We start from the raw sequence: 57671 nt of genomic DNA on the forward strand, positions 1-57671 counted from the left end.
GAGCTACTTCATCGCCATTAATATCAGGTAACTGCATATCAAGTAACACGAGATCTAAATCATCTTCGGTATAAACGAACGACAATGCATCTTCACCGGTTTCCGCCCAAATAACCTCATGCCCTCGTTGCTCAAGTAAGTTCGTAGCAATTTCAGCATTAAGAGGAACATCCTCAACCAACAAGATATTTAAACTACGCACGGCATAGCTTTTCTCTGTCGGTGCAATACAAAGCTTAAGCGGTATTTCCACCACAAATACGCTTCCCTCGCCCTCTGTACTACTCACGTGGATTTCGCCTTTCATTGCAGTTACAAGTGCTTTTGTTACCGCTAGACCAATGCCCGAGCCGATTGCATTGGTACCATTCACATCTGGCGCTTTATAATACATATCAAAAATACGATGTAGTTGCTCTCGTGGGATCCCTTGCCCAGTATCAGTGACTCGCATAACAAGCCAAGGACCATCAGGGCGGTTTTCGCGGCGGCACTCAAGCTCAACATGACCTTGCTGGGTAAACTTCACCGCATTATTAATTAAATTCCAAACAACTTGGCGTAAGCGAGTTGGGTCGAGCGACGCATAAACATCCAGCGTGCCTTTACGTTTAATATTAAACTCAAGCCCTTTTTGCTCAGCAATAAGACCTGCAAAATTCACTACATCGTTGATAAAGTCAGCGACATTCACAGAATCCGTGACAATATCTAATTGCTCACGATCAATTTTGTCTAAGTCAATAATGTCATTAAAGATATTACCAAGCGTTTCGGCACTAGAAAAAACAGTATTACACCAGCTACGCTGCTGCTTATCGAGCTCAGTATCGAGTAACATACGGGTTAAACCAACGATACCGTTCAAGGGAGTTCTTAGCTCATGACTTAAGGTGGCAATAAATTTCCCTTTATCTTTATATGCCGCTTCAAGTGCTTGAGCAGCCTCTTTACGGCTAGTAATATCACGGCCGAAAGCGAGCAAACCTATGTACTCACCTTTTTCATTGATAAACGGTAACTTACGCATCTCAAACCACCGTTTTTCACCATCAACAGGGTATTCAACATCCAAGGTAAGTGCTTGATGGGTTTGTGCTACCTTTTTATCTGTACACAGCACTTCAGGAAGGTAATCACTAGGGTAGATTTCTTCAACGCTCTTCCCTATTAACTCTTCACTACTTTTACCCATCACTTGTTCAAACATTTTATTACAGCCTGCAAAAACACCATTGTTGTCGCGGTAATAAAATAAATCGGGTGAGGAGTCGACGATTGAGCGCAGTAACATCCCTTGCTGTGCCAGCTCTTGCTGTGTTTTTTTACGCTCTGCGATTTCACGCCTTAGCTCTTCAATTGCTCTGTGCTTTGCATGAAAAGCCATTTTACGTTCATCAATCTCTTCATTTAAACGACTGATATTGTCTTTTAGCGTTTGGTTTAACAGCTTTTCTTGCTTAGTTGCACTATCTAAATAACTGTAAGAGGCTTCTAACTGACGAATTGAGTTTAATAATACAGAAATTAAAAGTGGCGATACGACAGCGGTAAAAAACATCACCGCAAGAACATCAACCAAGGTAACAGTGCCCACTGCCACGTAATAAAACATACATGACAGAATTAATGACATGACTAACAATAAGGCATAACAAACTGCGGCAGTTTTAAACTCACCATATTTAGAGATCAAGCTTGAGAGTGTGCGAGCCCACGGACTCAAAGACGAATCAATCATAGATAAAGCTTAGGCACATAATTGAAAAAAAACAGCATAGTTAATTTTACCACTATTCCTTTAGAAATATTCATATTGTGCGATAAACACAGAATTTTTTCATCAACGCCGATTTTTTATATTTTTTCATGTAAACTACCGCGCTTTAATAACTGCAAAGAAATGAGTATAACCATGCAAACCACAATGCCTGACATTGCTGATACAGCACCTGCTTTACAAACTGGTAAATTAGACTGGGTTGGCATGGGTGAAATTGAGCTCCCTTTTATTTTTGAATCTCACAATATTGCCCCTGTAAATGTGATTGCCAAGGCACGTGCTTTTGTAAACTTATACAAAGAAGATGCCAAAGGCATCCATATGTCGCGATTATTTTTGGCGCTTGATACCTTATCGACTGAGCAACACGTTAACCCGCAGACATTAGCACAAGCACTCGATGCTTTTATTACTAGCCATGATGATTTGAGCGACCGAGCACAAATTGAGTTTAAGTTTGAACTGCCGCTGCGTCGTAAATCACTGTTAAGTGGCAAAGTTGGCTGGAAAAACTACCCTATTCATCTTATAGCAAAAATAAACCAAGGCACCTTAAGCTTTGAATTAATGGTTGATGTTACTTACTCATCAACTTGCCCATGCTCAGCGGCCCTTGCTCGTCAGTTAATTCAAAATGCCTTTGCTGAAAAATTTACTGACAGTCAACTTGATAAACAAGCTGTCCATGAGTGGCTTGGCAGCACAGAGGGAATAGTAGCAACACCACACTCACAACGTTCGATTGCCAATGTAAAAGTGAAGCTTGATAGCAAGATTGAGAGCTTTGATGTTGTTGGTTTAATAGATGCCATTGAAAGCGAACTGAAAACACCAGTACAAGCGGCGGTAAAACGTGAAGATGAGCAAGAATTTGCTCGCTTAAATGGTCAAAACCTGATGTTTTGTGAAGACGCTGCCCGTAAAATTAAAGCCCTGCTTGAGGCACAAAGCTACGCTGATTATTGGTTGCAAATCAATCACTATGAATCTTTGCATGCGCATGACGCCGTTGCCATTGCGGTAAAAGGTGTTGCCAACGGATATACCGCTTAATTCAGTAACTCCTCACAACTTAGGCACATAAATTGCTAATACAATTCAGTGTCAATTTGTTGTTGTGGAGTTACCAGATGGAATTCGCTTTATTATCAATTTTAGTTTTAGTCGTAGGGGCTTCTGTTGTTGCGTCAAAGTATACAGATGATGGCGGAAACCCATACCCTTTCACTCGTAAACAAAGTGTATTTACACAAGTAGAGAGTGCGTTTTTACACCTTCTTGAACGTGCAGTTGGCGATCAATATAAGATTGTAAGTCGTGTTAAACTCATCGACTTAATTGACTGCAAACAAGGGCTTTCGCCGAAAGCTAAACGTGCTGCTATTACTAAAGCCAAAAACAAGCAATTAGACTATGTCTTAATTGATAAAGATAAGCTCACCATTGTTGCCGCAGTTGATCTTGTTAATAACACCAACAAGGATGGGCACAAAGCGCAGCGTGATTGGTTTGTAAGTGGTGCGCTTGAAGCAGCAGGTATTCCACATATCCGCATGAAAGTAAAAGCGGGTTACCAACCTAAAGAAGTACGTGATGCGATTATGTTTAAACTTGGTAAACCTAGCGCAGCGCCACTAAGGCCCACTCGCAACCGCGTAACAAAACCAGCCGTGTTGTCGCCTTCTCAGGCAAAAGCTCACTCTACAGCATTGGCAGAAATATAGCGTGTCATAATTTTGGCAAAAGCAGACTTTAAGTCTGCTTTTTTGTTTTTACACTTGCTGAATTCTCGTAACTACTCAAGGTTGGGTATATAATCACCCTATTCAATCTAAGGAAACAAATATTATGCATGTTGGTATTATTGGCGCGATGGAGCCTGAAGTAAAAATTTTACGCGAAACCATGGTTAACCCAAGTGTCATGACAAAAGCTGGATTCACATTTTATACAGGTGAGTTAGCAGGCCATACTGTTACACTTGTACAATCAGGCATTGGTAAGGTTGCTTCTGCAGTTGCTACTACGCTTTTAATTGACAACTTCACTCCAGATTGTGTGATTAACACAGGTTCAGCTGGCGGCTTTGAGGCTTCTCTTAACGTGGGTGATGTCGTTATTTCATCTGAAGTTCGTCACCACGATGTTGATGTAACAGCCTTTGGTTACGAAATTGGCCAAGTACCACAAATGCCAGCAGGTTTTGCTGCACATCCTAAATTAATTGAAGCTGCTGAGCAAAGCGTAAGCCAAATCAGCGATGTAAAAACCATGATTGGTCTAATCTGTACAGGCGATTCATTTATGTGTGATCCGGTGCGAATCGATAAAGCACGTGCAGACTTCCCAACCATGCTTGCAGTTGAAATGGAAGGCGCAGCAATTGCTCAAGCCTGTTACTCACTAGACACTCCTTTTGTGGTTATCCGCTCTATGTCTGATATTGCTGGTAAAGAGTCTCCACAATCATTTGAAGAGTACATCGAAACTGCCTCTATTAACTCATCTAAAATGGTTGTTGCTCTACTAGAGAAACTAACGTCGGTGAGTTTATAAGGTGATTGCAAGTTTTGTTCAAACCCATTTGGACATTATTGTATTTTTTATAGCGCTCCTTGCTGAGCGCTTTTTCCCTTTAGTAAGCTGGTATCACCCCAATACATTGCTGAGTGTTATTTTTTCTTCACTTGGCGATCGCCTTTACGATCAACATAACCCAAGAAGCTATCAGTATTTATCGTCAATACTTGCATTTACGCTTACAACTTTGCTGATTGTCGTACTGGTCATGTTGTTTTTAGAGTTTGCCTTTTATCCTGAGCTGCTCAGCGGGCTAATTCTTTACTTATTACTCAATAGCCGCGGACAAGAAAAGAAGTCACTTCGAATTGCGCGCTTAGTTAAAAAAAATCAGAAAGCGGCTGCCAGAGAATTACTCTCAGGTTTAGTTGCACGAGATGTATCTCGTCTATCAGCTCCTGGGATTTGTAAGGCATGCATGGAGTCTTTACTGCTACAAAGCGCACGGCAGTATTTTGCCGTGATCTTTTTTTACTTAGTCGGCGGCGCAATAATATGCCTGACTTACCGTTTATTAACCCTTATTCACCAAGCATGGCGTGAAAAACAATTACCTGACAGCCCTTTTTTACTACCCATTGCTAAACTGTTATTTGTACTTGAGTGGATACCTATTCGACTCCTAGCCATTACACTTGCAGCAACAAATGCGAGTAAACAAAGCCTGCATTACATTAAACATTATGGACGCCATTTTTACCAAACCAATACTGGCTGGCTACTCAGCGTAAGTGCGGCATCACTGGGTGTGCAACTAGGGGGGCCCGCTTTATACAAAGGTGTGCGCTTTAACAAAATGCGTGTAGGTACGGAGCGATTACCCAGTGCAGATGACATTCCAATTCTTATAAGCCGACTAAATCAGGCTAAAGCATTTTGGCTACTATTTATCATCTGTATTGAGATAATCACATTTCTAGCTTTTGCTTAACAAATACAAAAAAACCAGCCGAGGCTGGTTTTTATAATACGCCCTATTAACGCTTAAGCGACGGTGATTTTAGCAAACTTACGTTTACCTACTTGGTAAATTTCAGTACTGCCTTTAGCAACTTCAAGCTTAGTATCTGTTACTTTTTCTTCACCATTAATTTTTACAGCACCTTGTTTGATCATACGCATAGCCTCAGACGTACTTGCAACAAGATTAGCTTCTTTTAATAAATTAGTGATAAATACAGTGTCTTCAGCAATTGTTACTGTTACTTCTGGGATCTCATCTGGTAATGCATTTTTTTGAAAACGCTTAATAAAATCTTGATGAGCACCTTCTGCCGCTTCTTCACTGTGGAAACGAGCAATCATTTCTTTTGCTAATTCAATCTTAATGTCGCGCGGGTTTGCACCGTCAGCAACACGCTGTTTAAGAGCTGCAATTTCTTCGATTGATAATGCGCTTAATAAGTCATAGTAGCGCCACATTAGCTCATCGCTAATAGACATCACTTTACCAAACATATCGTTTGGCTCATCAGTAATACCAATGTAGTTACCTAATGACTTAGACATTTTCTGAACGCCGTCAGTACCTTCAAGCAGTGGCATCATTAGCACTGTTTGTGGTTTTTGACCTTCATCTTTTTGTAGCTCTCGGCCCATGAGTAGGTTGAAACGTTGATCTGTACCGCCAAGCTCAACATCTGCTTCTAATGCAACTGAATCCCACCCTTGTACCAGTGGGTATAAAAATTCGTGGATAGCAATTGATTGACCACCGGCATAACGCTTTTTGAAGTCATCACGTTCTAGCATACGTGCTACTGTTTGACGCGCAGCCAGTTTGATCATACCTGCTGCACCTAAGTTTTCCATCCAAGTAGAATTAAATGCAACCGTTGTTTTTGCAGGATCTAGAATCTTAAATACTTGCTCTTTATATGTTTCTGCATTAGCAAGTACATCTTCACGAGTTAACGGCTTACGCGTCACATTTTTACCCGTTGGGTCGCCGATCATGCCAGTAAAGTCACCAATAAGGAAAATAACCTCATGACCTAAGTCTTGAAAGGTTTTCATTTTATTAATTAAAACTGTATGACCTAAATGCAGATCAGGCGCCGTTGGATCGAAACCCGCTTTAATTTTAAGCTTTTTACCAGACTTTAGTTTTTCAACTAATTCGTCTTCAATTAATATCTCTTCTGCACCGCGTTTTATCTCAGCTAGAGCGGTTTGTAAATCCACTGTGTATTACTCCAAAAATTCAGCTTACCGGGCGTGGTGGCCTATCAGGGTTAAAAATAGAGCTAAACATGATTAAATTTAGCAAGTTAGCTCCAGAAAAGCTGCACCAAGAGCAAGCCAACTTAAGTATTTTAAGCATCAGCCTAGTGGAGCAGCGCGCGTGATTGTTCTTTATACCGCGTTATTGCATTTTTATGAAGGTACTTTAGTTAACTAATGCATATTTAGCTTAACATCAGACATATGCTGCAAATTTAACCAAAAAAGATTAACACGCTGAGCAATTCTAGCGTAAAATAGCGCTAGTTTAAATCTACAAAACACTGGTATTTGCTCTATTTTAGGTATATCCTGCAATATTAGTAATTAATTTTCTTGACAGCAGAAAAAGGCACGTTATGGTTCACGTAGTGCATAAACTCCCCAAAAAACACAAACTGCTTATTCTCGGTTTGGTTTCTGCTATTATCGGCTTAGCATTATTACCGTCAGAAAAAGCCACCGCTTCAAAGGATAACAGTGCCGACGCACTTGAAATTGGCAAACGCTACGAATTACAAGTTAAAGTTGATGATAACGAAAAACTAACTGAACTAAATTCAGAGCAAGCAGCTGCTAAATTACCAGAATACGACCTTGTCGATCATCAAGTACGTAACGGCGATAATCTAGCACTTATTTTCAAACGCGCGGGCTTTTCAGCGCAAACATTACATAAACTAATCAACACAAATGCCGAAACGCGTAAATTAACCAAAATTCACCCTGGTGAAATTTTGAGTTTTGCTACAGCTGAAGACGGTTCTCTTGCACAGCTTCGTTATGTAATTTCAAAAACCGATACTCTGTACGTTACTTTAAATGATGAAGGTAACTACGACACGGCAATCGATAGTAAAGAAATCGAAACCTTAAGTAAGTCGGCCGGTGGCGAAATCAGCAATAGCTTTTGGACCTCAGGTATCGCCGCTGGGTTAAGTGAACGCCAAATAATGAATTTTGCTGACATCTTTGGTTGGGATGTTGACTTTGCTAACGACATTCGTAAAGGCGACCAGTTTGGTCTTATTTACGAAGCGCATTATGTTGATGGCGAGTACATAGGCGACGGCAAAATAATTGCCGCTGAATTTATCAACCAAGGCGAACGCTATTCTGCAATTCGTCATACTGATGGAAACTTCTACACACCGGAAGGCCGCAGTATGAAAAAAGCATTCTTACGTGCCCCTGTTAACTTTAAATATATCAGCTCAAGCTTTAATCCGCGTCGCTTACATCCAGTAACGAAGACTGTTAAGCCGCATAATGGTATTGACTACGCTGCTCGTACGGGGACACCGGTGGTTTCTGCTGGTAATGGTAAAGTGGTTAAAGCTGGCTACAGTAAGTATAACGGTAACTATGTATTTATTAGCCACGGCACTCAATACGTGACTAAATACTTACACTTGAACAAAAAGCTTGTTAAAACAGGTCAAAAAGTAAAACAAGGTCAAAAGATTGGTACCGTTGGTGCTACAGGTCGTGTTACAGGCCCTCATTTACATTATGAATTTTTAGTAAATGGCGTTCACCGCAATCCTAAAACAGTTAAACTGCCTAAGTCAGAGCCACTACCACGCGATGAGTTAGCTAAGTTTAAACCAATTGCCGACAACTTCTTAGCGCAGCTTGAACGCAATCGTGAGCTACAACTGGCACTTAACAAGTAATCACTAAAGTTGAATAATTAAAAACCCCAGTAACTAATTTACTGGGGTTTTGCTTTATAACCACACTGTTCCTCTGAATTAACACATAGTGCGAGTTAGATTACATCTTGCTTTTTACTTTGTTAGTTGCCTGACTTAAAGCAGGGTTATCTGGCCAGAAATGTTTGGGGTAACGACCTTTCATCTCTTTCTGTACTTCTTTATAACTAGTTTGCCAGAAATTCTCTAAATCTTGAGTGAGTTGTAGTGGCCGCCTTGCTGGCGACAATAGCTCCATTAGAAGGGGTAACTTGCCCTGTGCAAGCAAGGGTGTGCTAGTCATGCCATAAACTTCTTGCATGCGTACACTCAGCTTTGCAGGTCCATCAAGCTGGTATGTAATTCTCACATTTGAGCCACTGGGGACGGTTAAACGCAGCGGCAACAACTCATTTAATAAACTCTGCTGGTGCCAATCAAAACAATTTTTTAAAGCTTCACTGTAATTAAGCTTTTTTAATTGCTCTACGTTTTTTATCTCATCAAGGAAAGGTGCAAGCCACTGATTATTAGTCGTCAATTCGTCACGACTAATAACTGGAAATGACTGCGGCAATAATTTGCTCGCTAAGCTCATTCTAATTAGTAATTGCTCACTTTCACTTTGCTCATTAAATAGTGAAAAACCTTTTTTATTGAACAAATTTAGCCATGCTTTAGTGCGCTCGGCTTTATCAAGAGGCTGTTTACTTGGCTGGCTTGCTACTGTAATCGCCCCTAGCTTTAGTTCCTCTTGATGAATAAAACGTCCAGATTTTTCATCGTATTCACAGCGAGTTTGCTCTGAAAATAAATGCCCTAACTGATCTTCAAGTTCATCTGGTAAAAATGCGACTGCCGCAAATATTCGACTTCCTCTGTGGCCGCCCATACTGGCAATAGCAAGATAGTCATCGTTATGCCAAAACTCATCACTTAAGTCGGCCCCCGCGCCATTGGCGAGCAAATAGCCGTTGCCACGCTTTTTCGCTAAGCGATCTGGAAATGCAAAAGCCACCAGCAAAGCAAGGTGCTGCATATTTAACTCACGCACTGCCTTCAAGTTTAAACGTGATAGCCAATAGTTTAATTGTTGCTTAAACAGTGGATGAGGCTTTGTATGCATGCTGTGAAGTGCAAGCTTAAGATCAGCCGGTATACTCACACGACTCTCAAGTAGCGCCACTAAGTATGCAGCGAGTTCATAAATTCTCGGCATACTTGCTTGAAGTTGCTTAGCCTTAATAAGCATATGTGATAAACGAATATCCGCCCCAAAACTAAGCATTTGGCTACCAAGTTTTGTTAGCTTTTCATTTTCATCAAGCGCTTCAAGCATTTTTAAAAGTGCTGTGGCGTGTTTAATTTGCTGTGGGCTTGGTGCATCAAGAAGGTTTAGTTCAGTAATAGCTGCGCCCCACTGCTTAGTTTCAAGCAGTAGTTGGCTAATATCACTTGTTAGAATTTCTGGGGCGTCATGGCTGTTACGACGTTCAAACGTTTGTTTACTACCTAGGCGATATACCACACCAGCTTCTAAACGCCCTGCACGGCCTGCACGTTGTACCGCAGAGGAACGAGAGATGCTTTGGGTTACAAGTTCAGTTACGCCAGTTTTTAAGTTGAAGCTGGCTGCGCGGCGCTTACCGCTATCGACAACAATACGGATCCCTTCAATCGTTAAGCTGGTTTCGGCTACATTTGTTGTCAGCACGACTTTTCGCTTACCTTGTTGTGCAGGAGCTATGGCTGCTTGTTGCTCTCCTTTGCTTTGTTCACCAAATAAAGTAAACACTTCGCAATCATCTGCAAGATCGTTCAATGCCTGTTTTACACGTAGAATTTCTCGCTGACCGGGTAAAAACACCAAAGCACTACCAGTTTGCTCATTGAGTGCTTGCTTAATAACCGCAGGAATATCCTCTAACCATCGGCTTTCATCTTTAAGTGGAACATAAATTTCATCAATTGGGTAACTTCGCCCTTCAGATGATATTATTGGGCAATCAAAAAACTCACTGTACCGCTCACCGTCTAAGGTGGCCGACATGAGTAAGATTTTTAAATCGTCTCTAAGGGCCGCTTGCGTTTCAAGCGCAAAAGCGAGGGCTGTGTCTGCGGCAATCGAGCGCTCATGAAATTCATCAAAAATAAGTAAATCGACACCGCTTAACTCAGGGTCATTTTGTAGCATCCGTGTGAGCATCCCTTCTGTCACAATTTCCAGCTTGGTTGCATTACTAATTTTTGATTCACCCCTAATGCGCAAACCAACACTTTCGCCAACGGCCTCATTTTGTAAAGACGCTAAGTATTGAGCAATATTACGTGCAGCCAAACGCCTAGGTTCAAGCATAACAATCCGCTTGAAGTGGCCTGCTTGCATCAGCGTTAATGGCAGCCATGTTGATTTACCTGCCCCTGGTGGCGCTTGCAGCAAAGCCATAGGGTTATTTTGTATCGTCGTTAACAATGATTGGTAAATATCTTGTACGGGCAGCACGTTTCTTTCTCTTACTTTATTTTTAGCTATTGTAACAAAAAACAGCCGACGACAATGACTCTCCCTTGCAAGAAAAAATTACAGGGTTTTATAAATAACTAAGAACAAATTGCAGTAAAAAATAAACGCCTTATAGATAAAAACAATTATTTACAACAATTTCAACAGGTTAAAAGATCTAACGGTATGGCATATCAATTGCTTTTATAAAAATGAATGTTTAACAAAGTAAGGAGATAATGATGAACAGCGATCGTTTAGAAGGCAATTGGAAAGAGTTAAAAGGTAAAGTGCAACGTAAATGGGGCGACCTTACCAATGATGATTTAGATAGAATCGAAGGTAGCCGTACAGAGCTTGTTGGTAAAATCCAGCAAAAATACGGCAAATCGAAAGAAGAAGCAGAGCGTGAAGTTAATGACTTTGAGAAAAGCCATTAATTTTGCAGCCTAACAAAAGCCGCCATCGGCGGCTTTTGTACTTATTTTGTTAGTGCTATTGCTTGGCCTGCAAGAGAAAACACATTTTTAAGCATTAACTTTAAAATATGCCTGATAGATGCATACGTAAACGAGATTGCTTTGAATGGATAGCCACAAAAAGCCAGCATGTAACCTAAAATTCCCTTCACATCACTTGTATAATTTTTAGAGAGATCGATGCTGTCGGTTAATGCTTTAGCAATTTGATCATAGACGGTAAGCGTATTCGTGTAGTGGTTTTGTATCGCATATAACTTACCTGTATCACGTAAATATGTGATTAATGCAGCGCCTATTTTTCTTGCCCATCTTGAAGTACGGCTGCACTCTAATCGCTTATCATAATCAAGCCTGACTTCTTCTTGAATCCGTTTTTCCATGCCCTTATTGATTGCAGCATAACTTTTAAAATTACTCGCAGTATGTAAGTAGCCTGGCGTCTGGTCTGTCATACTATGGGCTTTTGGAGTAATTGTTGCAGCACCATTTAAAATATATTCTTGCTCCGTATGCATAAATGGCCAGACTGGCACTAAAGGTACGGGGTCGGCGGCATGCACACAGCGATAAACATGGTTATTTGTTGCTGCTTCTGTCTGTATAGCAAAGCTATGATAACCAACTCGTGGAGCACCAAAAGTATAAAGCTTCACATTTGCACCAAAGTGATTTTTTAACCAATTCGCAGCCAAATTAGCCAAAGCACCGCCTAAGCTATGACCCACAACATGTATATTTAGCTTTTTGCTCGCTTTTTTACTAAAAAATTGTTCTAACTGCTTTCTAAATGAGTTAAAGGTGTGATTAAACCCCGCATGCACAGGCTGACTATTACTACAGGTACTCAAACCACAATTAAGGTCAGTAATCACATCTCGCATTTTCGCCGTACCGCGTAATGCTAAAACATAATCACCTTCAAATAGTCCCTTTTGCCTTTTGCAATACAACCAAATTCAGTTTTATGATTAAACATTCGTTCTAAAACTGAGCCACTCACCCCCTGAACTGGCTCAGACTCCAGCGTAAAAAGAGAATTAACTCGTTCAACGTAAGGGTTGGTAGCTATTAAAGGTTGTTTATCTAATAGTTCATATGCAATTGCAGAGAAGTTAGCCGCAATTGCAGGACTTAAAGTCTTCATTTTCATTTCCTTATAATTTTGATTTTGAAACCTTAATCTTCTTCAATCTCAGAAAGATCGAAATAATCACTTTGCTCTAAAATCTCAAAATCTTTATCCCAACGCCCAATACTGACGGCTTCAAATGTATAGCCTTCAACTTTTGTGTTCTCAAATTTAAAAAGTACTTTATCACTAGAAATATCTGCAACTAAACATCCTAGCTTCTTGGCATATTCTTCACGATAACTAAAACCTGACAATCTTGCCCCCCATAAGCAGTACTCTTTACTCTTATGTGTTAAAAGAAGTGACTGGGAAGTAAAAATTTCTGCAAATGGCACAGCAGGTTGGTTAGAACGAATATTGACTTCTGGAAAAGAAAAGCCGCCTTTATCATCGGTATAGGCAAAATCTTCTACATATTTTCCATCAGAGAAACGAAGCCTTCTTTCTATTTTTGCGTTTATTAAAGGTTGGTCATTTTCACTCACCTGGCCTTTAACTTCGGGGCATAGGTGTACCTTGTATGCACCAAAATAGTTACCCAACTTCTTAAATGATTCTAAGAGTGACATTAAAAATGAGCCTCAAAACAGGCGGTGAACTTAAGAAGATGTCGATGATATTCCTTATCTTGACTCACTATTCACATGCCCTTGTAAATAATGAGCACATAATACACAACTTAGTGATAAAAAGTAGCATCAGTAAAAATAATTGAGTCGGCGAGGCTTATTAGGCTGGCTCGTGTTTGGCCAAATCAGGCTCAGCAACTGTTTGGTTTTTACCTTGAGATTTTGCTTTGTATAGTCGCTTATCAGCAATATTTAAGCATTGATCAATACTGTCCACTAGAGTTCGCTGATACAAACCAATACTTAAACTCACATTGAAGGAATGCTTACCACTTTTAAATGTATTATTTGCGAGTTGTGTGTGTATTTCATCAGCAACGTTTCGTGCGCGAAGTTCATGCCCTTTTGGGGTTACAATTAAAAACTCTTCACCACCCCAACGCGAATTAATGTCTTCATCGGTACACACCTTCTTAAAGATATTGGCAATGAAGATAAGCACTTCGTCACCCACTTGGTGGCCATAGGTGTCATTCACTTGTTTAAAGTTATCAACATCAATTAAAAGAAACACGGCGCCCTCTGCAAAGCAACGACTTTGCATACACTCTGTCGCATAACGTCGGTTTGATAAACCGGTCATGGCGTCGGTGCGGGCCAGCTTTTTGTTTATTTTAAGCTGTGCTATGAGCTCACGACTGTACTTATTTCGGTAATACTCATAGAACGCGCCAAGTATACATAAAATTGAAAAGCACAGCATAACTCGTGTAGGAAAGTAATGACTTGGATAACTGTAATAACCCAATTTGTCCGTGTAATAAAAGAGAGTTGAAATCACACAAGCAAGCACGATTAAGTCTATCGCTCCGCGCTTTAAGCCACGAATAAAAAAGGTCACAGGCGAGGCAATAAATAACCATAAAGGACCTGTACCATGATTACCGCCAGACACTATCAAAAAGCACATAATCGCATATAAGGTGTAAAGCATCAGAATAGCAATTGTATGGTCACGATTTTTGATTATAAACGGACTGGCAAATACACCCACAGCAACCACTAGCATAGCACTAAGAAGGGTGTAGCCATCTAAGTAACTAGTAATAGACATAAAAAAAGAGGTAACAGCCCCAATGAATGCAAATACACGTAAAAACCGTGCTTTATCTTGCTGACTTGCATTGACTGTATCGATCACACTTTTGCCTTGCGTTTATTATTGCTTATTCCTAAATAACTTTAACACAAATATCTAATAATGAAGGCGTAATACAGCTTTTCACATGCTAAATGCTTAACAAAAAGAATAAAGTATTAAAAATACCGGCCTTTTTGTTCATTAAGGCTAGGTTATTTTTACCTTAAATAGGAGCAAAGTTTCTATAAATTAACTACTTATAGCACTATCAAAACTGAGAGCTAGGCGAGTAAGAGGTTAGCCATGTTTATATGGCAGATTATTTTAACTACGACGGACGGCTGCATGCGCGACTAGCTCATCAAGTTGATTCTGATGCTGACGAGCCTGTTTTTGCTTTGTCTGATGTGCCTTTTTAGCAATTACGCCCTCTAACCCCTTCGTGAATGAAAGTTGTTGGATACAAGCATGTTGTTGACGTGATTGATCGCCTTGTAGCTGCGTTACTCGTTCGGCCTGCTGCTGCGATAGCCCATGCAGAATGTGTTTCATGCCTGCTAAATTTTGCAAACCAATTGCATTACCCATCTGGTTGTTTGTTTGCATTTCGTCGATAAATTGCTTTAGTTGGGCTAGTCGCTGTTGCTCTACTTCGGTTTGTTGTTTTAGAACTGCCTGCTCAGAGAGCATGTTATCAAGCTTCTCTTGTTGCATGTCTTTAAACTTATCTAGCATCATGTTTTCCTATTAACTGCGAAAGCTGTTGATTTGTAGTCGCAAAGTCTGCTTTTTCATTTAATGATTGGCATAAGAATGCTTCTATTTGTGGATACAAGTGTACAGCTAAATCCAATTCAGCATCTTTCCCTGCTTGGTAGGCACCAAGCGGTATTAATTCATGTACTTGTAGGTATCGACTGTAGAGCTTTTTAAGCTTATAACAAAAGGCAAGCTGCTCAGAGGAGACAATGTTAGGCATAACACGGCTTATAGATGCGCCAATATTAATAGCTGGATAATGACCTTTTTCTGCAAGCGTTCGGTCCAATACAATGTGGCCATCTAAAATAGCCCGCGCATTGTCCGCAATTGGGTCTTGCTGGTCGTCCCCTTCTGCTAATACCGTGTAGATGGCAGTCATTGAACCTTTACTTTTTTCACTGTTTCCAGAGCTTTCAACTAACTGAGTTAGCTTACTAAATACCGATGGCGGATACCCCTTAGCGACAGGCAACTCGCCAACCGCAAGGCCTATTTCTCGCTGTGCTTGCGCATAGCGAGTCAAAGAGTCCATCAATAACAGAACATTTAAATCTTGGTCACGATAAAAAGCAGCCAGTTGATGACTTAACTCCGCCGCTTTTGCTCGCAGAAGCGGTGAATCATCAGCAGGGGAAGCAATTACGATGGCCTTTTTGAGCCCTTCTGGACCAAGACTTTGTTCTATAAATTCTTTCACTTCCCAGCCACGCTCACCAACTAGAGACACGATTACAACGTCTGCACTGGTAAAGCGAGTCATCATGGCCAGTAGCTTACTTTTACCGACACCTGAGCCTGCAAAAAGCCCTAAACGCTGCCCTTTTCCAACGGTAAAAAGACCGTTTATTGAACGGACTCCTACATCCAAGGGTTCGCTCACCCCTTTACGCTGCAATGGATTTAAAGAGGGTTGTTTTTTTAGAACGCAATCAGCTCCTAAATCAACACGACTTAAGTTACCTAAATCATCTATCGGTTGCATTTGTGCATCAATTACTCTTCCGAGTAAAGACATATCAACCTTTATCGCTTGTGTATCAGCAACAGCTCTGACTCTCGCACCTGCGTATAAACCATCTGCTTTATTTAGTAGCATCAAGAACGCTTTGGTATCATCAAAACCAATCACTTGAGCGTCATTCCACGTGCCATCAATGCTCTCGACTTGGTATTTTTTTGCCATTAAAAACTGCCCGCCGACAGCTGTTAATGTCATACCATTGACTCTTACAAGACGACCGTAACTTTGGATTAAAGGCGGGGCTGTCAGCTGTTTTGTAGCAGTATTAAGAACATGAGATAACACGGTATTACTCATGAATAACTTGACCGTTTAGAAGGGCTGGCGTTATATCAGCAAGTACAGCATCTAAACGCTCTGAAAGAGACAAGCTATGGCTTTGCTCACTAGAAATAAGCTTTACACTGCCGCTTGCAAGTTGAGGCTCAAAACTCACTGTTAGGGGTATTTTATCAAAGCTTGAATCGTCAAAAAGGGCCGCATCAGCGCTAGAAAAAACAATTTCGTTAACATCATCTCGCCCTGCTAATAAATTGAGGGCCTGTTCGACTAAATCAATTAAGCAATTAGGCTGCAAAGTTAACTCACAGGCAATTACCTGCTCCGCGACCTTTGCAACTAACACACTAAGATCTTTTAGTACCTCATTAGACAGCAGATTAAGTTGTTGCTTTGTTTGCTGTGTTAGCACATCGAATTGTGCCAGCATTTGCTGCTTTAATTCTAGTTCACGCTCTTGTAGTAAAAGTTCAGCTTGCTGCGAGACGCGCTTTTCTATATCAGCTTGTAGCGCCGCTTGACCTTGCTTTAATCCCTCATCATAACCCTTTTGCCAAGCAGCCTGCTCAGCTGCCTCGATACGCTGTTGAACACTCTGGTGCTGTTGTTCTTTTGTTAACGTTGGAAATTGATAAGCTTGCATAGCACTTAACCCGCGGTCTCTTCTTCGTATAGCTGATAAGTAATTTCTTCTCGCTTGCTCATATCACGTACAATGCTCATGATTTCACGACGTGCAGCATCCACTTTACTCACCGGCTGTGATGTTGTTGCTTCTAACTGCTGTTGATACACTTGCGCTAAGCGTTTTGGTAATGCCCCCAAAAGGCGCGCCACAATTTTTTCATCTGCGCCTTTTAATGCCATCAACCAAAGCTCGTCAGGTACGTCGTTCATTAATTGAGAAAGGGTCTCATCACTTTGCAGTAATAAACTGGCAAAGTCATACATACGCTCTTGTACTGCATCTGCCACTTGTAAATCATGCTTTTTAATAACTTCAATAATTTGGCTTTTATTGCCGTTATAACGGCTCATAATATCAGCGACTTTATCAACACCATTTACCTGAGAGCCGACTTGCTTGCCGACAAACTCAATACAGGCTTCAATGGTTAATCGAATATCATCCATCACATGCTCACTGACTTCTCGTAAGCTGGCAATACGGTATAATAGGTCTTCATGCTTTGCTTCAGGAAACAATGCAATGACAGCAGCGGCTTGATCCGCTGGTAAAAACGCTAAAAACAGCGCTTGCATTTGCACATGTTCATGCTCTAAGAAACGGACAATTAGCTCAGGTGGGATCCACTCTAAACGACGCAGATCGTCACTCATCGCGCCACCATAAATATCATCTAACATGCCACGGGCAAGCTTACGTCCAACGGCTTTATCAAGTGCTCTTTCAAGATACAGCCTTGATGCACCATTAACCCCACTTTCGTTACGGTAACAATCGAAAAAACTGGTGAGCGTGTCAGCTACATCATTTTTTGTAATGTTAGAAATACTGGCCATTCGCTCTGAGATTGCCTGTACCTCACGGCGACCGAGTTTACGGATCACACTTGCTGCATTTTCTTCACCCATACTGAGCAGTAAAATAGCAGCTCTATCGAGTGACGCACGAGCAGGTGCTGACATTGTCACATTATCTTGATTTACTTGACTCAACTTCAACTCCTTGCTCTACCCAATATTTAATAACAGAGGTTACACGCTCGGTTTCTCGGCTTGCTAATAACTGCATATGTGCAATTTGCTCTTCAAAATCACTGCCTATCTTAGGCAACGCAATATTTTCACCTTCCTGCTCAGGCTGCTCATTTTTGCTATCTCGCTCAAGTGCGCCATCCAGAGGTGTACTTTGTCTTTCATAGGCATCGCTTTTAGCGGCGGCTAATTTTTCTTGCTCATTTTCACTTGGTGTTGAAGCTGTTGTTTTGCCTTTAATCAAATGATTTACCAGCGGTCTTACCGCAAAGAAAATAAGCATTAAACTAATAAAAGTACCGAAAATGTAACGAGCATACTCTCGAATTTCAGGCATTTGCCACCATTGTAATCCGTCAGACGGTACAAAAGGTTTTGCTTCAACAAATGCAAAACTGGTGATATTGAACTGATCGCCACGCTGCTCATTAAAACCGGTGGCTGTTTTAACCATTTCTCCTAAAGAGTTTAGGCCTTCTTGGCTCCAACCTTCAGCTGTGGCTGCGGCTTGTTCATTAACAAGTACCGATACGCTCATTGAGCTTAAGCGTCCAACTTCAAAACGAGTATGGGTAACAGAGCGGCCATTTTCATATTCACGGCTACTTTCACTGCGTTCAGACACTCGTTCATTTTCAGCCTCTTCACCTTCTTGATCTGGCAATGGAGGTTGATTAGCCAGTGAACCCGGAATACCACCGGCAAATTGGTCTTGTCGAGAATCTGATTTAACCAATTCTTGCTTTAACACCCCTTGTGGGTCTACCGCTTCACGTGTTTCTTCAACAACGCTAAAATCAACATCTGTTGAGACCTGAATTCGAAAATTTCCTTCGCCTAAAATAGGCAGTAACATAATTTCAGCGCGTTGTTCTATGTTACGTTCAACCTTTTCGATAAATGCGAGCTTCTTATCACTTTCTTTACCAACGGGAGTGGTATCAAATAAATCACCCGACAGTAACTTACCGCGTTGATCGACTACTGATACATCTCGCGGGTTTAAACCTGGTACCGAGCCAATGATGAGTGAAATAATAGCTTCTACTTGTTCAGCTTTTAGCTCATGCCCTGGCGCTAAATCAACCATTACAGATGCAGCTGATTTTTGCTCTTCCCTACCTATAAATAAGCTACGCTTTGGTATTGCTAAATGTACTCGCGCATTGCGAACACCTTGCATATTAATAATGGTGCGAGCAAGTTCTCCCTCCAAAGCATGTTGATATTGCATCGATTCCATAAACTGGCTTGTGCCCATCGACACTTTAGCACTTAGGTTATCAACGCCCTCAGGCATTGAAGCTTTAATACCACGTGCCGCTAGAGTGATTCGTGCGTCTGCTAATTTTTCTTGAGGAACTAAAATATTGCCTGTGTCGTTATCGATACGAAACACAATTTGTTCTTTATCCAATATTTCTAAAATATTAGCTTTATCATAACTTTCTTGGTTGCCGTAGAGTGGCACGTAGTTCTTTGCTGATGTCCACAAAATAACAACGATAGTTGCAGCTACTAACGTCGCCAATAAAGCGATTGTCGCGACATTTCTATCATGGCTTTTATTTGAAAAGTTTATTTTATTTGAGAAGTTTACGACTTTTTCACGTAGGTTTGTCTCCCCAGACATCGGCGGTACAGCTTTAGTTAATTCGCCTTTCATAACAACCTCTACAGTGACATACGCATGACATCATCAATGCCATTAAGTAGTTTATTGCGTACTTCCATTAACATTGAGAAGCTTAGGCTGGCTTTTTGACTTGCGACCATTGCCCCCACAACATCATCCGTTTGCCCCGTATCTACCGCATGCATCATTTGCGATGAGATATTTTGTTGCTCATTAACAGCGCGAACAACTGTTTTGAATTCAGTACTAATTGCTGCGTCTTGATATTTACTTGCTGCAGGCGCAATGCTCTCTGCCGCAGCTAGTTGCTGCATATCAGTCATTTTTCCAAGCAGAAGGCGTTGACTTTCAATAGGTGACATTACTCTGTTCCTTAAATTAAGCGATTGCGTCTATATCCATGCCATACTCACGCATGGCGGCTATTTTGTATCGAAGAGCTCGGGTACTCACACCGAGTGCCTCTGCGGTTTGGGTTCTGTGTCCTTTGAAACGGCTAAGTAAATCATAAATATAATCAAATTCAGCTTGTTTCTTGCTATGTTTTAACTGTGACGCACTGGTTGTCGTGAGTGCTTTAACGTTTTCGGGTAGGTTTAGATCTGCCGCTTGAATTTCGACACCGCGAGCCATCACTAATGCCCTTTGCACTACATTTTCCAGCTCACGAACATTACCTGGCCAGTGATAGCTATGCATCAACTGCTCTGCCTGTTGACTAAAGTGAAACTTCTCATCTCCGTATTTAGCAATAAAATACTTCGCTAATGGTAAAATATCGTCACTTCGGTCACGTAATGCTGGCCACATTAACGGCAATACATCTAAGCGGTAAAATAAGTCTTCACGAAAAAGGCCTTTCTCTACTTGCTCACGCAGTGGCTTATTGCATGCTGCAATCACACGAATGTCGAGTTTAATGCGTTGATGACTGCCTAATCGCTCAACCTCTCGCTCCTGTAGGACACGAAGTAATTTAGCTTGCAGCTCTAAAGGCAGTTCAGTTATCTCATCCAGTAAAATAGTGCCGCCATTTGCAAGCTCAAACTTACCCGCTTGCTGTGCTACCGCCCCCGTAAATGCACCTTTGTTATAACCAAATAACATAGACTCCAGCATATTTTCTGGAATAGCTGCGCAGTTAACCGCAATAAATGGCTTATCTGCACGTGGAGAAGATTGATGAATGAAGTTAGCGAGCTTTTCTTTACCTGTACCCGACTCACCCATAATGAGTACGCTTGCAGATGTTTGTGCTGCACGATTGGCAAGTCTCAGCACTTGCTGTGATTTCAGTGACACAGCAATTAAGTCACTCACACCATGCTTCATAGAATCAGCGTTACGGATAGTTAGTTTGAGTTGATCAGCAAAAAACGGTTTAAGTAAAAAGTCGACAGCACCATTATTAAGTGACTGTGAAGCAAGCTCACCTTGGTTCGATTCCACAAGCGTGATAATTTGTCCACCTTGATGAGTTCTTTTAACTAGTTTTACCAAGTCAACCAAGTTCATTTGTGCTTGTTGAGCATCAATTAATACCAGTTCAGGCTGATAACTCAAACAATAACCAATAGCATCGGGGATCGAATCTGTGTACAGAAGTTGATACTGCTCATCATTGATCGCCAATTCAATTTCACGTGATGGTTGTTCTGGCGCAAGCCATAGTAGATGTTTCTGATCCATATTCCTTCTCACACCTTAGCTTTTTTGACGAAATAGACGAATTAAGACGCGCCTATTTGAAGACTGACCGTTCGAATCTGAATTGCTTGCCACGGGATAGCGTCCTCCGTGAGCCCTGATCTCAATTAACTTTGCATCGATCCCGTACTCAATAAGTCGGGATGCCACATCATCGGCTCTTTCTTTCGATAACAAACGATTGGCAAGTGGAGAACCGACATTATCTGTATGTCCATCAATCATGACTTTCTTAACTTTAGGATCGAGTTGAATATAACGAACTAGTTTCTCTAAATAACTCAGGTCTGCGGCACGTTTAACAACACGCTCTCCTGAGTCAAAATTAATTTCATAATCTCTCGCTTGTCGCCAAGATAAAGGTGCTAATTTTTCACGGCATTGCTGGTATTTATCAATCGCGTTATCACTATGAGTTGTAGGAAAGGTCAGTCTCAGTTGCTCATCGCCAAACCCGACGATTGTATCTAACCAGTAGCCTTGCTTAATGGCGCTTAAAAGAGGTGCAACACCTTGTTTAAACGTAACCTGTTGCTGCTCAATATTGGCTGAAAAGAATTGTATAGAAGGGGCGATTGCTTGCTTGTTTTGCCAATCCGCTGTACGGGCAAATACTTGTACATCCGTGATATCACGTTCGGTTAACAACCACTTAAAATCTAGGTGCTGTGGCTCTGCAGGCTCGCTAATAATCGATAATTGCGCATAACTATCTAATTTTTGGCTAAGTTGGCAATAAAAAGCATCACCACTGACATACCATGTTGCCTGCTCATAATTTTGGGTAATTACGCGTTCAGCTTTCACAGGCAATGCATAAGCAGTTATAATGCCTACAACAATTAAAAAAGTTGCCTTAACAAGCTGATATGAGTTGTTCATTCGTATTCCAATTATCATAAACAGCCCAATTAAGGGCTTTAACGTATATAATAAGCGGAACAAATTGCCTGAAGAGGCGAATAGACGTGCCGCTAAGTTAATGTAACCCCACTATCATGACCTTGCGGTTTTAGACTGGAAGCTTTGCGTCCTACCCTTTCGGTGTAGTTTGCCATTTAATTGTCTTAGTGTTTCCAACTAAGTAACTGTTATTATAAAACAGTTAACAAGTACCTAATTCTTAATGATTATAGATAAAAAAAACCAAAAAGCAACATTACGGGTATTTATTCATATTAAATTCATACCACTTACACTATCCTAAAGAGCCAACGATACTAACTTTAATATTATCAGGCACTTCATTATAAGAAAGCACTGATAAACCTCCCTTCGTAAATGAACGTGCATAGCGCGCCAGTAAAGGTCTTAGCTGCGGAATAACAATCAACACAGGGTTAACACCTTGAGATTTCATTTCATCAGTAATCACAGGCATGGCTCGTTGGAACTGGCCAAGTAAATTAGGATCTACAGCAAAACTATCTAATGCTACCTTCCCTGCTTGCATGGCTTGTTCTAACGAACTTTGCATCGTTTGCTCTAGTTTTTCATCTAAGCTATAAGCAGCTAATTCGTCACGATTGCCCATCACTTGTTTTACTAACACACGTTTTAGTGCACAGCGTACATCGGCAGCAAGTAGAATCGGGTCTTTTGTGACTTCGATACTGTCAACTAAAGTGCCTGCAATAGTCACGATATCACCAATCGCGACATGCTCCTTAAGTAGCATTCTCATCACTTTTAGTTGCAGGTTAATTGGTAAAGACTTTTCAAGCGCATCAGCCAAACTAGGTGATACAGTCTTTAATCTCTCGTGTAAGTTTTGAATATCTTCATAACTAAACAGCTCATCTAAATGCTCTTTTATCACTTTGCCCATATGCGTTGCGATTACCGTGGCTAAGTCGACAACTGAATAACCCATATTCAGTGCCTTGGCTTTATTTTTCTCATCAACCCACACAGCTTCCAAACCATAAGCTGGGTCCGTCGTTAGTTCACCATCTAACTGGCCGTAAGTATCGCCGGTGTTTAAAGCTAGTAGCTGCTTGGCATTCAGTTGAGCAGACGCAACGGCCACTCCTGCTAGTTTGATTTTATATTCTTGAGGATTAAGATTGAGATTATCTTTAACTCTGATTTCAGGTAACAAGAAACCAAGTTGTTCAGATAAGCTTTTACGCATACCACGTATTGTTTTTGCTAGCTCCTCACCTTTTTCCTTATCGGCCAGATAAACTAAACGAAAACCAAGCTCAACGCTTAAAGTATCGACATGCGGAATATCTTGCCAGCTCAGAGCTGCTTGTTCTTGGGCAATTGTATCTGTAATACTTTGCGCTTCTTCTAACTGCCCTTGTGGTGTCTTTTTGTAAAGTCGCCAAGCAACATACAAAAGAGGCAGTGCAAAGCCAATAAACGCAAGGCTTGGCATGCCTGGCACAATACCTAACACCAGCATGACTAATGCGGCTGTTAGAATCACTCTTGGTGAGGCAAGTAACTGGCTTCCCACCGCTTCACTCATGTCACCTTCATCGTTCATTCTGGTAACAATAATTGCCGCAGCAACAGCCAGTAATAATGAAGGGACTTGTGCAACTAAGCCGTCACCAATTGTTAAAAGAGCGAAACGTTGAAATGCTTCAGCCATGCTCAAGTCATGCTGAAATACCCCAATGCTGACACCACCCAGTAAGTTGATCACTAAGATGATCAGACCGGCTATTGCATCACCGCGTACAAATTTAGAAGCACCATCCATTGAACCATAGAAATCAGCTTCTTGTGCCACGGTAGTACGTCGTTCTTTAGCTTGTTCTGGGCCAATTAGTCCCGCATTTAAGTCGGCATCAATTGCCATTTGCTTGCCTGGCATTGCATCAAGAGTAAAACGTGCTGCAACTTCAGAGATACGCTCGCCACCTTTGGTGATTACGACAAAGTTAATCACCATCAGAATAATGAATACGACGATACCAACAACATAGTTGCCACCAATCACCACCTCACCAAATGCTTGAATGACTCGCCCTGCCACATCAGAGCCTTCATGACCATGTAGTAAAACAACCCTAGTCGATGCAATATTTAGGGTAAGGCGCATTAAGGTTGCAACCAACAGAATGGTTGGGAAAACAGAAAAATCGAGTGGTTTCGAACTTGAAACAGCAACCAATAACACGATCACAGAAAGTACAATATTAAAGGTGAATAAGGTATCCAGTAGCCATGCGGGTAATGGCAAAATAACCATAGATAAAACAGCTAACAGCAATACCGGTATAGCAGTATAAGGTCGGGTTAAACTACGCCAATTCAAAGTCATTCTCCACCATTATGGTTTTTGTAAATTTTTTGGAATTTCAAGTTCAGGCAATGGCGCTGGCGCTTGACCTCGCCCTTGCTTGTAAGCCTTTAGCTGCATTACATAAGTAAGTACATAAGCAACCGCTTTATAAAGTCCATTAGGTACTTCTTGGTCGATGCGTGTCGAAAAATAGATAGCCCGCGCTAAAGCAGGTAACTCAATAACTTCTTTATTGTGCTGACGCCCTAATGTTCTGATCCTAAGTGCCATTTCATCCATGCCTTTAGCGACAACATAAGGTGCTTTGGCTTTTTCTTCGTTATAGCGAATCGCAACCGCATAGTGTGTTGGATTTGTAACAATCACGTCTGCTGTGGGGACCCGCTCTTCGATACGCCTATTTGCTTGCTGATATTGAATTTGCTTAATTTTGCTTTTGATCTCGGGGTTACCATCGGATGATTTGCGCTCTTCCTTGACTTCTTGATGGGTCATTTTAATTTTATCTAGAATTTGTTTTTGCTGAATAGGCACATCAATCACAGCTACAAATAACAGCAAAGTTACAGTGATCATCATAGCTAAAAATAGCAGGCTAATACCTTGATTTAGAGCCACCAGCAAGTCTTGATTTTGTAAGGCTACTAACTGCTGCCATAACTGAGTCAAAAAGCTAAATAAGCAAATAGCTAACAAGGCAATTTTAATCATCGACTTTAACAGCTCAGTCAAAACCTGTTTACCAAACATTCTTCCTAAACCCGAAAGAGGATTTAGCTTACTTAACTTAGGTGCGAGTAATTTTTTTGAGAAAATAAACCCACCAGGTAACACTCCCGTGATCCACATAGCGCAAAACGCGAGCAATAAAAACGGCACTAAAGTTGCCAGCATATCGAGTATTGCTTGAGCAATGGCATTTGGCATGAGTTTCGTATTATCGATAATACGATGATCCAGTTGCATACTTGTGCGCATCAAGCCAATAAATAGGTCATAAAATAAATTAGCGAAAAACAATAGCCCTGCCACACTCACCATCAATAAAATAGCCGTATTAAGTTCTTTAGAACGGGCTACCTGCCCATCTTCACGTGCTTTTTTGAGGCGCTTTTCACTGGGCTGTTCTGTTTTTTCTTGTGCACTGTTATCTGACATTCACCCTCCCATCGCCGTTTTAAATACGGTTAAAACATGGTAGGTCAATTTAGCAAATGCATTGCCTGTGTAACTAAGTGTCATAAATACACAAAAGAAACCCATTATTAAGGCCATCGGAAAGCCTAAAACAAAGATATTCAAAGAAGGAGCTGCGCGACTTGCTACGCCAAACGTTAGATTGACTAACATCATGGCAATCACGCCAGGTAGTGCAAGTAGTAGAGTAGAGGCTAATAACCAAGCAAATAAATTAACGACAGCCATAATGTCCAAGTTATAAATACTGCTGCCTATAGGCCAAACAGTAAAACTCTCGACCATAACGTGCAACGTAATTAAATGACCGTCAGCGGCAAAAAACAAAAGCGCAGCCATTATCCAGAATAACTGCCCTAATAATGCAACCTGATTACCACTGCCAGGGTCCATTACCAAAGCCATCGATAAACCCATTTGCATCGACAACACAAGACCAACCAGAGACATCACTTCAAACAACAACCGCAAGGCAAGCCCCATTAAGACACCAAAAATGATCTGCTCAACAGTCAGCACGACAGCATCTAACGAAAAAATATCAACCGCTGGAGCGAGTGGCAATTGCCCTGCCACTAAAAAGGCCAGCATCATAGCCACAGCGATTCGGGCGCGTGGAGTCACTGCGGGGTTTTCAAATACTGGCATTGCCCACAGCAAAGCCGAAAACCGAACAAATGGCCACCACATGGTGCCCATCCAGCTAACAATGTCGTTACTGGTTAAAGCAATTAAGGAGTTCAACCAAAAACCCCTGGGATCATAAACTTAAGGTCTTCAAACCACGTCAATAAGGTGCGCACTAACCAATGCCCTGCAAACACCACCATTAACAGTGTTAGCAACATACGAGGTAGAAAGGTTAACGTTTGCTCTTGAATAGAGGTGGCGCCTTGTATAACTGCCACCACAATACCCAAGATAAGCCCTGGTACTATCAGTACCAAAATCATCTCTATAATGGTATAGACTGCATCGGCAATCAGTTGCGTGGCCATCTCAGGACTCATATTGGCCCTCCGAATGTTGCAGCCAGCGTTCCTGCCACCATTGACCAACCATCAGCGAGTACGAACACCATCAGCTTAAATGGTAAGCTGATAATCAATGGGGATAACATCATCATACCCATCGACATCAATACGCTGGCAACCACTAAATCAATAATCAAGAAGGGAATAAAGAGCATAAAACCGATTTGAAAAGCGGTTGTCAGCTCACTAAGCACAAAAGCAGGCATAAGTACTTCAAATGGAATTTCATCCGCTTTTAAGTTGGTGGGCTCATTAGCAATTAAAAGCACTTGATGTAGCTCGCTTTCACGTGTTTGCTTAAGCATAAATGCACGTAGAGGCTGTTCAGCTCGAGCTAGTGCTTGCTCTAATCCCATCTCTTCTGCTTGAAAAGGCTTATACGCATTTTGATATATATCTTGCCAAACCGGACGCATAATAAGCATGGTGAGCATCAATGCAATACCAATTAAGACACGATTTGGGGGACTTTGCTGTAGCCCCATTGCTTGGCGCAAAATCGCGAGCACAACAATGATCCGAGTAAAGGAAGTCAGTACCATTAACAACGCTGGTATTAAACTCAACACCGTCATCATTAACAAAATTTGTAGCTTGACGTTATAGTCTTGCCCTTGCTCTGTGTCTTGCAACGAGAACAATGTTAATTCTTGCGCGTTTAACCAAGTTGGTAAAAGAAGGATAAGTAAACCAAACCCGACGTTGAATGCACTGCGTAAATTCATTACTTAACTATCCGCCTTTTCTTGCTCATCTTGGCTGATAAACTTAATGCCATATTGGCCATCAACCAGTACAACTTCAGCTTTCGCAAAGTATACACCGTTCACTTTCACATCCATCGGCTCACCTGCGGCTTTGTCTAAGCGTAAAACATCGCCGTGTTTGGCTTGTGATAACTCACCTAACGTTAATTCTGTGCTCGCGACTTCTAGCGTAATAGTTAACGGCACATCAGCAAATACAGACATATCATTCTCATTGCTTGGCTCAGCGCTTAAGTTGTCTAAGCCATCAAGCTCTAAACCTGCTAATGCATCATCAAGGTTGTCAGTCATAATTCATTTACTCTTTATTTGTGTTATCTGTAATTTGGAAAGTCAAACTGGCATCTTGTTGTACAATTTGACCTGTAAAGAAGGTTTTATTACCTAACTTGAAAGAAGCAGGCTCACTAAGTTGAATAGGCAATACCTCACCATTTAATGCCGCTTTTAACTGCCTTAACGTGACTTTTTTGCGCGCCATTTCAACATGTCCTCTCACTAAAAATTGGCTGCTTTTTTCCATATTTAATAAGTGTGTTTGTTGTTCGTCATGCTCGCTTTGCGGTTGACTAAAGAAAGCCACTGGCAACCAAATGAACCAGCTGATCACATCGTTATCAAGAATTAACCGTACTTTAAATGCAAGGTAATTGACCGCGCTCGGTAAGTTGTTAGTGCTACATGGCTCAGCGAGTAAGCATGCCCGCTCTTTAAAAATAAGCTCTTGAATACCCTGAACTTGTTTTTGTAATAACCGTGCACAAATGCGGCTTTCTGTGCGTGTTAACTCTGCTGGCGGCTCTTCTGCTACAGCCTTATTAGCTTGGCTTAAATCACCACCTAGGCATAAATCAGCCATTCTGTGAGCACTTGTGTAATCCAATGCGATATAAGCATCAGCGTCTATTGGCTCAAAAACAGAACTTTTAAAGAAAACGCGTTTCGCTTCAGCTAGCCAGCTTTGCAAGGTGCTGTGTGAACATAAGTTAATATCAACAGCAAACTGACTATCATTAAATAGCTGTCCTAACTCAAACTCGATGGCTTTATGCAAACTAAACTCACCCGCTCGCTGATGGGCAATTTCGTATTGACGTTGTTGCTGTGTGATCGCATACGGCCTAAACTCTTTACCTTGTTCAGCCTTGAAGAGCTTTATTTTTGGCTTAACAAATTGCTTCATAAAATTTTCCAATATCCAAAAGTGTGGCTATAAAGTCGTTGTGTAATTAGCCTGCTTTTGTAACTCAGCAACTAACTCTATACGCCTTAATTCATCTTTCTTTTGCCATTCAATACCAACAAAGTTCAGTTTTTCTGTAACGGGATACGTATAACGAATTGTGCCAATAAAAGCATTACTATCATTAAATGCTACACGGACCTTGCCCGGTAACTTATGCTCATTTGGCACCAACATTCCAGCCCCACCTACGCTAATATCTTTAACCACAGCACGGCATATAAAGTAGTTAAACAACCATGAATGATGCAGCTTAACGGCAATGCCACCTTGTTGCATTGCCGCAGGAAGTTGAGTATCTTGCTCACAAAGCGGCCAGCGAGGGTGAGTTCGTTTCGACTCTTCTGACTTATTCATATAACTCCTGCGAGCGTAATACTGGCTGATTTGCTGTTGCAGCACTAGCGGCCTTTTTAACAGGATTATTGATGTTATCCTCAGCGAATAACGCCTCTAACTCTGATTCTGCCTTTTTGGTCAGAATCAGGATCTCGACACGTCTATTTTCACTCGCAAATCTATCTTTTTGATTAATCGGTCTATTAGAAGAAAAAGCATTAACTTGCATAACTTGGTTTGTTGGCATCCCACCTGCTGCCATGATTTTTCTTGCTTGAAATGCACGTGCACCTGATAAGTCCCAGTTATTCGACTGAGTTCCTTTGAATGCACTGGCATCACTGTGACCCGAAATAATGATTTTGTTTTCAATACTTCTGAACAGGCCACCTAAGTGTAAAAATAAGTCTTCAAAAAATGGCGACATGGTTTGCTCTGAACGCGCAAACATTTGATGATTTTTGTCATCTTGAATAATTACTCTGAGCCCAGAACTAACTTTCTCAACCTGCAGATTGTTCTGTAATAGCTCTTCTTTGGCTAAATCTTGAAAGCTACTTAGTAATAAACTCAGCTCACTTGATGCTGCAAATTCACTGTCAATCACTGAATTAAGCTTATCGCCTTTACCCGCTAAAGGCGCATGATCGCCTTTAGGTACTTTTAAATATTCACTCATGCCTGGGCGAGGATTATCAGGTGGCAAGCGATTTGATGCTTTATGATCAACAACGGAAGGTGACCCCCCTAAATCGACAGGAAAAGGGCTATTGCCTGGTTCAAATAATGCGGGGCTACCATCAAAGATTGAATGTGTACGCATATAATGAGCAATATCTTTTCGCTCTTGCTCATTGGTAATAGCCATGATCCATAGCACCATGAAGAACGCCATCATCGCTAATGTGAAATCAGCAAAGGCGACTTTCCAAGCACCACCATGCTTGCCACTCTTTGCTGAGCGGCGACCACGTTTAATAATTACTGGGTTAGAATTATTCATTTAAGCTGCTCGGTTATTGATCCACTGTTCCATCGTGGTAAAAGAAGGTTTACTTTCTTGTGTTATCAGTTTTCGACCAGAGTCAGTCGCCACAATAGCTACATGGCCTTTTGCGTGGGCAACCAACATAGCTCGAACACACTCAAGCATAGTCATTTGTTTCTTTACATACTGCTGCATAGCCGATGACAGAGGTGCTAATAGGCAGTAACAACCAAAAATACCAACAAAGGTTCCCACCAGTGCTGCCGCAACGTGATAGCCAATTTCGCTCAATGGTCCATCTAAGTGCTGCATCGTGATAATAATGCCACCTACCGCAGCTAAAATACCGAAACCGGGCATTGCTTCGGCAATGTCGCCTAACGCATTTGACGGCTTCATTTTTTGCTCTTCAATGGAAAAGATCTCTTGCTCTAACATAGCATCGAAATCATGTGGGCTAATTTTTCCCATGCTGTATAAGCGTAGGTTGTCACAAATAAATGTTACTAACTCAGGAAAGGCTGTGACCTGTGGGTAGGCTAAAAAAATTGAGCTAGTATCAGGGTTTTCTACGTGATCATCTAACTCTTTAATCCCTTTTAGGCGAGCCAGTTCAAGTAAGGTGTATACCACCATGAGCAAGTCATGATACAAGTCTTTGTTATTTTGATTTTTATTGCCAAAGAATTGATATTTTAACTGACTTAACATTTCAGTTAAAACATGACGTGAATTACCAACAATAAGTGCTCCTAAGCCCGCACCAAAAATGATTACAAACTCTGCAGGCTGCCACATACTCGCTAAGTTACCACCAGCAATAGCAAAGCCACCTAGTACGGCGGCCAGCACAACGACTAAACCTAATATTCTTTGCATAATTGTTTTCCCGGTTGGTTATTCACTTTGTTGAAGTTTTCTTGTTAAAGATTCTATTGCCAATTTATGTAGTTGGCAGACCCGTGCTTCGGTTAAATCAAGGGCAAGGGCTATTTCTTTCATGTTCATTTCATGGCTGTAGTAAAGATGCAGTAACAACTTGTTTCTTTCTGGTAGGCTGGCGAGTGCTTTTTGTAGCATTAAAGCCGTTTCTGTATGTGATAACTGGCTGCCTGCATCAGTAAACGAATCATCGTGACCGAGCAATGCTTCAAGGCTATCAATTGCTTCAGCTTGACTTGCATAATGCAGTTTCAACAGCTGGTCTAAATCAATATCCAATGCTTGGCATAGCTCACTATCACTTGGCTCTCTGCCTAGTTGCTTCAATAACTTGCGCGAAGCATCACGCAATTGATGCGACTGTTGTCTTAGTTGTCGTCCTCGCCAATCTATTCGACGAAACTCATCTAGCATCGCGCCCCGAATACGCTTAAAAGCAAATGCCGAAAATTGTTCGTCGACATTTCGACCATAACGACGAATTGACGAAAGCAGTGCCACTAAACCTATTTGCTGAATATCGTCCATGTCGACAACAACACCCAATTGCGTTCGCATGTGGGAAGCTGCACGCTTCACTAAGTATGCATACCGTTCCAGTAGTTCCCCCTCGGTATGTGTACTCATTAAACCTGCTTGCTGCTCATCCGAAGATGGCCATTGTTGTTCAACTAACATACGCGTTCTCTACTGAATGAAAACATTGGTTATTAATACATCAGCCAATTCAAGCGATGACTTATTAGCCAACACCTTATTAAACTGACTAAGTAGGTCTGTTTGAACTTTCTCTACATCAGTAAATGTGCTCCGCACAGTAGCGTGCTCCATATTCGCAAAGTTTTTTACAAGCACATTGCGTAGTACTGGCATAAAGGTTTCTGCATCTGTTTCGTTTTGTAAGGTTGGTGCAAAACCAAGGCTTAAATCGAGCACTAAATAGCGAGCATATTCATCGTCAGCAACACTGATAATAAAGCGATCCATTGCCATATATTTAACGTCTGGTTTATCAACAGAGGCCACTGGGGCTTGCTCTGTTTTTGATTCTTGAAAATAGCTTGCACCAAAAAAACCAAGTGCTAATAATCCGACAGCAAGTACTGCTAATTGTATTTTTTTCAAAGTTCCACTCCCATTTCTATATCAGTCTATTCAACCAATCTTGTTGCTGCGCTTGCCTAGGCTCAACGGAGGTAGGCAAATCATTTAACTGATTAGCTGCAATATCTTGCTCTTGTGTAAATTCGTGTGTTTGTTTGTGCTGTTGATGTCTATCGCTAATATCAACATCAACAGTACTTTGCTCGGCATGAGTGAGTGATTGGCGAAGTTGCTCAAGCGTTTGTTGCATGGCTTCACGTATTTGTGGATTACTCGCAACAATGTGTACTGTGGTTTTTTCTCCCTCAACACTAATACTTATGTCAATACTGCCTAACTGGGGAGGATCAAGGCGGATTTGCGCGCGTTGAACCTGTTGGCCTATTTGCAACTGCACCTTGTCATGCAGCACATTCAGTAAGCGTTGGCCCCATTCACTACTATTTGTCGATAACGACTCAGTTCGCCACTGCTGCACCTGTGTGGCTTGCTCTGAACTAGCAGCAGAAGAAAAAGAAAATGAACGACTTAATTCTGTCGTCGCAAAATTGGGCTGCTCAAGCGCTGTCTTAACCTTAGTGGGCTGTGTAGGGCTTGTTTCCACCATTAAAGCCGGTCCTACTCTAGTTTCACTTGAGCGCAACGTTTCCAACTCAGCCACCGGGGGCATGTGCGGTTGTTGGCTGCTAAGTGGGTATTCTTTACTCGGCGATGCAATAGCCGTATTCAAACTTGATGCATTAAATAAAGGTACTTGCTTTTTAGTTAACTCAACAGTTTCATTGTTTAATAATTGATTAGCTGCCGGTATAGCTTGAGCGCTATTAGGGCTAGGCTGTAATAACTCTTTAGCGTTCGAAGCACTCGTTACTTGTAACTGTTCCTGCTCTGTAGCATTTGCTATCGACTGAGTAGATAAACCACCAAGCAAGGTTTTCGAGGCTGATTCACCCTGTGTAGTAGGGCTTTGCTCATTCACGCGTATTTTTTCTGATATAGCTTCATTTTCAGCAGCAGTCTGCATAGCTAAAGTAAGGCTATCCTGCACAGGAAGCGAGCCCAAAGCTTGTGGTTCTGTAACTCCCTGAGAAGCGGGTTGAATAGGCAGGGCTGAATCAACTTGCTCCATATTGATTTGTTCTTGAACTGTCGCTTCAGCACCTTGTTGCAGCGATGTTTCAGATAATGCAGTTATACCTGGCGCTAACATGCTTGACTCATTTTCAGCTTTAAACTGTGTATATACACCTGAGCGCCATTGAGACGGTAGCTCAAATGGCTTTTCTGTCTCTACTTGCTCAAGCTCAGAGCGAAGCTCACTAGTAGATTGCGCGTGTTCTTCATGTTCGGTTAAATCGAATTGGCTTGTTTCAGGGTCAGTAAAGTTTGCTTGCACCTTTTCAGCACCGGCTCTATTCCCTGAAACATGTGGGTGTATGATTAATTCTTTCATTAACGCGCACCATCAGTAAATTGTTTGTATGCAATAATGCCGTCGCGATCTTTTTGATGTTGCTGCATACGTGTTTGTAATTCGTTTTTTTGCGCATTAATTAATGCTAGAAAGTGTGAATATTCACCTTTCAACTCACTCACTCTAGACTGCCAACTTGGATACCAAGGTGCTAACTTCGCCTCATTAAGGATCTGCATTAATTGCTGATCAAAATGACGAATATGTTGCCACTGCTGCTCTTCTATCGCTTTCGCCATAGCTTGCAATAGGGTTTGAATTTTCTGGTCTGTTTGCTGTTTATTCATCATGATCATTTCAATTAAAGCGAGCAGCCGTAAACAATTCAGAGCTGCATTAACACCAGCTTAACGAGCAAAAAGCATTCCAAAACGCAAGGTATTGATATATAAAGGAAAAATTAATTTACAAAATGCTGAACGGAAGTTTAATTTCCGCTTATAGGAAAGGTAGGAAGTAAAGAGGAACTTAAGCGTTTGTTGAGTTACAAAAAAAGCCAGCTAAAAGTGCTGGCTTTGGATTCAGAACAAATAACATTACTTATAAATAAGGTGTGATTAAGCAGCTTGAGAGCCTAATCCTGCCCAGCCCTGCTGTAGGTTTTGCATAACTTCACGTACAGATGACAATGCAGATAAATCATTTTGAAGACTTGCAGTCATTAAAGCACCACCACAGTACTCATAAAGCTGCTGCATATTAACAACGACTTCGCCGCCTTTTTCTGTATCTAAAGAGGCATCTAAACCACCAAGAATACGCATCATTTTTTCGATGCCCTGAGCTTTTTTATCAAAACGCTTTTGCTGTATATGACCAGCTACCCGCTCAAGTTCATCTAAAAACCCATCGAATAACATTAAAACTAACTTATGAATATCAGCGCCAGCCGCACGGCTTTCTACTGAAGTATTTTTATAAGCTGAAAAGCCATCATTTAAATCATACATAATTAATCCCCTTAAAATTGTCCCATTGATGACTCTAATTTAGAAATCGTTATTTGCATTTGCGTAAATTGTGATAAGTAGCGGTTGTAAACCTGCTCCATAGAATATTCATGGCGCTGTTGTTTATCTGTCACTAGGTTTAAACTCGCTTGCAGAGTATTTTTCTTATCATTAATTAAGCCATAGCTTTTTGTGTATGGCTCAACACGCTGCTCGAGTTTCGCCATCAAACCATCAGCACCTGTTAACATGTGTGTTAGTTGCTCAGGTTGAGTGGCAATTGCATCTTCTAACTTACCTTTATCAATAGATAGCTTGCCATAACGGTCAAATTCAATACCAATGGAAAATAAGGTTTTCCCTGCAAATTCACCTTGAAAGTCATTGCGTAATGAACGCCCTATTCCCGATGCCATAACATCTCTTTTTAATGCATCGTTATCGTTTATTGAGCTTAATAATGTATTGAATTTATCAACAAATTGCTGAATATTCTCAACGCTTTTCTCATTATCTTGTGCAACAGACACTTTAATGGGTGTCTCTCCAGCCTGCTGGGCTTGAGTAAGGTTAATACTCACACCATCAATAACATTATCTAGTTGGTTACTGGTTGAGGTCACCGTAATATTTGAATTTGCACCTAGCTTTACAATAGCATCTTGCGCACTGGTTAGTTCTTGCTGTGATGCAATGGCATTACTAATATTTGCACCATTTGCGTCTGCACCGGGTGTAAATGTTGTTGATACAGTATTTGCAACACCAGACTCTTCACTGGTCAGCACTAAAAATGTTTCACTCCCTGAGCGCATCAACGTCGCTTTTACGCCACTATTGTCAGCATGATTGTTGATTGCACTGGCCAAGTCAGTAAGCGTTGCCCCCGCAGGCAAACCCGCTAAGTCAACAGAAAAGCTGTCCGTGCCAAGGCTAACAGCCAATTCGCCATCGGTCGATAAGGGTTGGCTTGGATCAAAACTTAATGCTATCTGGTGTGCTTGTGCTAACTGCTCAACAAAAATATCGTAGTCACCGCTGACTGCATCAGCTGAGGCTGTCACATTCATATTTGTTTCGCTACTAACAGACGCTGTATTAGTAAGCAAACCTGTATCAGGGTCTTGGTAATCTTCTAATGCATCAAAAAAATCTGATAAATCATTCTTAAGCTGAGTAAATGCTTTAATTTGATTATTATATTTTGCATATTGCGTAGATAAAATCTGATCTTTTGCTTGTCGCTCAATTTGCGTGTATTGACTCGCTAAATTAGCGGGATCAATGCTTAGCGCTGATGTCATATTGGCTCTCCAATTAACGATAACGAAAGCACTTTACAAAAAAGCGCTTTCGTTATTGCAAAGCACCGCTTAATTGGCGGTGCTTATTATAATGATTAGATTAACGTAATAGTGAACCAATCATTTGTGTTGTGCTGTTTGCTGTACTTAGTACTGAAATACCAGAATTCATAAGTAGCTGTTGCTTAGTCATGTTTGACGTTTCTTGTGCAAAATCAGCATCCATTAATTGACCCGCAGAAGCTTGCGTGTTCTCTTTCATGTTTGTAACGTTGTTCATTGTGTGCTCAAGGCGGTTCATTGTTGCACCTAAACCAGAACGCGCTGTACCAATCTCATCAATGATAGTGTCAACAAATGCGATTTGAGCTTGAGCTGTTGCAACATCAGTAAACGCTGCTGCGTTACCAATTGCAGTAGTTACGTTGCCAAGCTCAGTTGAGATATCCACACCGAGTGTTTCTGCTGCACTTGCACCTACTTGGAAATCAACTTGACCAGCACCAAATTTACCCGCTGCATCAAGTAGTGTTGTACCGTCACCAAACGACGTGTTATCCATGATGTTAGTTAGCTCTGCTGCAAGAGCTGTGTACTCTGCACTTTGTGCTGTCCACTCACCTGCACCATTTGTGTCACTTGCACCTTGCGTTGCAAGTTCTTTCATGCGGTATGCAATATTGGTCATTTCTTCAAACGCGCCTTCAGCTGTTTGCATCATAGACATTGCATTGTTACCGTTATAAAGACCAGCTTCTTGACCACGAACCTGTGCATTAAGACGTGTTGCGATTTGCAGACCCGCAGCATCATCTTTTGCTGAGTTAATTTTAAAACCAGAACCTAAACGCTCAAGTGCAACAGAAAGATCGTTGTTGCTGCGGTTAAGTTGGTTTTGAATAGAAAGTGACGCCATGTTTGATTGAATTGATAAAGCCATTTTTAAATTCTCCTGTGAATTCTATTTATTTAACTTTCATTTATTAAGAGCGACCACCTATTGTAAAAACTAAAATTTTTTTTCTATTTTTTTCATTTATTTTTAAATCTGTTCAAAACCGCCTGTTATTAAAAACGCAACAGCGTGCTTCAAGGCACGCTGTACGAATTTAAAAACTAATTTATCTTTTAAGCTAAAGCGTATTTCACCATGCTACGGGTCATGTTTGCTTGTGCTGTTATCACAGCAATGTTATCAACATTTGGCGTAAGCATTTTTGATTTTAATGATTGGCTAAGTTGCGTCATTTGCTCACCAGAGACATCTGCACTTTTTTCTATTTGCTGTAATTGGGCTGTAAGCTCACGGTGCTGGGCTTGGATTTGTAATAAATTGGCCTTTAGCTGACGCTGAGCACGATTTATAAAATCTAAATGTGCGCTAACATCTTGCTGTTTTTTTACCGACTCTTCTAGTTGATCAAGCGGACTGGCGAGCTCTGAAAGTTGAAGTGAAATAGGGTTACCCGCTGCCACCCGTACTCCCTGGCCGGTAATGACCCAATTTTCTTTAAGTGCATCACTGTGCTCAGGGGATGTAGTGAACAGTAAACGGTTATCGCGGTTAACCTCAACATTTATTTGCTGCTTGGCGAATGCTTCAGCAATCGTATTCAAGTTTTCAGCTTCACTTTGATTAGCCGGTAGCTGTAAATGTACAGCTTTACCGCTTCGTCCTAGCAGCAAATGAATACTTTCATCGTGCGGACGTTGTGATATCAAATCGACTTTACTATTTAACTGGCGCACAACTTGAGCATTTGGCTGCTGCACTTTAAGTTGCGAATTTAGACCTGAACTTTGTGCGCTTGCTTGTTGCTGCAGTTGAGTAATTTGCTGCGTCATACTGTGGCTTTGTAAAGCAGAAACCGGTGCACTACTAGGCATTGATTTTAACTGTTGCGCGAGTTTTTCAAGACCTGAATATAACTGTTTTATGGTCATTTCACGATGTTCAACTTGCGCCATAGCTTGGCTCAACTGGCCCTTTTTAGCCCATCGAGATAATACGGCAACTTGGCCTTGTTCAGGAGCTGTATGTTTAGCTGATTGCTTTACATCACTCGCCGACACCGGGCTCTGCTGCTCAACAACAGATGCTTTGCTCGACTTAACTGATTCAATCTGCGTTGGCTTCTCGCTACCTTGAACAAGCATGATTAATTATTCCTTAAACAATAACTACTTAATATATGAAAACAATGATAGCTGTGTAACATTTGCATACACTTGCATCGAAGACTCATAAGCGGCCATTGATTCGTTCATGCGAATATAGGCTTCAGGGTAGTCAACTGCACTAATATCATCACGCAGGTTAGTCGTAAACGTATTGATGTCTTGGTTGCTGGTTGCCAACGAATCCATTGATGCCATCGTGCCACCGATCACTGTTATTTCGCCGGTAATATGCCCTAAATAATCAGATAAATTATTAATCATGGTGCGCGATTCATTACCAACACCCGCAGCAGGTGGGTTGTCAATTAAATCCAAATAATCTTTCATAGCGTTTAAAAAATCAGCATTAGGGTCTAAATCACTACCGATAATATTTGTTAATACGTTAGAGTCTGGTGACACTGCCACTTCGCGAATACGTTCATCACCGTTATAAATGTAATCTCCCGCTGCATCTTGAATAAAAGGCTTATTATTGGTTTCGCTACCAGAAAATAAATAACGCCCTTCGCCATCCTGAGCATTCATTAAATCGAGCATTCCTTGAAAAATCACCCGCATTTCTTGTCCAAGTGCTTTTAATTGCTCAGTGCCCATTGAACCATCTGCTGCAGTCGTAATGAGCTCTTGTAATGAGTAGCTCTGATTTACAATGCCTGTTAGCTGTACTTCTTGCTGACCTAAAGCGTAATTGACTGCATCCATGTTGCTTTGATATTGCGATAAAGACTCGATTTCACTCTCAAGCTTTAGCAGCATTACGGCTCCTAAAGGGTCATCCGATGGTTTCGAAATACGCTCATTGGTCGACAATTGAACCGATGCTTTATTAAATTCTGCAGTGTTATGTTGGATATTTTTAATTGAATTAAGATGAAATTGGTGACTACTAATACGCATGACTCACTCCTAAAACATGGTTAGTAAAGTATTGAATACTTGATCAGCCGTAGTAATCACTTTGGCATTAGCGCTGTACATTTGTTGAAAATGCAGCAAATTAGCAGCTTCTTCATCTAAATTAACGCCGCTTCGGCTATCTCGAGCAAGTACCGCATTGCTATTTAACACTTCAGAGGTTGTCGCACTGTTTTGATTTTGTTTACTTGCAATTCCCAAATCCCCAACCAACACAGAGAAATCATCATCATTACTTTGAATTGCCGCAATAATATTGGCGACATTGGCATTATCGCCACGCCCGCCTGCTGCAACCCAATTTCCTCCTGCGTCAAACTCCCCCCCTATTAACGCTATTTTTTCTGGGGTAATTGCAGGATTAATGTCGATTGACGATAGAGGATTTGCAACGTTGTAAGTAAATAAAGGAATACCAGCATCACCATTTAAGTCAAATCCTTCAGATAAAGCAGTATTCACATCATCGGCAAAGTCCTTGACCAAATCACTTAGCTTTTCAAGTGTTGGTTGAATAACCTGTGAGTCAGCACTAATTAAGCCACCAAACTTACCACCGACTTGGTCATTAAGTGTAAATGATTGCCCCTTTAATGACGTGCTAACCTCAGTTCCCGCAACTGACACTGTTGCAGCAGAAGTCCCAATAACTAAAGGCGCGCCACTTAGGGTACTAATATCAAGGCTGCCATCATCACGTTCAGTGATGGCAATGCCTATCTGCGATGATAGTTCTGTTATTAATTGTTCGCGCTTGTCTTTGAGTTCTGCGGTAGGCTGCTTGTTTGCTATAGCTTGCACTATACTCTGATTCACGTCCGCGATCTGATGAGCTGTTGAACTTGTGTTACTTGCTAGGTTCGTCATCTCTAGGCTCAACTTATCTATTTGTGCCGAAAGCGCACCATTCATTTGTGCTAAATCTTGTATCAATCCTTCCGATGAAGAAATAATTTGCTGTCTATATGCGTTTGAATCAGGGCTACTTGCCGCAGCATTAAAGGCATTTGTTATCTGTCCAACAGCATCATTAAAATTTAACGAGTCTGTACCAACAATTTCTTCTACATAACCTAAATATGTTTGCTTGCTTTGATAATAAGACAAGTCAGACTGCGTGCGCCAAATATCATCATTTAAAAATGCATCGACAATACGATCGACTGAATTAACATAAACACCGCCTAACGGCGAGTTGCTCGTAGCAAAACTTGCAGCTTGACGTGAGTAGCCATCAACCGCTGCATTTGCAACATTTTGACCTGCAACCGTCATAGCGACATTAGCCGCATTTAAGCCACTCATGGCGTTACTTATCATTGACATAGCAATTACCTAATCGGAATAATATTAAGTGATTGAGCGAATGCAGGGCCACTTAAACGCTCAACAGGCGCAGGCGCTGCCTCAATTTCATTCACCTCTTTACTATGTTCAGCGACAACCTGTGCCATTTCCTTAAATTTATTTTCAACCGGTGTAAACTTTTCGCTAAATTGACGGACAATAGCCTCAGCTAAACCTAACTGGTTATTTGCAGCTAGCTCCTGAGCTGTTTGGGCATCATACATATCACGAAATTGCTGTTGCTCTTTACTTGCAAAAAAGCCATTTTGTGATGACACGGCCTCGGTTGCTGCATGCATGTTTTTCAATACTAACTGTAAGAAAATAGCTTCAAATTGCTCCGCGGCCTTTTGAACTCCTTCCTCTTGCGTATTATTAGCTATAAGCTGCTGAACTTGACCAGGATCGATAGCAAGCGATTGTAAGGTATTAAAATCCGGCTTGGTTAACTCAATAGTCACTATATTGACCCCTTATTAAATCACGAGTAGTTCAGCTTCTAAGGCGCCAGCCTTATCGAGCGCAATTAGAATTGACATTAACTCACTCGGTGTAGCACCAAGCGCATTAATTGCTTTTACAATTTCATCCAGCGAAGTCCCTGCCGGCATCAGTAACATGCCATTGTGTTGCTCCTGCACATCGATATTACTCGATTGCAATGGCATCGTTCTGCCATTCGAAAATGCGTTAGGCTGTGAAGCCCCTTCCATTTCAGTAATCGTAATGGTCAAGTTGCCATGACTTACCGCAGCTTGATTCACTTTTACCAACTCGTTCATCACGACCGTACCAGTACGACTATTAAAAATAACACGAGGCTGTTTAGAGCCCTGTTCAACACGAATATCTTGAAGCATTGACATAAAAGTGTTGCGGCTATCAGGGTCGATTGGCGCACTGACTTTTAAACGCCCCCAGTTTTCAGCACTTGCAACCGATGGCCCAAAAACTTTATTGATCGCTTTAACAATGTTTCGAGCGGTTTGGTAATTGGGTTCTTTTAAATTCAAAATGACATCAGGTTGCAACTTGAACATATCAGCCGTGTTACGTTCAATAATCGCACCGTCAGGAATAATCCCCGACGTGGGTACGTTTACTGTGACAGATGAACCATTACGGCCACTGGCATTAGTACCACCTACAACAAGATTACCTTGTGCCAGCGCATACACTTTGCCATCAATGCCCTTTAAAGGAGTAAGCATTAAACTTCCCCCATGAAGGCTTTTGGCATCACCTAAAGAGTTGACCGTTACATCAATTGCTTGGCCAGGGTTGGCCATAGGAGGAAGTGTTGCATGCACAGCAACCGCAGCAATATTCTTTGATTTCGGCAGACGGCTTTCATCCATTGTTACGCCGAACTGTTTAAGCATATTATTCAAAGATTGCGCAGAAAACTTTACTTGTGCCTTATCGCCTGAACCAGCTAGACCAACCACTAAGCCGTAACCTACAAGCTGATTGTCTCTTACTCCTAAGACATCAACCAGCTCAAGAAGCTGGCGTGAAGACGGCTCTGCTTGCACTGGCGTAAAGCAACTACTAAGAACAAGCAATAGTAAAAGTATCTGTTTCATATCTACGCTCTAAAATGGGTTTAAATAACGGCTAAATAAAGAAGTAAACCAACCTGGGCTTGATGCATCGGCTAGTGTGCCGCTACCTGTATAGCTAATTTGTGCTTCGGCAACTCTTAATGATGAAATGCGGTTAGCTACGTCAATATCATCTGGGCGAACGAGGCCTTCCATTTCAATGTATTCATCACCTTGATTTAGCTGAATTTGTTTGCGTCCTTTAATCACTAATGTGCCATTTGACAGCACATGAATAACGCGCACTGTGATTGCACCGCTTAAAAAGTTTTGCTGACTTGCGCTACTACCACCATCAAATTCAGTACTTGAACCAATTCCTAAATTAAAATCAGCGACATTCAAGTTACCCGCAAAAGGCACCGACACATCAACATCAGTATTTTTTTCTAAGTTACTATCAGCACTTTTGCTCGACTGTGTACGCTCATTTAAAACAACCGTTAAAATGTCACCCACTCGATAAGCACGTTTATCGGAATACAGAGAAAACATATAGCTGTCACTGTAAAGGCTACCGTTTTCATAATTTAAGCCTACTTGATACGCATCTTTAGCGACTTCATAGTCTTCGCGTGCTCTAGATTGTTTTTGAATCGGGCACTTGGGTTCACCATGAACAACTTTACATTGCACATATTGTTCATGATCGGTAGTGCTGCATCCTGCTAGCAGCATAACCAATAAAACAGTAGCACTTAACTTAATCATAGCAATCACACATTCTGATTAATGAAACGCAACATTTCGTCAGCTGCAGATACGACCTTAGCGTTCATTTCGTACGCGCGCTGTACCGCAATCATACTTACCATTTCATCAACAACACTGACATTCGAACCTTCAATGGTAAATTGCTGTAATTCACCAAATGCTTCTTCACCTGGCACACCTTCAATAGCTTCACCTGAGGCTGCTGTTTCACGGTAAAGGTTACCGCCTAAGCTCTCTAAACCAGCAGGGTTCGCAAAATTAACCGTTAGTAACTGACCCAACTCAATTGGCTCAACGCCATTATCAACAACCGCACTCACTGTACCATCGCGACCGATGGTGACTTTAGTTGTCCCCTCTGGTAGGGCGATATTTTGCGCAAGCGGTAAGCCGTTACCATTCACCAATAAAGATTCTGAATTTAATTGGAATTGACCATTACGTGTGTAAAGTAACTCACCATCAGGGCTTTCAATTTGAAAAAAGCCTTGACCTGCAATCGCAACATCTAATTGATTGCTACTTGTCTCAAAGCTTCCTTCAGTAAATTGCTTTTGCGTACCATTAATACGCACCCCTGTTCCCACCTGAATACCCGACGGTAACTGATTCAAGTCATCTGCTTGTGCGCCTGGTTGCTTCTGTACTTGGTAGAATAGATCTTCAAATACGGCACGGTCTTTTTTGAAACCGGCCGTGCTCACATTCGCTAAGTTGTTTGAAATTGTGGTCATACGCAAATCTTGCGCTGCTAACCCTGTTTTACTTACCCATAATGCTGAATTCATTATTCACTCCACATCCTAACCGCGACCGCTAACCAGCTTATTGCCACTGTTTGCCAGTTCATCAGCTGCTTTCATCATGTTGATATTCATTTCAAATTGGCGGCTGATATTCATTGTTTTAATCATTTCTTGAACCGCATTCACATTCGACCCTTCCAGTACACCTGTACGCAAACGAATAGCTTCGTCCATGTCTAGCGGCTCAAGGTTCTCAGCACGAAATAAACCATCACGCCCTTTAACCATCACCGCACCTTCATCACCGGTACTAGCAAGTTTAATTTGTGCTTCTTCAGCGATAACACCACCACCGAGCGGAACCACATTAATGATACCGTCAGGGGCAATTTCCAACTCTGCAAAATCCCCTAGCTGAATATCACCGATATTGCTTTGCACACGGCGATTATTTACGGTTAAGAAACCATCCGCATCAATTTCAAGGTTACCAGAGCGCGTATAAGCAGGTTCGCCATTGTCATCAATCACTTCTAAAAAACCACCATCGCTAAGAGCAACATCCAGTTTTCTGCCAGTGTCCATCATAGGACCCGCTGATAAATCGGTAGTGACAGGCAACATTTGTGCGTGATAACGAGTGCGAAACCCACTGCCTGTAACTTGCATTGATTGCGCTTGCTCTAAATCAGCCTTAAAACCTGCAGTGCTTACATTGGCTAAGTTATTGGCTGTTACTTTTAAGGCTGTATTGTTTAGTTCAGCCCCTGAGACAGCGGTATAAATTAACTTTTCCATAAGATGAAACCTTAAGTATTACTAAATAAAATTTGCATCATTTCATCAGCACTGCTGATGGTTTTCGCATTTGCTTGGTAGTTCTGTTGGAACGACATTAAGCCGACTAACTGCTCACTGATATCAACATTAGAGCCGACATACGCACCTGCGATTAATCCGCCAACTGTGCCGCTGTCTGGCTCACTGTATGAGGCACCACCAGAGTCACGGGTTTCATACCAAACCGTATTATCACCCGCTTCTAAACCATTTGTGTTTGCAAACGAAGCAAGTACAACCTGCCCTTGAAGCTTAGATTCTCCGTTAGTGAATGTGGCGAAAATTTTGCCATCTTCTTCGACTGATAAACCTGAGAAAGTGCCTGCTGAATAGCCACTAGCATCATTTTCAAGAATATTAAAATTAGTACCAAACTGCGTTGTTTTTGCCATATCCAGCGTTAAAGACATTGGCGCAGCACCGCCCCCAACAGGGAAAGACATGGTAATTTCACGTTGATTGTAAGGGTCAAGTACGTTGTCATCTTCTTGTGCTGGCGGCGCAGGAGGCGTAAAGCCAGGATCAAGCGGTTGCATTTGACCGTCGGCATCAAAGGTAATATTAACAACACCTGCTGTGACAACATTGCCATCAACAACAACATCCTGAGTATCAGTCACAGCCCCTGCGGGGGTACCAAGTGCACTTGCTGGTAGTGGTGAACCATCCATAAAGTACATTACTTGCCATTGGTTATCAGCTGTGTGATTGAAGTATTGAGTCAATACATGGCTGTTACCTTGCGAATCGAATACTTCTGTTAGCTGCGAAAAGTTATACTGTGTGCCATCGGTAGGATCAAAGTTATTCGGTGCTACAGGATAAGAAATAATGTCGCTGGCAGAGCTTAAGTTGCCATGAAAATCGATTGCATCAGTTGCGACAGCTGGGATGTTCGCGCCTTGTACTTTAAGATCCGTTAACACACCTGGGATGATCTCAGCTTCGCCAGCCGCATCAGCATCACTCACGCCATAACCTTGCAGCTTTGCCCCATTTGCATTAACAATATTAAGCTCATTATCTAGGGTAAATTGCCCTGCTTGCGTATAAGCAATACGGTTACCTTCAGAGATAGCAAAGAAACCTTGACCATCAATTGCAATATCAAGTGCGTTACCTGTTCTAACAATATCACCACCGGTTACAAAGTCTTCTTTGATATCTGAAACACGTACACCACCACGACTACCACCATTGTAAACCGCGGCAAATTCTGTATTACCTGTTTTATAACCAGAAGTTGATGAGTTAGCGATATTATTACTTGTTACTTCTAACCCTGTTTGAGTGCTTTTAAGGCCGCTTAAACCTATATTAAACATAGACATAATTATTCCTCTTCAGTCTAAGCAACTTGATTAATATCGGTTAAGGCAAAATTACCTAAGCCATCAACTTGCAATAAAATATCGTCGCTGCTGCTACCCACAGAAACGCGTTCTACTTCACCATTTAGCCAAGGTGTTAGGCGTTGTGAAACACCATTGGTAGTCGAAAAAGCATTAATCGAATAGCCACCCGCATCTTGTTCATCAAATTCGAAATTCAAAGAACCCACACCACTGTATGCCAACTGTTTTTCTTCAACTAACTGGCCATTACTGTCATAAAGTTGCACAGTGACTGAATCAGCAGGTGTTGATAAGTTAACAAGACCCGACACTTTGCCCTCTTTTTCTAAAGCCACCACATCCGCTGGCACTGTCACTGTTTCACCAACTAAGTTGGTCGCTTCAAGGACTAACATGCTGCTACTGTTATCTAAACTCGCACTGGTGTTATTTTTTATACTTTGTAATGATTCAACATTTGAGAATTCAGCTAGTTGGCTAACATATTCGGTTCCGTCCATAGGTTGTAACGGGTTCTGATTACTGATCTGTGCCACTAGCAACTCTAAAAACATGGTCGACATTTCTTCTGCCGAGTTAACATTCCCTGAAATACTTGAGCTTACATTGGCAGCATTATTATTGCTATGTGTGGTATTTGCGATATCCATGGTGCTACTGTCCTAATTTAAGAATGCTTTGCTGCATGCTGTTAACACGCGACATAACATCAACGGATGTTTGATAACTACGACTTGCTGACATCATGTCTGCCATTTCTTCAAGTACATTGACGTTTGAATAGAAGACATAGCCATCATCATTGGCAAGTGGGTTGTTAGGCTCATAACGTTGCTCAACAGTACGATTAGACTCTGTCACACCCATGGTATTAACAGCAGCCGCAACATTTTGCTGATCAAAAGAGTCTTTATACATGGCAGAAAAAACCGGTTTAAGCGCCTTATATGCGCCCTCTTCGGTAGACGCCGCTGTGTCAGCATTAGCAAGGTTAGAAGCAATGGTATCTAAGCGCATCACTTGAGCACGCATTGCACTGCCGCTAATGTCATAAATAGAATTAAAAGACATTATTAATTTCCTTTGATTACTTTATGCAGGCCACTGATTTTCATGTTTAGAAAGGTCATACTGGTCTGAAAATCCATGCTGTTGTTAGAGAATTTTGCCTGCTCGACATTGAGCTCTACGGTATTACCATCACTGGATGCTTGATACGGCACACGATACATCAGCTCATTGGCAGTGATTCCCGCAAAGCCTACATCATTGTTATGCTCCATACTCGCTGCGACATCGCCCAAAATTTGCTGGTAATCCACATCTCTGGCTTTAAAATTTGGGGTATCAACATTTGCTAGGTTACTTGCGATCACCTCAGCTCTGTCTATTCTCAACTGCATAGCAAATGGGTGTACGCCTAACGCTTTATCAAATAATGCCATTGTTGCCTCAACTGACTACGTCTTGTATGCTCGTTTGCACATTTTGAATTCGGTATAAGGCTATTAACAACCTTTGTGCCAAATTTTATAAGACATATTTTTCAATGAGTTACTGTAATAAATTCAATCTAAGGCACGCCAAAGCGGAAGCAATACTTCCGATACGGAATGGTGCTTTTTTCCTCTTTTTTGGAATTATTTCCTTGTTATTTTCAGCCAATGTCTTAGCAAGCAACTTTAAAAAAGAGATTAAACGGTATATAAATAACGAAATAACTCATTACTTGGGCAGCATAAACAAGCAAAGTCAGCAAAAAAAAATTGCGTTATACATACCAGCTGCAGCAAAAGAGCTTAGCTGTGATCAGTTATCAATAAACAGAGTAAAACCCAATTCCATTCCCGCAGGCAGAATTCGTCTGACCGTCAGCTGTGCAGATCCTATTTGGCAATTTAGAGCCACCGCAAAAGTGGATCTGTGGCTCAATTTAGTCGTTGCTAAACGCGACTTACAACGCGGCGAAGTGTTAAGTAATGAGTTACTAAACTATGATTCGATTAATATTGCAAAACACGTTTACGGTATGGAAACGAGCACAAATGAATTGATTGGAATGACAGTTAAAAGAAACATCAAGCAAGGCGATTTAATCACTCGCAGACAGCTCGAAAATAACTACCTAGTCAATAAAGAGCAGCATATAAAACTTCTCATCAGCACAAGCTCCTTTACTGCAAGCGTAAAAGCAATTGCACTTGAGGAAGGGATTAAAGGCCAAATGATCAAAGTAAAAAACCTCAGTTCTGGTAAAATTGTTGAAGGCCAAGTGATTGATAAAGGGGTTGTAAAAGCAACACTTTTATAAATTTAAAAATAAATTTAAGAAATCGATAAATTGGGTCGCTTTACAAAATTAGTAGAAAATTAATTGGGGATTGATAATGAACATAAACAACAAAGGTAGCAGTAGTCATGTTGAGCAAGCTGCAAAAGTGAACAACTTTATTGATGCGGGCAATCAAGATATCAGTAAAAAATCTCACACAGCGGCGAACAAGCAAGCAAGCGCAGAACAAATTAGTTCGCTTAGTAAAACAATCGATAATACCTTTGAAGACTTAGCGTCAAAGCCTGATGTTGACCTTGAAAAAGTAGCAAAAGTAAAAGCCGCTATTGCTAATGGTGAGCTGTCGCTTGACCAAGATACATTAATCAATGCCCTACTAGAGTTTCATAAAAAATGACCATAAACAGCATTAAGCAGTTTATTGAAAGCCTACAACACGATGTACGCAAGCTTGATTCACTCATTAGTGCACTTGAACAACAGTATGTGCTTCTAAGCGAACGAGATACAACATTACAACAGCACAACGCCAAGATGTCTGCTGTTTTACAGTCTTTAGATAAAAACCATCTAAGCCGTGATAGCTATTTACAAAGTTTAGGGCTTGCACAAGGTAAAGAAGGCTTAATGATGTTAGTTGAAAAGTTGCCAAAAGAAATCAAACAAACAACACAAACATTAATGCAGCAGTTAGTCATTAAATCAAAGCATTGTCAGGCACTTAACGAACGTTCAGGTTTATTATTAGCCCGACAAAAACAGTTACTGCACAGACTAACAGGCACACAAAGTAAAACCGCTTACCCTGAATCACCTTTTTAATTTTTATGCCTCCCCTAGCATCACATCAGTTCATTGGTGTGGTGCTTTCTATTTTAATAAAGCTAATCTAGATTTATAGGTTAGAATTAGATGACGTTTAAATTAATATTTTCGCACCTAAGTTTAATGAGATATTTACTTTTCATATTAAGCACTTTTTTATTTGGCTGCAGTTCAAGTAATAATACTTTGCATAATAATGATTTGCTCGATTCCTTCAATAAATATAAATCCCTGTACGGCACCCCTAGAGAGCAAACTTTACTAAAAAAAGAGCTCTGGGAGGCTTTAGTGGAAGCAAGATCCATAACTGATAAAACAGCATTTGTTGATCCTCTAGCAAAATTCCCCATAGAAATTACCAAAATAATTAATACTAAAGAGTCAATTGATGATAAAGATGGGTGTTTATTAGTAAGCGGTACCAATACTAGCGGAGTCCCTCTTGATTACTACATTTCGTTTAATCAAGAAGACAATCGTTGGATAATAAATGAGGTTACCGTCAAGTATTTTCTCGATGGTTCAGAGCGATACCTTGAAAAAGCGGTGTGTGATGAACAAGAAAGAATGAATTTATGGCTTGAATCAATGGAGAGTAGAGATAACTCATAACAACGAAAGTGATTAAACGAGATGAAGTTACGGAAAAGCTTTACAAAGTTTAACCCCATCCGTTAGAAGAATTAACCTGATGCATCGTACGAGATTTAAAGTACGAAAGTTTAAGTTAGGTACTTAGCCTTATTCGCAATTAAGTATCGCTTTAGAGTATCGGCTTCTAGCACCACTCCCTCAAATTAAGACTTTATCATGCAAATCTAAGCACAATAAAAAAGCCGAGTATTTACATACTCGGCTGTTTACTATTCTGGCTCGTAGCCTAAGTTCGGTGATAGCCAACGCTCAGCTTCGGCAAGAGTCATGTTGGTACGCTTAGCGTAATCTTCAACCTGATCTTGTTGAATTTGCGCCACTGCGTAGTATTTCGCTTCAGGATGAGAGAAATACCAACCTGATACCGCCGCCCCAGGCCACATTGCGTATGAACTGGTTAGCTTCATGCCGATACGCTGCTCGGTATCAAGTAACTGCCAGATTTTCTTTTTCTCAGTATGTTCAGGGCAAGCAGGATAACCTGGCGCTGGGCGAATACCTTGGTAGTTTTCACGAATAAGTTCATCGTTCGATAGGTTTTCATCTACCGCATAGCCCCAATACTCTTTACGCACTTGCTCATGCAAATATTCAGCAAACGCTTCTGCTAAACGGTCAGCAACGGCTTTAACCATAATCTTATTGTAATCATCTTGCTTAGCATCGAAGGCATCAGCAAGGTCATCTTCTTCAAGACCACCGGTAACCGCAAACGCACCAAAGTAATCAGGGGTGCCTTTAGGCGCTATATAATCAGCTAAACAGTAGTTAGCAAAGTCGGTTTTTTCAGTTTGCTGACGTAAATGACACGATGTAGTTAAAAGCGTTGTACGCGACTCATCGGTGTAAATCTCAATGTCATCCCCTACTCTATTTGCTGGGAATAAACCAATGACACCAAGTGGTTGTAACGCACCTGATTGCTCAAGCTCATCAAGCATTGCATTAGCATCAGCGAATAAGCTTTTAGCCTGTTCACCAACAATTTCATCTTCAAGAATACGTGGGTACTTACCAGCGATTGACCAGGTCATGAAATAAGGTGTCCAGTCGATGTACTGTCTTAACGTCGCAATCGAAACATCTTTAAACTCAGTCACACCCAGCTTTTTCGGCACAGGTGGCGTGTAGTTGTCCCAATCAAGTTTGACTGCGTTGTCGCGAGCACGCTGTAAAGTAACGGGTTTTGAGCGAGGCTTTTTACGTGCTTGTTGTTCACGTACTTTTTCATACTCAGCCTTGGTTTTCTCTAAAAATGCCGGTTTTAACTCTTTCGACAATAAATTAGAAACCACACCCACTGCGCGGCTGGCGTTATTGACGTAAACCACACCTTTATCATACTGAGGCTCAATTTTAACCGCGGTATGCGCTTTCGAGGTTGTTGCACCGCCAATCAGTAGCGGTAATTCAAAACCACGACGGGTCATTTCTTTCGCCACATGCACCATTTCATCAAGCGATGGGGTAATCAGCCCTGATAAACCAATAATGTCGGCTTTTTCGTCAATGGCGGTTTGCAAGATTTTCTCTGCCGGCACCATCACACCAAGGTCGATAACCTCGTAGTTATTACACTGCAGTACAACGCCTACGATATTCTTACCAATGTCGTGTACGTCGCCCTTAACGGTTGCCATAACCACTTTACCGTTGGTTGCGCCCTCTTCTTTTTCAGCTTCGATGAAAGGGTCAAGATAGGCAACGGCGCGCTTCATTACACGTGCAGATTTAACAACCTGAGGTAAGAACATTTTACCCGCGCCGAATAAGTCACCTACAACGTTCATGCCGTCCATAAGTGGGCCTTCGATCACTTCGATAGGCTTAGCTTTGCTCTTACGGCACTCTTCGGTATCTTCGTCAATATACTCGGTAATGCCTTTTACTAACGCATGTTCAAGGCGCTTTTCAACAGGCCAAGTACGCCACTCTAAATCTTCTACTTTCTCTGCTTGCGCCATACCTGAGTATTTTGGTGCAAGTTCAACAAGTCGCTCACCAGCACCTGGGTCGGTATTGAGGATCACATCTTCCACTGCTTTGCGCAGCTCTTCGGGGATATCGTCGTAAACCGCTAATTGGCCAGCATTTACAATGCCCATATCCATACCCGCTTTAATCGCGTGATATAAAAACACTGAGTGAATCGCTTCACGTACTGGGTTGTTACCACGAAACGAGAACGACACATTCGATACACCGCCCGACACTTTACAATGCGCTAAGCCTTGCTTAATTCGACGCGTACCTTCAATAAACTCAACCGCGTAGTTATCGTGCTCTTCAATGCCCGTTGCGACAGCAAAAATGTTCGGGTCAAAAATAATGTCTTCTGGCGGAAAGCCAATATCTTCAACAAGAATTTTGTAGCTACGCTGACAAATCTCGAACTTACGATCAGCGGTTTCAGCTTGACCGGTTTCATCAAACGCCATAACCACCGCAGCTGCACCAAAGCGCTTAATTAGCTTAGCTTGGCGAATAAACGGCTCTTCACCTTCCTTAAGTGAAATTGAGTTAACAATGGCCTTACCTTGAATACATTTTAAGCCTGCTTCAATCACCTCCCATTTCGATGAGTCGACCATAATAGGTACTTTTGAGATATCAGGCTCTGATGCAATTAAATTTAAAAACTTTACCATCGCAGCTTTCGAATCCAACATGGCTTCATCCATATTGATATCAATCACTTGCGCACCATTTTCTACTTGTTCACGGGCAACATCGAGGGCAGTCTCGTAATCTTCTTCCATGATTAAGCGTTTAAACTTAGCCGAGCCTGTTACATTGGTACGCTCACCGACGTTAGTAAATACAGCAATTTGGTCAGTCATGTCGGTTTCCTAGTTTAAGTTACACGCTTCAAGGCCCGATAAGCGCATACGCACTTCAAGCTCTGGCAATTGGCGCGGTTTAACACCTTCAAGGCCTTTCGCAAACGCCTTAATATGAGCCGGTGTCGTGCCACAACAACCACCTACAATATTAATAAAGCCAGACTTGCCCCAATCGATAATTTCTTTGGCCATCTCAGGGGCTTCTAAATCATATTCACCAAACTCATTCGGTAAACCCGCATTTGGATGCACCGAGGTAAAGGTTTCACAAACGCGCGATAGCTCTTCAACATATTGACGCAGTAAGTCAGGGCCAAGGGCGCAGTTAAGGCCGATTGAGAGCGGTTTAATATGGCGAATTGAGTTATAAAATGCTTCGGTGGTTTGTCCTGATAAAGTACGACCAGAGGCATCGGTAATGGTGCCTGAGATCATCACAGGTAAACTGCGGCCAGCTTGCTCGAAGGCTTCCTCTACGGCAAACGAAGCCGCTTTTGCATTTAGCGTATCAAAGATAGTTTCAATCAAAATAAGGTCTGCACCGCCTTCCATAAGTGCAAGTGTTGACTCAACATACGCAGCCACCAGCTTATCAAAGTTGATATTACGATAACCTGGGTCATTTACATCTGGTGAAATCGAACAGGTTTTTGACGTTGGCCCAAGTACACCGGCTACATAACGCGGTTTGCTTGGATTTTTTGCTTCAAACTCATCACACACACCGCGTGCAAGTTTCGCTGACTCGAGGTTGATTTCGCGGCTAAGACTCGCCATATCGTAATCTTCCATCGAAATAGTCGTGGCATTAAAGGTATTCGTTTCGATGATATCGGCACCGGCTTCTAAGTAAGCACGGTGAATATCAGCAATGATTTTTGGCTGAGTTAGACTTAATAAATCGTTATTGCCTTTAATAAGTACATGCCAGTCTTTAAAGCGCTCACCGCGATAATCCTGTTCTTCTAATTTATGTTCTTGGATCATGGTGCCCATCGCGCCATCGAGGATTAAAATTCGCTGTTTAAGCGCCTCGGTTAATTGTTCGCGTTTATTCACTGCATTACTCGGCATAGTTGTTAGTCCTTACATCTTGGCTAACTAAATTAATATCATACGGTGTAGTTTGGTACACATAATAGTTTAACCAATTCGAAAACAATAAAAAGGCATGACTTTGCCACGTTTTCGACGGTTCGTTATCTGGGTTATCGTCAGGGAAGTAGTTTTCTGGCTTAGGCGCATCCGCTGATTTTTCTTGGTCACGCAAATACTCCCCTTTTAAGGTATGCGCATCGTACTCTGGATGGCCTGTAATATACACTTGGCTGCCTGATTTATTTTTAATTAAGTAGGCACCTACTCGCTCAGAACCAGCTAACACTACGAGCTCGTCGCAGGCAGTGATCTTGTCGATATCAATATGACCATAGCGAGAGTGTGGCACTAAAAAGGTATCATCAAAACCACGGGTAAGTGCTGCATGGTCAAAGTAACTTTTATGGGTAAATACCCCGCTCAGTTTATTTGGTTTAAGTTCACGCTTAAGGCCATAGTGATGATATAGACCCGCATGGGCCGCCCAACACGAAAACAGCGTAGACGTAACATGTTGCTCTGCCCAATCTAAAATAACTTTTAGCTCGTCCCAGTAAGCAACTTCGTCATACTCTAAATGAGCAAGCGGCGCCCCAGTGATAATCATGGCATCGTAGTTATTATCTTTCACTTCTGAAAAATAACGATAAAACGTATCCATGTGCTGCTCAGAGTTACTACTGGTGCGGTGAGTATCTAAGCGCAACAGCTCAACATTAACTTGCAGCGGTGAGTTAGCGAGCAAACGAATAAACTGCACTTCGGTTTCAACTTTGTTTGGCATTAAGTTTAAGATGGCCAAACGCATTGGGCGTATTTCTTGCGTTTTCGCGCGACTTTTTGGCATTACAAACACGTTTTCTTGACGTAACTTTGCAATAGCAGGCAATTCATCTTTTACTGTAATGGGCATAGCTGGCTCCGAGCATACTTATCTGACTGCTAATTATGAACGGATAGTTAGAAATTTCAACCTCTAGATGTTTAGATGTCCAAATGAAGTGATATTTCTGAGTGGTCATTAATTAAAATGTATGACTCTTTGAGTAAATAACACCTTGATATTAAGCCTATCATAAACGCTGAATTCTGTATTTTGAGGTAGTTTGGGTATACAATACTTGCTGTTAATTTTTCTTATAAATTGAAGGCTCCTTTCATGGTGTTACCAGATAAGTTTATATTCTCGATGAGTCGAGTTTCTAAGGTTGTGCCACCTAAGCGCACTATCTTAAAAGATATTTCTTTACACTTTTTCCCAGGCGCAAAAATTGGTGTGCTAGGCCTAAACGGTGCAGGTAAATCAACGTTACTTCGCATTATGGCTGGTGTTGACCAAGACTTTGAAGGTGAAGCTCGCCCTCAACCAGGTACTAAAATCGGTTACTTACCGCAAGAACCAGTGCTAGACGAGAACAAAACAGTTCGCGAAACAGTAGAAGAAGCAGTAAGCGAAGTTAAAAATGCACTTAATCGTCTTGATGAAGTATACAACGAGTATGCAATGGACGGTGCTGACTTCGATGCACTTGCGAAAGAGCAAGGTGAACTTGAAGCTATCATCCAAGCACACGATGGTCACAATATCGACAACGTGTTAGAGCGTGCAGCTGATGCATTACGCCTACCACCTTGGGATGCAAAAATTGAACACCTTTCGGGTGGTGAGCGTCGCCGTGTTGCGATCTGTCGTTTACTACTTGAAAAACCAGATATGCTTATTCTTGACGAACCGACCAACCACTTAGACGCTGAGTCAGTTGCTTGGTTAGAACGCTTCTTACACGACTACGAAGGTACTGTGGTTGCTGTAACCCACGACCGTTACTTCTTAGATAACGTAGCAGGTTGGATTTTAGAGCTTGACCGTGGTGAAGGTATTCCTTGGGAAGGTAACTACTCATCGTGGCTTGAGCAAAAAGATTTACGTTTACAACAAGAACAGAAATCTGAAAAAGCACGTCAAAAATCAATCGCACAAGAACTTGAATGGGTTCGTTCAAACCCGAAAGGCCGTCAAGCTAAGTCTAAAGCACGTATGGCACAGTTCTCTGAGCTTCAGCAAAACGATTACCAAAAGCGTAACGAAACGAATGAACTATTCATTCCACCGGGTCCACGCTTAGGTGACCAAGTTATCGAAGTGAAAGGCCTGAAGAAGAGCTTTGGCGATCGCGTATTAATCGATGACTTAAACTTTGCAATGCCTAAAGGCGCTATCGTAGGTATCATCGGTGCCAATGGTGCGGGTAAATCAACCCTATTCAAAATGCTAAGCGGTGAAGAAACGCCAGATAGCGGCGAGATCCTTGTTGGTGACACGGTTGAACTTGCAACCGTTGATCAGTTCCGTGGCGACATGGACGAGAGCAACACGGTTTTCCAAGAAATCTCTAACGGCCAAGACGTATTAAAAATTGGTAACTTTGAATTCCCAAGCCGCGCCTATGTTGGTCGCTTTAACTTCAAAGGTAACGACCAACAAAAATTCGTTAAAGACTTATCAGGCGGTGAGCGCAACCGTTTACACCTAGCTAAGCTATTAAAAGCAGGTGGTAACGTATTACTACTGGATGAGCCAACCAATGACCTAGACGTTGAAACACTACGTGCACTTGAGAACGCTATTTTAGAGTTCCCAGGCTGTGTAATGTGTATCTCGCATGACCGTTGGTTCCTTGACCGTATTGCTACACATATTCTTGATTACCGTGACGAAGGCCAAATTAACTTCTTCGATGGTAACTACACAGAATACGAAGAGTGGTTGAAGAAAACCTTAGGCGCAGAAGCGGCGCAACCTAAGCGTATTAAATACAAAAAAATAGGTTAATTGATACTTAAGCTATCATTATCAGAGCCCTGCACACGCAGGGCTTTTTATTTTGAAAGAAAAATGTTTGCATTTAGTTCTTATTAAAGTACCAACTTTAAAAAAGAACTAATCTCATGAAACACCTGCTAGCACTTATTCTACTCTTCTCATGCTTTATAAATAGCACCATTGCATCTGAACAGGAAAACCTCATTCAACTTCCTCCTCTCACGCTTGAAATGGCTGATGGGAGCCAGCTTAAAACGGCTGAATTACTTGGCACGCCTTATATTCTTCACTTTTGGGCAACGTGGTGCCCATACTGTAAAAAGCTTCAACCGGGGCTTGAGAAAATTCATCAAAAATATAAACGTCACGGCTTTCGCGTGATAGGTGTTAGCTTTCGTGAAGACGATGATGCAACACCTCAACAATCTTTAATAAACAGAGGGCATCATTTTAAAACAGCAATAAAAGCAGATCTGATTGCGCAACAACTTGGCGTAAAAGGAACACCCACAACGCTTTTTATCAATAAACAAGGCCAAGTTGTTTGGCTAACCACCACATCAGACCCTGACGATAAAAAACTTCATGACTATGCCGCCAAACTCGTGAGTGATTGACTATACTCTAAGCTGATGCATCGCTAAGGGTTATTATGAAAAATCGTCGTAAGTATTCGCGTATCTTGTTTTCTACACCAGCAACATTGGTTATGAATGAACACACATACAATTGTGAATTACTCGATATATCTTTAAATGGGGCACTGATAAGCCTTCCTGATAAGCTCTTGGCTGATAAAAATGCGTTGGCAGAACTTACTTTTTCGCTGCCAGAAAGCCAAATCACTATTAATATGTCTGTTGAAATCAGGCATATTGAGCCGTTTCATTTAGGCTTACACTGTGTCCATATCGATATTGATAGCATCACTCACTTAAAGCGATTAGTAGAGCTAAACCTAGGAGACGATGACCTCTTACACCGAGAGCTAACTATGCTGATACATACACCCGAATAGACTATTAAAGGTAACTTTATTACCATAGTTAAAAACTGGCTGTGCTGTATTCAATGAATTTAAATCCACACTTACCTATCGTCTATCATCCTAATTACTCATTTAACTTCGATCCGAAGCATCGCTTTGTTATGAGCAAATTTGCATACTTATATGAACATGTAAAAAGCCTCGGCCTTATTAATAGCAATTTAGAGCAACCAATATTAGGCACGCCAGAACCGCTCGAACTAGTACATTGCGATAATTATATTTATGACCTTTGGCATAACCGCCTTGACGAAAAAGCAATGCGCCGTATCGGCCTACCGTGGTCTGAGCAACTCATGGCGCGTACTTTTACCGCCCCACTTGGCACCTTGCAAACGGCGCGTCTTGCCTTGAAGCATGGTATAGCATGCCATCTAGCAGGAGGCACCCACCATGCTCATACTGATTTTGGATCCGGCTACTGCATGGTAAACGACTTAGCGTTTACCAGCGAAACCCTAATAAAAAGTGGTGAAGTCACCAATATACTTATTTTTGATTTAGACGTTCACCAAGGTGATGGTACCGCAGCAATGCTCGCGCATCAGC

General features: G+C 41.5%; 61 protein-coding genes and 1 riboswitch (2 of these 62 only partly in view). Of the genes, 14 read left to right on the top strand and 47 right to left on the bottom strand.

The features are described 5' to 3' along the window. Positions 1-1741, bottom strand: the 5' portion of a protein-coding gene (gene arcB, locus L3V41_RS11150) for an aerobic respiration two-component sensor histidine kinase ArcB (protein ID WP_193988451.1). It extends 587 nt beyond the left edge of the window; the window shows 1741 of its 2328 coding nt (coding positions 1-1741); its start codon is at positions 1739-1741; its stop codon lies off the left edge, out of view. 174 nt (positions 1742-1915) lie between these two features. Here arcB and folE2 point away from each other — a divergent pair, with 174 nt between their 5' ends. The 4 genes from folE2 to ampE all read left to right on the top strand — a co-directional run bounded on the left by folE2 (position 1916) and on the right by ampE (position 5294). Further along, entirely contained in the window at positions 1916-2836 is a 921-nt protein-coding gene (gene folE2, locus L3V41_RS11155) for a GTP cyclohydrolase FolE2 (RefSeq protein ID WP_193988450.1), read from the top strand. A 77-nt stretch (positions 2837-2913) separates the two neighbouring features. After that, the gene (locus L3V41_RS11160) at positions 2914-3507 is read left to right on the top strand and encodes a DUF2726 domain-containing protein (protein ID WP_062570334.1); all 594 of its coding nucleotides are present in this window, start codon (positions 2914-2916) and stop codon (positions 3505-3507) included. A 124-nt stretch (positions 3508-3631) separates the two neighbouring features. Then, a complete protein-coding gene (mtnN, locus tag L3V41_RS11165; RefSeq protein WP_193988449.1) occupies positions 3632-4339 on the top strand; it encodes a 5'-methylthioadenosine/S-adenosylhomocysteine nucleosidase in 708 nt (235 codons plus the stop codon). Between the two features lies 1 nt (position 4340). Continuing rightward, positions 4341-5294, top strand: coding sequence for a regulatory signaling modulator protein AmpE (ampE, locus tag L3V41_RS11170; protein WP_062570332.1), 954 nt, complete (start codon positions 4341-4343; stop codon positions 5292-5294). Between the two features lie 53 nt (positions 5295-5347). Here the strand turns inward: ampE and tyrS are convergent, their stop codons facing one another. Next, a complete protein-coding gene (gene tyrS / locus L3V41_RS11175; RefSeq protein WP_062570331.1) occupies positions 5348-6547 on the bottom strand; it encodes a tyrosine--tRNA ligase in 1200 nt (399 codons plus the stop codon). Between the two features lie 398 nt (positions 6548-6945). Here tyrS and L3V41_RS11180 point away from each other — a divergent pair, with 398 nt between their 5' ends. After that, complete coding sequence (locus tag L3V41_RS11180) at positions 6946-8262, top strand: peptidoglycan DD-metalloendopeptidase family protein (RefSeq protein ID WP_062570330.1); 1317 nt, start codon at positions 6946-6948, stop codon at positions 8260-8262. Positions 8263-8362: 100 nt separating this feature from the next. Here L3V41_RS11180 and hrpB read toward each other — a convergent pair whose 3' ends face one another. Continuing rightward, entirely contained in the window at positions 8363-10783 is a 2421-nt protein-coding gene (gene hrpB / locus L3V41_RS11185) for an ATP-dependent helicase HrpB (RefSeq protein ID WP_237127745.1), read from the bottom strand. Between the two features lie 242 nt (positions 10784-11025). Here hrpB and L3V41_RS11190 point away from each other — a divergent pair, with 242 nt between their 5' ends. After that, positions 11026-11223: a CsbD family protein gene (locus L3V41_RS11190; RefSeq protein WP_062570328.1), complete on the top strand. Its 198-nt coding sequence runs from the start codon at positions 11026-11028 to the stop codon at positions 11221-11223. Between the two features lie 41 nt (positions 11224-11264). Here L3V41_RS11190 and L3V41_RS11195 read toward each other — a convergent pair whose 3' ends face one another. The 41 genes from L3V41_RS11195 to flgB all read right to left on the bottom strand — a co-directional run bounded on the left by L3V41_RS11195 (position 11265) and on the right by flgB (position 46982). Continuing rightward, the gene (locus L3V41_RS11195; RefSeq protein ID WP_237127746.1) at positions 11265-12146 is read right to left on the bottom strand and encodes a lipase family protein; all 882 of its coding nucleotides are present in this window, start codon (positions 12144-12146) and stop codon (positions 11265-11267) included. 20 nt (positions 12147-12166) lie between these two features. Then, the gene (locus L3V41_RS11200) at positions 12167-12409 is read right to left on the bottom strand and encodes a hypothetical protein (protein ID WP_237127747.1); all 243 of its coding nucleotides are present in this window, start codon (positions 12407-12409) and stop codon (positions 12167-12169) included. 32 nt (positions 12410-12441) lie between these two features. Beyond that, positions 12442-12966, bottom strand: a complete 525-nt coding sequence (locus L3V41_RS11205; RefSeq protein WP_237127748.1) for a DUF6795 domain-containing protein — start codon at positions 12964-12966, stop codon at positions 12442-12444. Between the two features lie 160 nt (positions 12967-13126). Next, positions 13127-14167 carry a GGDEF domain-containing protein gene (locus L3V41_RS20005; protein ID WP_237127749.1) on the bottom strand — a complete coding sequence of 347 codons (1041 nt, stop codon included), beginning with the start codon at positions 14165-14167 and terminating at the stop codon, positions 13127-13129. Positions 14168-14431: 264 nt separating this feature from the next. After that, complete coding sequence (locus L3V41_RS11215; RefSeq protein ID WP_062570322.1) at positions 14432-14842, bottom strand: hypothetical protein; 411 nt, start codon at positions 14840-14842, stop codon at positions 14432-14434. Next, the gene (locus L3V41_RS11220; protein WP_062570321.1) at positions 14832-16187 is read right to left on the bottom strand and encodes a FliI/YscN family ATPase; all 1356 of its coding nucleotides are present in this window, start codon (positions 16185-16187) and stop codon (positions 14832-14834) included. The genes L3V41_RS11215 and L3V41_RS11220 overlap by 11 nt, the downstream gene beginning before the upstream one ends. Beyond that, positions 16180-16812 (bottom strand): FliH/SctL family protein, encoded by a 633-nt coding sequence (locus L3V41_RS11225; RefSeq protein ID WP_062570320.1) that lies wholly within the window; start codon positions 16810-16812, stop codon positions 16180-16182. Before L3V41_RS11225 ends, L3V41_RS11220 begins: the two co-directional genes overlap by 8 nt. A gap of 5 nt (positions 16813-16817) precedes the next feature. Next, positions 16818-17849 (bottom strand): FliG C-terminal domain-containing protein, encoded by a 1032-nt coding sequence (locus L3V41_RS11230; RefSeq protein ID WP_237119604.1) that lies wholly within the window; start codon positions 17847-17849, stop codon positions 16818-16820. Further along, the gene (gene fliF, locus L3V41_RS11235; RefSeq protein WP_193988443.1) at positions 17827-19554 is read right to left on the bottom strand and encodes a flagellar basal-body MS-ring/collar protein FliF; all 1728 of its coding nucleotides are present in this window, start codon (positions 19552-19554) and stop codon (positions 17827-17829) included. Before fliF ends, L3V41_RS11230 begins: the two co-directional genes overlap by 23 nt. An 8-nt stretch (positions 19555-19562) precedes the next feature. Then, positions 19563-19886 carry a flagellar hook-basal body complex protein FliE gene (locus tag L3V41_RS11240; protein ID WP_062570318.1) on the bottom strand — a complete coding sequence of 108 codons (324 nt, stop codon included), beginning with the start codon at positions 19884-19886 and terminating at the stop codon, positions 19563-19565. 16 nt (positions 19887-19902) lie between these two features. After that, on the bottom strand, positions 19903-21213 hold the full coding sequence (locus L3V41_RS11245; protein WP_130151065.1) for a sigma-54 dependent transcriptional regulator: 1311 nt from the start codon (positions 21211-21213) through the stop codon (positions 19903-19905). Between the two features lie 15 nt (positions 21214-21228). Further along, positions 21229-22113: an OmpA family protein gene (locus tag L3V41_RS11250; RefSeq protein WP_193988442.1), complete on the bottom strand. Its 885-nt coding sequence runs from the start codon at positions 22111-22113 to the stop codon at positions 21229-21231. A gap of 98 nt (positions 22114-22211) precedes the next feature. Continuing rightward, positions 22212-22297, bottom strand: a riboswitch (cyclic di-GMP riboswitch). Between the two features lie 132 nt (positions 22298-22429). Further along, entirely contained in the window at positions 22430-24508 is a 2079-nt protein-coding gene (flhA, locus tag L3V41_RS11255; protein ID WP_276574698.1) for a flagellar biosynthesis protein FlhA, read from the bottom strand. A gap of 9 nt (positions 24509-24517) precedes the next feature. Next, positions 24518-25648, bottom strand: a complete 1131-nt coding sequence (gene flhB, locus L3V41_RS11260) for a flagellar biosynthesis protein FlhB (protein WP_193988441.1) — start codon at positions 25646-25648, stop codon at positions 24518-24520. Continuing rightward, positions 25649-26431, bottom strand: a complete 783-nt coding sequence (gene fliR / locus L3V41_RS11265) for a flagellar biosynthetic protein FliR (RefSeq protein ID WP_062570315.1) — start codon at positions 26429-26431, stop codon at positions 25649-25651. It abuts the gene before it with no gap. Beyond that, a complete protein-coding gene (locus L3V41_RS11270) occupies positions 26428-26697 on the bottom strand; it encodes a flagellar biosynthetic protein FliQ (protein WP_130151061.1) in 270 nt (89 codons plus the stop codon). Before L3V41_RS11270 ends, fliR begins: the two co-directional genes overlap by 4 nt. Beyond that, complete coding sequence (gene fliP, locus L3V41_RS11275) at positions 26694-27446, bottom strand: flagellar type III secretion system pore protein FliP (protein ID WP_062570313.1); 753 nt, start codon at positions 27444-27446, stop codon at positions 26694-26696. Before fliP ends, L3V41_RS11270 begins: the two co-directional genes overlap by 4 nt. Positions 27447-27449: 3 nt before the next feature. Further along, positions 27450-27779, bottom strand: a complete 330-nt coding sequence (locus L3V41_RS11280) for a FliM/FliN family flagellar motor switch protein (RefSeq protein WP_062570312.1) — start codon at positions 27777-27779, stop codon at positions 27450-27452. A 7-nt stretch (positions 27780-27786) separates the two neighbouring features. Beyond that, complete coding sequence (locus L3V41_RS11285; protein WP_062570311.1) at positions 27787-28671, bottom strand: FliM/FliN family flagellar motor switch protein; 885 nt, start codon at positions 28669-28671, stop codon at positions 27787-27789. A 27-nt stretch (positions 28672-28698) separates the two neighbouring features. After that, complete coding sequence (locus tag L3V41_RS11290; RefSeq protein ID WP_062570310.1) at positions 28699-29088, bottom strand: PilZ domain-containing protein; 390 nt, start codon at positions 29086-29088, stop codon at positions 28699-28701. Further along, positions 29081-30073 (bottom strand): flagellar motor protein MotB, encoded by a 993-nt coding sequence (locus L3V41_RS11295; protein WP_062570309.1) that lies wholly within the window; start codon positions 30071-30073, stop codon positions 29081-29083. Before L3V41_RS11295 ends, L3V41_RS11290 begins: the two co-directional genes overlap by 8 nt. Beyond that, positions 30074-30937 carry a flagellar motor stator protein MotA gene (motA, locus tag L3V41_RS11300; RefSeq protein ID WP_062570308.1) on the bottom strand — a complete coding sequence of 288 codons (864 nt, stop codon included), beginning with the start codon at positions 30935-30937 and terminating at the stop codon, positions 30074-30076. Positions 30938-30955: 18 nt separating this feature from the next. After that, entirely contained in the window at positions 30956-31678 is a 723-nt protein-coding gene (locus L3V41_RS11305; protein ID WP_062570307.1) for a FliA/WhiG family RNA polymerase sigma factor, read from the bottom strand. A 9-nt stretch (positions 31679-31687) separates the two neighbouring features. Then, positions 31688-32125: a flagellar basal body-associated FliL family protein gene (locus L3V41_RS11310; protein WP_062570306.1), complete on the bottom strand. Its 438-nt coding sequence runs from the start codon at positions 32123-32125 to the stop codon at positions 31688-31690. A gap of 16 nt (positions 32126-32141) precedes the next feature. Beyond that, the gene (locus L3V41_RS11315; protein WP_237127750.1) at positions 32142-33557 is read right to left on the bottom strand and encodes a flagellar hook-length control protein FliK; all 1416 of its coding nucleotides are present in this window, start codon (positions 33555-33557) and stop codon (positions 32142-32144) included. Continuing rightward, on the bottom strand, positions 33557-33868 hold the full coding sequence (locus L3V41_RS11320) for a hypothetical protein (RefSeq protein ID WP_130151052.1): 312 nt from the start codon (positions 33866-33868) through the stop codon (positions 33557-33559). Before L3V41_RS11320 ends, L3V41_RS11315 begins: the two co-directional genes overlap by 1 nt. A gap of 267 nt (positions 33869-34135) precedes the next feature. Beyond that, positions 34136-34528 (bottom strand): flagellar export chaperone FliS, encoded by a 393-nt coding sequence (fliS, locus tag L3V41_RS11325; RefSeq protein WP_062570303.1) that lies wholly within the window; start codon positions 34526-34528, stop codon positions 34136-34138. 11 nt (positions 34529-34539) lie between these two features. Further along, positions 34540-35832 carry a flagellar filament capping protein FliD gene (gene fliD, locus L3V41_RS11330; protein ID WP_062570302.1) on the bottom strand — a complete coding sequence of 431 codons (1293 nt, stop codon included), beginning with the start codon at positions 35830-35832 and terminating at the stop codon, positions 34540-34542. A 100-nt stretch (positions 35833-35932) separates the two neighbouring features. Next, the gene (locus tag L3V41_RS11335; protein WP_062570301.1) at positions 35933-36772 is read right to left on the bottom strand and encodes a flagellin; all 840 of its coding nucleotides are present in this window, start codon (positions 36770-36772) and stop codon (positions 35933-35935) included. 188 nt (positions 36773-36960) lie between these two features. After that, complete coding sequence (locus L3V41_RS11340) at positions 36961-37989, bottom strand: hypothetical protein (RefSeq protein WP_062570300.1); 1029 nt, start codon at positions 37987-37989, stop codon at positions 36961-36963. Positions 37990-38013: 24 nt separating this feature from the next. After that, on the bottom strand, positions 38014-38913 hold the full coding sequence (gene flgL / locus L3V41_RS11345) for a flagellar hook-associated protein FlgL (protein WP_193988437.1): 900 nt from the start codon (positions 38911-38913) through the stop codon (positions 38014-38016). 9 nt (positions 38914-38922) lie between these two features. Beyond that, entirely contained in the window at positions 38923-40257 is a 1335-nt protein-coding gene (gene flgK / locus L3V41_RS11350; RefSeq protein ID WP_237127753.1) for a flagellar hook-associated protein FlgK, read from the bottom strand. Between the two features lie 5 nt (positions 40258-40262). Next, the gene (locus L3V41_RS11355) at positions 40263-40739 is read right to left on the bottom strand and encodes a rod-binding protein (RefSeq protein WP_237127755.1); all 477 of its coding nucleotides are present in this window, start codon (positions 40737-40739) and stop codon (positions 40263-40265) included. A gap of 15 nt (positions 40740-40754) precedes the next feature. Next, positions 40755-41864, bottom strand: a complete 1110-nt coding sequence (locus tag L3V41_RS11360; RefSeq protein ID WP_062570296.1) for a flagellar basal body P-ring protein FlgI — start codon at positions 41862-41864, stop codon at positions 40755-40757. A 9-nt stretch (positions 41865-41873) separates the two neighbouring features. Continuing rightward, complete coding sequence (locus tag L3V41_RS11365) at positions 41874-42593, bottom strand: flagellar basal body L-ring protein FlgH (protein ID WP_062570786.1); 720 nt, start codon at positions 42591-42593, stop codon at positions 41874-41876. Between the two features lie 5 nt (positions 42594-42598). Then, a complete protein-coding gene (gene flgG, locus L3V41_RS11370; protein ID WP_062570295.1) occupies positions 42599-43384 on the bottom strand; it encodes a flagellar basal-body rod protein FlgG in 786 nt (261 codons plus the stop codon). Between the two features lie 15 nt (positions 43385-43399). Next, positions 43400-44140 (bottom strand): flagellar basal body rod protein FlgF, encoded by a 741-nt coding sequence (flgF, locus tag L3V41_RS11375; protein ID WP_062570294.1) that lies wholly within the window; start codon positions 44138-44140, stop codon positions 43400-43402. A gap of 11 nt (positions 44141-44151) precedes the next feature. Continuing rightward, a complete protein-coding gene (locus L3V41_RS11380) occupies positions 44152-45513 on the bottom strand; it encodes a flagellar hook-basal body complex protein (RefSeq protein ID WP_062570293.1) in 1362 nt (453 codons plus the stop codon). A 17-nt stretch (positions 45514-45530) separates the two neighbouring features. Beyond that, complete coding sequence (locus L3V41_RS11385) at positions 45531-46187, bottom strand: flagellar hook capping FlgD N-terminal domain-containing protein (protein ID WP_062570292.1); 657 nt, start codon at positions 46185-46187, stop codon at positions 45531-45533. A gap of 4 nt (positions 46188-46191) precedes the next feature. Next, a complete protein-coding gene (gene flgC / locus L3V41_RS11390) occupies positions 46192-46608 on the bottom strand; it encodes a flagellar basal body rod protein FlgC (RefSeq protein ID WP_062570291.1) in 417 nt (138 codons plus the stop codon). A 2-nt stretch (positions 46609-46610) separates the two neighbouring features. After that, on the bottom strand, positions 46611-46982 hold the full coding sequence (gene flgB, locus L3V41_RS11395) for a flagellar basal body rod protein FlgB (protein WP_062570290.1): 372 nt from the start codon (positions 46980-46982) through the stop codon (positions 46611-46613). 203 nt (positions 46983-47185) lie between these two features. On the opposite strand from flgB, the gene flgA reads away from it, so the two are divergent. The 4 genes from flgA to L3V41_RS11415 all read left to right on the top strand — a co-directional run bounded on the left by flgA (position 47186) and on the right by L3V41_RS11415 (position 49267). Then, positions 47186-47848, top strand: a complete 663-nt coding sequence (flgA, locus tag L3V41_RS11400) for a flagellar basal body P-ring formation chaperone FlgA (protein ID WP_062570289.1) — start codon at positions 47186-47188, stop codon at positions 47846-47848. Positions 47849-47924: 76 nt separating this feature from the next. Then, positions 47925-48227: a flagellar biosynthesis anti-sigma factor FlgM gene (flgM, locus tag L3V41_RS11405; RefSeq protein WP_062570288.1), complete on the top strand. Its 303-nt coding sequence runs from the start codon at positions 47925-47927 to the stop codon at positions 48225-48227. Then, the gene (gene flgN / locus L3V41_RS11410; protein ID WP_228074417.1) at positions 48224-48652 is read left to right on the top strand and encodes a flagellar export chaperone FlgN; all 429 of its coding nucleotides are present in this window, start codon (positions 48224-48226) and stop codon (positions 48650-48652) included. Before flgM ends, flgN begins: the two co-directional genes overlap by 4 nt. Before the next feature lie 90 nt (positions 48653-48742). Continuing rightward, positions 48743-49267: a hypothetical protein gene (locus L3V41_RS11415; RefSeq protein WP_237127756.1), complete on the top strand. Its 525-nt coding sequence runs from the start codon at positions 48743-48745 to the stop codon at positions 49265-49267. 251 nt (positions 49268-49518) lie between these two features. Here L3V41_RS11415 and metH read toward each other — a convergent pair whose 3' ends face one another. From metH to metA, 3 genes are read right to left on the bottom strand one after another with little or no spacing between them, the layout of a single operon-like run. Continuing rightward, complete coding sequence (metH, locus tag L3V41_RS11420) at positions 49519-52149, bottom strand: methionine synthase (protein WP_237127757.1); 2631 nt, start codon at positions 52147-52149, stop codon at positions 49519-49521. Between the two features lie 9 nt (positions 52150-52158). Continuing rightward, entirely contained in the window at positions 52159-53226 is a 1068-nt protein-coding gene (locus tag L3V41_RS11425) for a homocysteine S-methyltransferase family protein (RefSeq protein WP_193988430.1), read from the bottom strand. Next, a complete protein-coding gene (metA, locus tag L3V41_RS11430) occupies positions 53216-54163 on the bottom strand; it encodes a homoserine O-succinyltransferase (RefSeq protein WP_193988429.1) in 948 nt (315 codons plus the stop codon). Before metA ends, L3V41_RS11425 begins: the two co-directional genes overlap by 11 nt. Before the next feature lie 246 nt (positions 54164-54409). On the opposite strand from metA, the gene ettA reads away from it, so the two are divergent. From ettA to L3V41_RS11450, 4 genes are all read left to right on the top strand, one after another. Beyond that, complete coding sequence (gene ettA / locus L3V41_RS11435; protein ID WP_193988428.1) at positions 54410-56083, top strand: energy-dependent translational throttle protein EttA; 1674 nt, start codon at positions 54410-54412, stop codon at positions 56081-56083. Between the two features lie 116 nt (positions 56084-56199). Beyond that, a complete protein-coding gene (locus L3V41_RS11440; protein WP_193988427.1) occupies positions 56200-56691 on the top strand; it encodes a TlpA disulfide reductase family protein in 492 nt (163 codons plus the stop codon). 35 nt (positions 56692-56726) lie between these two features. After that, on the top strand, positions 56727-57092 hold the full coding sequence (locus L3V41_RS11445) for a PilZ domain-containing protein (RefSeq protein ID WP_062570281.1): 366 nt from the start codon (positions 56727-56729) through the stop codon (positions 57090-57092). Between the two features lie 53 nt (positions 57093-57145). After that, a protein-coding gene (locus L3V41_RS11450; RefSeq protein WP_237127759.1) for a histone deacetylase crosses the window boundary here: on the top strand, positions 57146-57671 show its 5' portion. It continues 383 nt past the right edge of the window; 526 of the gene's 909 nt are visible here — the first part of the coding sequence; the start codon lies at positions 57146-57148; its stop codon lies beyond the right edge, outside the window.

Origin of the sequence: Pseudoalteromonas sp. L21 (assembly GCF_021728035.1) — a bacterium.
Lineage (GTDB): Bacteria > Pseudomonadota > Gammaproteobacteria > Enterobacterales > Alteromonadaceae > Pseudoalteromonas > Pseudoalteromonas arabiensis.

Bases quoted from the DNA above. Each gene is read 5' to 3' on its own strand.
- L3V41_RS11240 (WP_062570318.1), bottom strand. From the start codon at position 19,886: ATGTCACCTATTGAAAGTCAACGCCTTCTGCTTGGAAAAATGACTGAT.
- metH (WP_237127757.1), bottom strand. From the start codon at position 52,149: ATGACTGACCAAATTGCTGTATTTACTAACGTCGGTGAGCGTACCAAT.
- flgM (WP_062570288.1), top strand. From the start codon at position 47,925: ATGAACATAAACAACAAAGGTAGCAGTAGTCATGTTGAGCAAGCTGCA.
- L3V41_RS11195 (WP_237127746.1), bottom strand. From the start codon at position 12,146: ATGCGAGATGTGATTACTGACCTTAATTGTGGTTTGAGTACCTGTAGT.
- flgF (WP_062570294.1), bottom strand. From the start codon at position 44,140: ATGGAAAAGTTAATTTATACCGCTGTCTCAGGGGCTGAACTAAACAAT.
- flhA (WP_276574698.1), bottom strand. From the start codon at position 24,508: ATGACTTTGAATTGGCGTAGTTTAACCCGACCTTATACTGCTATACCG.
- L3V41_RS11250 (WP_193988442.1), bottom strand. From the start codon at position 22,113: ATGAACAACTCATATCAGCTTGTTAAGGCAACTTTTTTAATTGTTGTA.
- L3V41_RS11365 (WP_062570786.1), bottom strand. From the start codon at position 42,593: ATGATTAAGTTAAGTGCTACTGTTTTATTGGTTATGCTGCTAGCAGGA.
- L3V41_RS11245 (WP_130151065.1), bottom strand. From the start codon at position 21,213: ATGGATCAGAAACATCTACTATGGCTTGCGCCAGAACAACCATCACGT.
- L3V41_RS11285 (WP_062570311.1), bottom strand. From the start codon at position 28,671: ATGAAGCAATTTGTTAAGCCAAAAATAAAGCTCTTCAAGGCTGAACAA.
- L3V41_RS11305 (WP_062570307.1), bottom strand. From the start codon at position 31,678: ATGTTAGTTGAACAACAATGGCCATCTTCGGATGAGCAGCAAGCAGGT.
- L3V41_RS11445 (WP_062570281.1), top strand. From the start codon at position 56,727: ATGAAAAATCGTCGTAAGTATTCGCGTATCTTGTTTTCTACACCAGCA.
- L3V41_RS11190 (WP_062570328.1), top strand. From the start codon at position 11,026: ATGAACAGCGATCGTTTAGAAGGCAATTGGAAAGAGTTAAAAGGTAAA.
- flgL (WP_193988437.1), bottom strand. From the start codon at position 38,913: ATGCGTATTAGTAGTCACCAATTTCATCTTAATTCAATTAAAAATATC.
- motA (WP_062570308.1), bottom strand. From the start codon at position 30,937: ATGCAAAGAATATTAGGTTTAGTCGTTGTGCTGGCCGCCGTACTAGGT.
- L3V41_RS11335 (WP_062570301.1), bottom strand. From the start codon at position 36,772: ATGGCTTTATCAATTCAATCAAACATGGCGTCACTTTCTATTCAAAAC.
- flgK (WP_237127753.1), bottom strand. From the start codon at position 40,257: ATGTCAATGATAAGTAACGCCATGAGTGGCTTAAATGCGGCTAATGTC.
- flgG (WP_062570295.1), bottom strand. From the start codon at position 43,384: ATGAATTCAGCATTATGGGTAAGTAAAACAGGGTTAGCAGCGCAAGAT.
- L3V41_RS11380 (WP_062570293.1), bottom strand. From the start codon at position 45,513: ATGTCTATGTTTAATATAGGTTTAAGCGGCCTTAAAAGCACTCAAACA.
- folE2 (WP_193988450.1), top strand. From the start codon at position 1,916: ATGCAAACCACAATGCCTGACATTGCTGATACAGCACCTGCTTTACAA.
- ettA (WP_193988428.1), top strand. From the start codon at position 54,410: ATGGTGTTACCAGATAAGTTTATATTCTCGATGAGTCGAGTTTCTAAG.
- flgB (WP_062570290.1), bottom strand. From the start codon at position 46,982: ATGGCATTATTTGATAAAGCGTTAGGCGTACACCCATTTGCTATGCAG.
- L3V41_RS11360 (WP_062570296.1), bottom strand. From the start codon at position 41,864: ATGAAACAGATACTTTTACTATTGCTTGTTCTTAGTAGTTGCTTTACG.
- flgC (WP_062570291.1), bottom strand. From the start codon at position 46,608: ATGTCTTTTAATTCTATTTATGACATTAGCGGCAGTGCAATGCGTGCT.
- L3V41_RS11225 (WP_062570320.1), bottom strand. From the start codon at position 16,812: ATGCAAGCTTATCAATTTCCAACGTTAACAAAAGAACAACAGCACCAG.
- flhB (WP_193988441.1), bottom strand. From the start codon at position 25,648: ATGTCAGATAACAGTGCACAAGAAAAAACAGAACAGCCCAGTGAAAAG.
- fliS (WP_062570303.1), bottom strand. From the start codon at position 34,528: ATGTATGATTTAAATGATGGCTTTTCAGCTTATAAAAATACTTCAGTA.
- metA (WP_193988429.1), bottom strand. From the start codon at position 54,163: ATGCCCATTACAGTAAAAGATGAATTGCCTGCTATTGCAAAGTTACGT.
- L3V41_RS11440 (WP_193988427.1), top strand. From the start codon at position 56,200: ATGAAACACCTGCTAGCACTTATTCTACTCTTCTCATGCTTTATAAAT.
- L3V41_RS11280 (WP_062570312.1), bottom strand. From the start codon at position 27,779: ATGACTGACAACCTTGATGATGCATTAGCAGGTTTAGAGCTTGATGGC.
- L3V41_RS11295 (WP_062570309.1), bottom strand. From the start codon at position 30,073: ATGAATAATTCTAACCCAGTAATTATTAAACGTGGTCGCCGCTCAGCA.
- flgN (WP_228074417.1), top strand. From the start codon at position 48,224: ATGACCATAAACAGCATTAAGCAGTTTATTGAAAGCCTACAACACGAT.
- fliP (WP_062570313.1), bottom strand. From the start codon at position 27,446: ATGAATTTACGCAGTGCATTCAACGTCGGGTTTGGTTTACTTATCCTT.
- L3V41_RS11160 (WP_062570334.1), top strand. From the start codon at position 2,914: ATGGAATTCGCTTTATTATCAATTTTAGTTTTAGTCGTAGGGGCTTCT.
- L3V41_RS11415 (WP_237127756.1), top strand. From the start codon at position 48,743: ATGACGTTTAAATTAATATTTTCGCACCTAAGTTTAATGAGATATTTA.
- L3V41_RS11270 (WP_130151061.1), bottom strand. From the start codon at position 26,697: ATGAGTCCTGAGATGGCCACGCAACTGATTGCCGATGCAGTCTATACC.
- L3V41_RS11315 (WP_237127750.1), bottom strand. From the start codon at position 33,557: ATGAAAGAATTAATCATACACCCACATGTTTCAGGGAATAGAGCCGGT.
- L3V41_RS11340 (WP_062570300.1), bottom strand. From the start codon at position 37,989: ATGCTTGTTCAAGGTAGCGAGAAGCCAACGCAGATTGAATCAGTTAAG.
- L3V41_RS11200 (WP_237127747.1), bottom strand. From the start codon at position 12,409: ATGAAGACTTTAAGTCCTGCAATTGCGGCTAACTTCTCTGCAATTGCA.
- mtnN (WP_193988449.1), top strand. From the start codon at position 3,632: ATGCATGTTGGTATTATTGGCGCGATGGAGCCTGAAGTAAAAATTTTA.
- L3V41_RS11290 (WP_062570310.1), bottom strand. From the start codon at position 29,088: ATGAATAAGTCAGAAGAGTCGAAACGAACTCACCCTCGCTGGCCGCTT.
- L3V41_RS11215 (WP_062570322.1), bottom strand. From the start codon at position 14,842: ATGCTAGATAAGTTTAAAGACATGCAACAAGAGAAGCTTGATAACATG.
- fliD (WP_062570302.1), bottom strand. From the start codon at position 35,832: ATGACATCAGCGCTAAGCATTGATCCCGCTAATTTAGCGAGTCAATAC.
- L3V41_RS11320 (WP_130151052.1), bottom strand. From the start codon at position 33,868: ATGATGAATAAACAGCAAACAGACCAGAAAATTCAAACCCTATTGCAA.
- L3V41_RS11385 (WP_062570292.1), bottom strand. From the start codon at position 46,187: ATGGATATCGCAAATACCACACATAGCAATAATAATGCTGCCAATGTA.
- fliF (WP_193988443.1), bottom strand. From the start codon at position 19,554: ATGAAAGGCGAATTAACTAAAGCTGTACCGCCGATGTCTGGGGAGACA.
- L3V41_RS11205 (WP_237127748.1), bottom strand. From the start codon at position 12,966: ATGTCACTCTTAGAATCATTTAAGAAGTTGGGTAACTATTTTGGTGCA.
- L3V41_RS11220 (WP_062570321.1), bottom strand. From the start codon at position 16,187: ATGAGTAATACCGTGTTATCTCATGTTCTTAATACTGCTACAAAACAG.
- L3V41_RS11180 (WP_062570330.1), top strand. From the start codon at position 6,946: ATGGTTCACGTAGTGCATAAACTCCCCAAAAAACACAAACTGCTTATT.
- L3V41_RS11425 (WP_193988430.1), bottom strand. From the start codon at position 53,226: ATGCCGAGTAATGCAGTGAATAAACGCGAACAATTAACCGAGGCGCTT.